At 52.1% G+C, this 57,671-nt stretch carries 50 protein-coding genes, 1 tRNA gene and 5 pseudogenes (2 of these 56 only partly in view); 28 read left to right on the top strand and 28 right to left on the bottom strand.

The annotated features are described in order from the left end of the window. A protein-coding gene (gene flhA / locus CPA59_RS07750; protein ID WP_107759006.1) for a formate hydrogenlyase transcriptional activator FlhA crosses the window boundary here: on the bottom strand, window positions 1-1,050 show its beginning. It extends 1,131 nt beyond the left edge of the window; the window shows 1,050 of its 2,181 coding nt (coding positions 1-1,050); its start codon is at window positions 1,048-1,050; its stop codon lies off the left edge, out of view. A 912-nt stretch (window positions 1,051-1,962) separates the two neighbouring features. On the opposite strand from flhA, the gene CPA59_RS07745 reads away from it, so the two are divergent. Next, a complete protein-coding gene (locus tag CPA59_RS07745; RefSeq protein ID WP_038918517.1) occupies window positions 1,963-3,252 on the top strand; it encodes a dicarboxylate/amino acid:cation symporter in 1,290 nt (429 codons plus the stop codon). 54 nt (window positions 3,253-3,306) lie between these two features. Here CPA59_RS07745 and hypT read toward each other — a convergent pair whose 3' ends face one another. Continuing rightward, window positions 3,307-4,200 (bottom strand): hypochlorite stress DNA-binding transcriptional regulator HypT, encoded by an 894-nt coding sequence (gene hypT, locus CPA59_RS07740; protein ID WP_038660250.1) that lies wholly within the window; start codon window positions 4,198-4,200, stop codon window positions 3,307-3,309. A 152-nt stretch (window positions 4,201-4,352) separates the two neighbouring features. On the opposite strand from hypT, the gene CPA59_RS07735 reads away from it, so the two are divergent. From CPA59_RS07735 to CPA59_RS07715, 5 genes are all read left to right on the top strand, one after another. Next, window positions 4,353-5,069 carry an aspartate/glutamate racemase family protein gene (locus CPA59_RS07735; RefSeq protein WP_107759005.1) on the top strand — a complete coding sequence of 239 codons (717 nt, stop codon included), beginning with the start codon at window positions 4,353-4,355 and terminating at the stop codon, window positions 5,067-5,069. An 87-nt stretch (window positions 5,070-5,156) separates the two neighbouring features. Continuing rightward, window positions 5,157-6,230 carry a LacI family DNA-binding transcriptional regulator gene (locus CPA59_RS07730; protein ID WP_100849264.1) on the top strand — a complete coding sequence of 358 codons (1,074 nt, stop codon included), beginning with the start codon at window positions 5,157-5,159 and terminating at the stop codon, window positions 6,228-6,230. Window positions 6,231-6,412: 182 nt separating this feature from the next. Beyond that, window positions 6,413-9,526, top strand: a complete 3,114-nt coding sequence (locus CPA59_RS07725; protein WP_107759004.1) for a beta-galactosidase — start codon at window positions 6,413-6,415, stop codon at window positions 9,524-9,526. A 199-nt stretch (window positions 9,527-9,725) separates the two neighbouring features. Beyond that, a tRNA-Asn gene (locus CPA59_RS07720) sits at window positions 9,726-9,801 on the top strand. 162 nt (window positions 9,802-9,963) lie between these two features. Continuing rightward, window positions 9,964-11,247, top strand: coding sequence for an integrase arm-type DNA-binding domain-containing protein (locus CPA59_RS07715; RefSeq protein ID WP_107759003.1), 1,284 nt, complete (start codon window positions 9,964-9,966; stop codon window positions 11,245-11,247). A gap of 149 nt (window positions 11,248-11,396) precedes the next feature. On the opposite strand, the gene CPA59_RS07710 is transcribed toward CPA59_RS07715, so the two are convergent. Next, window positions 11,397-11,708: a DUF736 domain-containing protein gene (locus tag CPA59_RS07710; RefSeq protein ID WP_107759002.1), complete on the bottom strand. Its 312-nt coding sequence runs from the start codon at window positions 11,706-11,708 to the stop codon at window positions 11,397-11,399. A 1,020-nt stretch (window positions 11,709-12,728) separates the two neighbouring features. Here CPA59_RS07710 and CPA59_RS07700 point away from each other — a divergent pair. Further along, complete coding sequence (locus tag CPA59_RS07700; RefSeq protein WP_107759000.1) at window positions 12,729-13,655, top strand: hypothetical protein; 927 nt, start codon at window positions 12,729-12,731, stop codon at window positions 13,653-13,655. A 250-nt stretch (window positions 13,656-13,905) separates the two neighbouring features. Here CPA59_RS07700 and CPA59_RS07695 read toward each other — a convergent pair whose 3' ends face one another. From CPA59_RS07695 to CPA59_RS07675, 5 genes are all read right to left on the bottom strand, one after another. Beyond that, a complete protein-coding gene (locus CPA59_RS07695; protein WP_107758999.1) occupies window positions 13,906-14,274 on the bottom strand; it encodes a hypothetical protein in 369 nt (122 codons plus the stop codon). Further along, window positions 14,274-18,599 carry an RHS repeat-associated core domain-containing protein gene (locus CPA59_RS07690; protein ID WP_107758998.1) on the bottom strand — a complete coding sequence of 1,442 codons (4,326 nt, stop codon included), beginning with the start codon at window positions 18,597-18,599 and terminating at the stop codon, window positions 14,274-14,276. The genes CPA59_RS07695 and CPA59_RS07690 overlap by 1 nt, the downstream gene beginning before the upstream one ends. A gap of 11 nt (window positions 18,600-18,610) precedes the next feature. Next, window positions 18,611-19,018 (bottom strand): DUF1795 domain-containing protein, encoded by a 408-nt coding sequence (locus tag CPA59_RS07685; RefSeq protein WP_038920648.1) that lies wholly within the window; start codon window positions 19,016-19,018, stop codon window positions 18,611-18,613. A 14-nt stretch (window positions 19,019-19,032) separates the two neighbouring features. Further along, entirely contained in the window at window positions 19,033-20,886 is a 1,854-nt protein-coding gene (gene tssI, locus CPA59_RS07680) for a type VI secretion system tip protein VgrG (protein ID WP_107758485.1), read from the bottom strand. Between the two features lie 114 nt (window positions 20,887-21,000). Then, on the bottom strand, window positions 21,001-21,519 hold the full coding sequence (locus CPA59_RS07675; protein WP_038918397.1) for an Hcp family type VI secretion system effector: 519 nt from the start codon (window positions 21,517-21,519) through the stop codon (window positions 21,001-21,003). A 953-nt stretch (window positions 21,520-22,472) separates the two neighbouring features. On the opposite strand from CPA59_RS07675, the gene CPA59_RS07670 reads away from it, so the two are divergent. Further along, window positions 22,473-22,718: a helix-turn-helix domain-containing protein gene (locus CPA59_RS07670; protein ID WP_012769232.1), complete on the top strand. Its 246-nt coding sequence runs from the start codon at window positions 22,473-22,475 to the stop codon at window positions 22,716-22,718. 343 nt (window positions 22,719-23,061) lie between these two features. Here the strand turns inward: CPA59_RS07670 and CPA59_RS07665 are convergent, their stop codons facing one another. Beyond that, the gene (locus tag CPA59_RS07665) at window positions 23,062-23,349 is read right to left on the bottom strand and encodes a helix-turn-helix transcriptional regulator (protein ID WP_042857867.1); all 288 of its coding nucleotides are present in this window, start codon (window positions 23,347-23,349) and stop codon (window positions 23,062-23,064) included. 133 nt (window positions 23,350-23,482) lie between these two features. Here CPA59_RS07665 and CPA59_RS07660 point away from each other — a divergent pair, with 133 nt between their 5' ends. The 8 genes from CPA59_RS07660 (at window position 23,483) to CPA59_RS07625 (ending at window position 30,611) form a co-directional block, all read left to right on the top strand. Beyond that, window positions 23,483-23,761 carry a helix-turn-helix domain-containing protein gene (locus tag CPA59_RS07660; protein WP_107758997.1) on the top strand — a complete coding sequence of 93 codons (279 nt, stop codon included), beginning with the start codon at window positions 23,483-23,485 and terminating at the stop codon, window positions 23,759-23,761. Between the two features lie 113 nt (window positions 23,762-23,874). Next, the gene (locus CPA59_RS07655; protein ID WP_012769229.1) at window positions 23,875-24,132 is read left to right on the top strand and encodes a helix-turn-helix transcriptional regulator; all 258 of its coding nucleotides are present in this window, start codon (window positions 23,875-23,877) and stop codon (window positions 24,130-24,132) included. A 679-nt stretch (window positions 24,133-24,811) separates the two neighbouring features. Next, window positions 24,812-25,006, top strand: coding sequence for an AlpA family transcriptional regulator (locus CPA59_RS07650; RefSeq protein ID WP_042857869.1), 195 nt, complete (start codon window positions 24,812-24,814; stop codon window positions 25,004-25,006). A gap of 16 nt (window positions 25,007-25,022) precedes the next feature. Then, a complete protein-coding gene (locus CPA59_RS07645) occupies window positions 25,023-25,607 on the top strand; it encodes a DUF2857 domain-containing protein (RefSeq protein ID WP_107758996.1) in 585 nt (194 codons plus the stop codon). Further along, window positions 25,597-25,806 (top strand): TraR/DksA family transcriptional regulator, encoded by a 210-nt coding sequence (locus CPA59_RS07640; protein ID WP_049855391.1) that lies wholly within the window; start codon window positions 25,597-25,599, stop codon window positions 25,804-25,806. The genes CPA59_RS07645 and CPA59_RS07640 overlap by 11 nt, the downstream gene beginning before the upstream one ends. A 459-nt stretch (window positions 25,807-26,265) precedes the next feature. Further along, a complete protein-coding gene (locus tag CPA59_RS07635; protein WP_049855390.1) occupies window positions 26,266-27,585 on the top strand; it encodes an ABC-three component system protein in 1,320 nt (439 codons plus the stop codon). Continuing rightward, window positions 27,569-28,273, top strand: coding sequence for an ABC-three component system middle component 1 (locus CPA59_RS07630; protein WP_049855389.1), 705 nt, complete (start codon window positions 27,569-27,571; stop codon window positions 28,271-28,273). The genes CPA59_RS07635 and CPA59_RS07630 overlap by 17 nt, the downstream gene beginning before the upstream one ends. Then, a complete protein-coding gene (locus CPA59_RS07625) occupies window positions 28,257-30,611 on the top strand; it encodes an AAA family ATPase (RefSeq protein ID WP_049855388.1) in 2,355 nt (784 codons plus the stop codon). The genes CPA59_RS07630 and CPA59_RS07625 overlap by 17 nt, the downstream gene beginning before the upstream one ends. A gap of 252 nt (window positions 30,612-30,863) precedes the next feature. Here the strand turns inward: CPA59_RS07625 and CPA59_RS07620 are convergent. Next, window positions 30,864-31,858, bottom strand: a pseudogene (locus CPA59_RS07620) (IS3 family transposase); the annotation flags it as partial. A gap of 66 nt (window positions 31,859-31,924) precedes the next feature. On the opposite strand from CPA59_RS07620, the gene CPA59_RS07615 reads away from it, so the two are divergent. Next, entirely contained in the window at window positions 31,925-32,947 is a 1,023-nt protein-coding gene (locus CPA59_RS07615) for an IS110 family transposase (protein WP_100848778.1), read from the top strand. A 218-nt stretch (window positions 32,948-33,165) separates the two neighbouring features. On the opposite strand, the pseudogene CPA59_RS07610 reads toward CPA59_RS07615, so the two are convergent. After that, a pseudogene (locus CPA59_RS07610) lies at window positions 33,166-33,282 on the bottom strand (transposase); the annotation flags it as partial. A gap of 264 nt (window positions 33,283-33,546) precedes the next feature. On the opposite strand from CPA59_RS07610, the gene CPA59_RS07605 reads away from it, so the two are divergent. Beyond that, window positions 33,547-34,098: a hypothetical protein gene (locus tag CPA59_RS07605; RefSeq protein ID WP_107758995.1), complete on the top strand. Its 552-nt coding sequence runs from the start codon at window positions 33,547-33,549 to the stop codon at window positions 34,096-34,098. A gap of 224 nt (window positions 34,099-34,322) precedes the next feature. Further along, window positions 34,323-34,412: pseudogene (locus CPA59_RS23110) on the top strand (mobilization protein mobC); the annotation flags it as partial. 113 nt (window positions 34,413-34,525) lie between these two features. Here CPA59_RS23110 and CPA59_RS07595 read toward each other — a convergent pair. The 3 genes from CPA59_RS07595 to CPA59_RS07585 form a co-directional block, all read right to left on the bottom strand. After that, entirely contained in the window at window positions 34,526-34,840 is a 315-nt protein-coding gene (locus CPA59_RS07595) for a CcdB family protein (protein ID WP_027712562.1), read from the bottom strand. 2 nt (window positions 34,841-34,842) lie between these two features. After that, on the bottom strand, window positions 34,843-35,079 hold the full coding sequence (locus tag CPA59_RS07590; RefSeq protein WP_107758993.1) for a type II toxin-antitoxin system CcdA family antitoxin: 237 nt from the start codon (window positions 35,077-35,079) through the stop codon (window positions 34,843-34,845). Between the two features lie 319 nt (window positions 35,080-35,398). After that, complete coding sequence (locus tag CPA59_RS07585; RefSeq protein WP_107758992.1) at window positions 35,399-36,340, bottom strand: ArdC family protein; 942 nt, start codon at window positions 36,338-36,340, stop codon at window positions 35,399-35,401. Window positions 36,341-36,768: 428 nt separating this feature from the next. Here CPA59_RS07585 and CPA59_RS22850 point away from each other — a divergent pair, with 428 nt between their 5' ends. From CPA59_RS22850 to CPA59_RS07570, 4 genes and pseudogenes are all read left to right on the top strand, one after another. Further along, on the top strand, window positions 36,769-37,191 hold the full coding sequence (locus CPA59_RS22850; protein WP_159077929.1) for a hypothetical protein: 423 nt from the start codon (window positions 36,769-36,771) through the stop codon (window positions 37,189-37,191). 1 nt (window position 37,192) lies between these two features. Next, complete coding sequence (locus CPA59_RS07580) at window positions 37,193-38,536, top strand: DNA cytosine methyltransferase (protein ID WP_107758991.1); 1,344 nt, start codon at window positions 37,193-37,195, stop codon at window positions 38,534-38,536. Between the two features lie 11 nt (window positions 38,537-38,547). After that, window positions 38,548-40,203 carry an ATP-binding protein gene (locus CPA59_RS07575; protein ID WP_107758990.1) on the top strand — a complete coding sequence of 552 codons (1,656 nt, stop codon included), beginning with the start codon at window positions 38,548-38,550 and terminating at the stop codon, window positions 40,201-40,203. A gap of 178 nt (window positions 40,204-40,381) precedes the next feature. Next, window positions 40,382-40,537 (top strand): annotated as a pseudogene (locus CPA59_RS07570) (helix-turn-helix domain-containing protein); the annotation flags it as partial. Window positions 40,538-40,627: 90 nt separating this feature from the next. Here the strand turns inward: CPA59_RS07570 and CPA59_RS07565 are convergent. The 7 genes from CPA59_RS07565 to nac form a co-directional block, all read right to left on the bottom strand. After that, entirely contained in the window at window positions 40,628-41,596 is a 969-nt protein-coding gene (locus CPA59_RS07565) for a DUF2971 domain-containing protein (RefSeq protein ID WP_107758989.1), read from the bottom strand. Window positions 41,597-42,271: 675 nt separating this feature from the next. Then, entirely contained in the window at window positions 42,272-43,006 is a 735-nt protein-coding gene (locus tag CPA59_RS07555) for an amino acid ABC transporter ATP-binding protein (protein ID WP_107758987.1), read from the bottom strand. Next, complete coding sequence (locus CPA59_RS07550) at window positions 43,003-43,773, bottom strand: amino acid ABC transporter permease (RefSeq protein ID WP_100849262.1); 771 nt, start codon at window positions 43,771-43,773, stop codon at window positions 43,003-43,005. The genes CPA59_RS07555 and CPA59_RS07550 overlap by 4 nt, the downstream gene beginning before the upstream one ends. Window positions 43,774-43,778: 5 nt before the next feature. Then, window positions 43,779-44,474 carry an amino acid ABC transporter permease gene (locus CPA59_RS07545; RefSeq protein WP_038918479.1) on the bottom strand — a complete coding sequence of 232 codons (696 nt, stop codon included), beginning with the start codon at window positions 44,472-44,474 and terminating at the stop codon, window positions 43,779-43,781. Between the two features lie 22 nt (window positions 44,475-44,496). Further along, window positions 44,497-45,249 carry an SDR family oxidoreductase gene (locus tag CPA59_RS07540; protein ID WP_100849260.1) on the bottom strand — a complete coding sequence of 251 codons (753 nt, stop codon included), beginning with the start codon at window positions 45,247-45,249 and terminating at the stop codon, window positions 44,497-44,499. A gap of 122 nt (window positions 45,250-45,371) precedes the next feature. Beyond that, window positions 45,372-45,803 carry a biotin/lipoyl-containing protein gene (locus CPA59_RS07535; protein ID WP_107758986.1) on the bottom strand — a complete coding sequence of 144 codons (432 nt, stop codon included), beginning with the start codon at window positions 45,801-45,803 and terminating at the stop codon, window positions 45,372-45,374. Between the two features lie 108 nt (window positions 45,804-45,911). Then, window positions 45,912-46,835, bottom strand: a complete 924-nt coding sequence (gene nac / locus CPA59_RS07530) for a nitrogen assimilation transcriptional regulator NAC (protein WP_038660277.1) — start codon at window positions 46,833-46,835, stop codon at window positions 45,912-45,914. A 344-nt stretch (window positions 46,836-47,179) separates the two neighbouring features. Between nac and CPA59_RS07525 the strand changes: the two genes are divergently transcribed. From CPA59_RS07525 to CPA59_RS07515, 3 genes are all read left to right on the top strand, one after another. Then, the gene (locus tag CPA59_RS07525; RefSeq protein WP_038918475.1) at window positions 47,180-48,382 is read left to right on the top strand and encodes a pyridoxal phosphate-dependent aminotransferase; all 1,203 of its coding nucleotides are present in this window, start codon (window positions 47,180-47,182) and stop codon (window positions 48,380-48,382) included. A gap of 239 nt (window positions 48,383-48,621) precedes the next feature. Further along, complete coding sequence (locus CPA59_RS07520) at window positions 48,622-48,960, top strand: helix-turn-helix domain-containing protein (protein ID WP_107758985.1); 339 nt, start codon at window positions 48,622-48,624, stop codon at window positions 48,958-48,960. Further along, on the top strand, window positions 48,950-50,239 hold the full coding sequence (locus CPA59_RS07515) for a type II toxin-antitoxin system HipA family toxin (RefSeq protein WP_038920879.1): 1,290 nt from the start codon (window positions 48,950-48,952) through the stop codon (window positions 50,237-50,239). The genes CPA59_RS07520 and CPA59_RS07515 overlap by 11 nt, the downstream gene beginning before the upstream one ends. A gap of 69 nt (window positions 50,240-50,308) precedes the next feature. Here the strand turns inward: CPA59_RS07515 and CPA59_RS07510 are convergent, their stop codons facing one another. From CPA59_RS07510 to CPA59_RS07495, 4 genes are read right to left on the bottom strand one after another with little or no spacing between them, the layout of a single operon-like run. Continuing rightward, window positions 50,309-51,079 carry a 5-oxoprolinase subunit PxpA gene (locus tag CPA59_RS07510; protein WP_038668683.1) on the bottom strand — a complete coding sequence of 257 codons (771 nt, stop codon included), beginning with the start codon at window positions 51,077-51,079 and terminating at the stop codon, window positions 50,309-50,311. 17 nt (window positions 51,080-51,096) lie between these two features. Next, window positions 51,097-52,068 carry a biotin-dependent carboxyltransferase family protein gene (locus tag CPA59_RS07505; RefSeq protein ID WP_107758984.1) on the bottom strand — a complete coding sequence of 324 codons (972 nt, stop codon included), beginning with the start codon at window positions 52,066-52,068 and terminating at the stop codon, window positions 51,097-51,099. Further along, on the bottom strand, window positions 52,065-52,754 hold the full coding sequence (gene pxpB / locus CPA59_RS07500; RefSeq protein WP_038660285.1) for a 5-oxoprolinase subunit PxpB: 690 nt from the start codon (window positions 52,752-52,754) through the stop codon (window positions 52,065-52,067). The genes CPA59_RS07505 and pxpB overlap by 4 nt, the downstream gene beginning before the upstream one ends. Window positions 52,755-52,757: 3 nt before the next feature. Beyond that, window positions 52,758-53,594: a transporter substrate-binding domain-containing protein gene (locus tag CPA59_RS07495; RefSeq protein WP_100849255.1), complete on the bottom strand. Its 837-nt coding sequence runs from the start codon at window positions 53,592-53,594 to the stop codon at window positions 52,758-52,760. Between the two features lie 287 nt (window positions 53,595-53,881). Between CPA59_RS07495 and CPA59_RS07490 the strand changes: the two genes are divergently transcribed. Continuing rightward, window positions 53,882-54,802, top strand: a complete 921-nt coding sequence (locus CPA59_RS07490; RefSeq protein WP_038918470.1) for a DMT family transporter — start codon at window positions 53,882-53,884, stop codon at window positions 54,800-54,802. 158 nt (window positions 54,803-54,960) lie between these two features. On the opposite strand, the gene CPA59_RS07485 is transcribed toward CPA59_RS07490, so the two are convergent. Beyond that, window positions 54,961-55,872 (bottom strand): LysR family transcriptional regulator, encoded by a 912-nt coding sequence (locus CPA59_RS07485; RefSeq protein WP_100849254.1) that lies wholly within the window; start codon window positions 55,870-55,872, stop codon window positions 54,961-54,963. A gap of 307 nt (window positions 55,873-56,179) precedes the next feature. Here CPA59_RS07485 and CPA59_RS07480 point away from each other — a divergent pair, with 307 nt between their 5' ends. Beyond that, window positions 56,180-56,506 carry an EthD family reductase gene (locus CPA59_RS07480; RefSeq protein ID WP_107760776.1) on the top strand — a complete coding sequence of 109 codons (327 nt, stop codon included), beginning with the start codon at window positions 56,180-56,182 and terminating at the stop codon, window positions 56,504-56,506. 200 nt (window positions 56,507-56,706) lie between these two features. Here CPA59_RS07480 and CPA59_RS23105 read toward each other — a convergent pair. Beyond that, window positions 56,707-56,805: pseudogene (locus CPA59_RS23105) on the bottom strand (flavodoxin); the annotation flags it as partial. A 42-nt stretch (window positions 56,806-56,847) separates the two neighbouring features. Further along, window positions 56,848-57,671: the 3' portion of a multidrug effflux MFS transporter gene (locus CPA59_RS07470; protein WP_174213763.1), read on the bottom strand. 376 nt of this gene lie beyond the right edge of the window; the window shows 824 of its 1,200 coding nt (coding positions 377-1,200); its start codon lies beyond the right edge, outside the window — the gene reads right to left on this strand; its stop codon occupies window positions 56,848-56,850.

Genomic DNA, 57,671 nt, shown 5'->3' with positions numbered 1-57,671 from the left:
AATGGCGATACGCGCGGCAATTTGCCGCAGCAGCCGGAGATCCGCTTCGCTGACCGCCAACGCTGAGCGGTGCGCCAGCTCCAGCACCCCCAACGTCCGGTTGCCAAACGCCAGCGGCAACAGGCAGACATGAGACAACGCATGGTCAAACCACTGACTGAGCGGGCGCGGCTCGCCGGCCTGGGGGCGCTCCGCCACCCGTACCAGCAGCGGTTGATGCTGCGCCATCACGCCGTCTGCCAGCGTTTGCGCCCGCTCCACCTCGCCTTGTACCGTTTTCGGCGCGCCGGCCTGCGGGTAGACGGTGGCGAGATACTTGAGCGCTTGCGCTTCGCCCTCGCCTTCTTTTAATACCAGCGCGATAAAATCAATGCCGAAGAAGCGGTGGATCTCGCGCGACACCTCCAGCGCCAGCGCCTGCAGCTCCAGTTTGGAAATCACGGTATTGGTGACATCCACCAGAATGCGCAGATGGTCGCGCTCATGGCGCAACCGCTCCTCTTCTTGCAGCACCTGCTCGCGTTCACTAATGTTTTCCACCACCAGCGCCACCACTCCAGCCAGCGCCTGGAAAAAGTCGAGTTCGTTATCGGTGAAACGGCTGCCGTCGGTCTTGAGGAATTCCACTCCGCCCAGCCCGCGGTGCGTGCCACACAGCGGCAACTGACAATAATCGCTCAGTCCGGCGTAGGCCGGCTGGTCGGTCAGGTGGGGAAAATCGCGCAGGAAGTGCGTGCGATCGCAGTGCAGCGGGGTCTGGGTGCTCCACACCACTCCGCCGGGACCGTTCGCCAGCAGAACCGCCTCTTCGCTGCACTGGGTACGCCCGGATTCGCGATCGTAGCGGTAGAAATTCATCTGGTTATGCAGCGGATCAAGCAGGATCAGATTGACCCGGCCAAAGCGCACCACTGAAAACGACACGCCATCCAGCGCCCGCAACAGGTCGGGAATGCTGCGCTGTTGCAACAATGACTGAGAAATTTTCAGCAAGGCATCCTGCCACAGAATAGACAGCCGGGACGGAGAGTCTGTCAGTCGTGTCGCCATAACCACCGTAATCCAATTTCCATAGATAGTGTGGGGAAATAGTGTAAGAGCTTCACTGACGAAATGACACGTCGCCTCACCAATAGCTTGATCTGAATCGTGCTAAACCGGAGCACGCCGGCAACAAGCGGTTACCGGATGAGCGATTATCGCCTGTCGCGCCAGATAATAATAAGAACCGTTTACTATTGTGGGTGTATTTTATACAGCGACCATTACCGATGCTTGCTGAGGTAATATTGTCTTGGTGTATATTATCGCGCTGAATTGGTTAAAACGCCGTCATATAAAAACCAAAATCCAACATTTCAGTTACATCCAGAAAGAAGAAAATAACATTTGTCCGCCCGTTCAATGCAATTAAAGCAGGTCATTAAAATTGCTGCTGTTTTTATTCAATTGCGATACGGTTTTTTCGTATTACGCCAGATTATATTTTCATGAATAGAAGGGTAATTACTGTTTATTAATCACTCATGTCATCAACCAATAATAAAATCGTGAATGGATAAAAATAGTTCAACGGCGATTATTGGATTTATTGCTGACTCAGATGATGATATAAGAAAAAGTTATGATTAACTCAAAAAGCGCCTGTCGCCTCACGACATAAAAAACACAACCAATTGATAAATATAAAATTATAGAATAAATACACCTATTATTTATCTGGTTTTTACCCATGATCAACAGGGAAATAACGCATTTTTGACCTCATTCAGTGATGCATTTCATTTTATCAGCAGAAAAAAAGGGCAAAAATCCGATTTCGTTGTAATATTTCGCGCGGCAGACACAACACCCCACAAACAAATCAGGGTATCGGCCTGCGTATGTCTCACGACATCTCTGACCGCTACGCTGCAATAACACTGTGTGTTGTCTGAATACATTCATCAACATGAGGTTAATATGCAAAGGCAGAAGTTATTAATACAGATATGCTTGGCGATCGTGCTCGGTATTCTGATTGGTTGGGCATGCCACAACTATCTGGACGGTGCCCGCGCCAAAGAGGTGGCGTCTTACTTCAATATGGTCACCGACATCTTCCTGCGCCTGATCAAGATGATCATCGCGCCGCTGGTGTTCGCCACTCTGGTCTCCGGTCTGGCCAGCATGGGCAACTCTTCTGCCGTGGGCCGCGTCGGCCTGAAAGCTATGACCTGGTTCGTTACCGCGTCTTTCCTGTCGCTGCTGATCGGCATGATGCTGGCGAACTTCTTCCAGCCGGGCGTCGGCATGAATCTGGTCGCGCCGGTCAACCATGTCACCACCGGTCTGAATACCGATGGTTTCACGCTGAAAAACTTCATCAGCCATATCTTCCCGAAAAGCATCGTCGAAGCGATGGCCAACAACGAAATCCTGCAGATTCTGGTGTTCTCGCTGTTCTTCGGTTCTGCGCTGGCTTACGTCAAACACCATAACAAACAGGCCAACTTCATTCTGTCCACCATCGAAGAGCTGGCCAAAGTGATGTTCCGCGTGACCGACTACGTGATGGCGCTGGCGCCGATCGCCGTGTTCGCCGCCATCGCGTCCGCCATCACTACTCAGGGTCTGGGCCTGATCTACGACTTCGGCAAGCTGATCGGCGAGTTCTATCTCGGTCTGGCGCTGCTGTGGGCGGTGCTGTTCCTGGTCGGTTACGCCTTCCTTGGCCGCTCCATCGCGGTGCTGGCCCGTCTGATTCGCGAACCCACCATGCTGGCGTTCGCCACCGCCAGCAGCGAGTCGGCCTACCCGAAAACCATGGATGCCCTGACGCGTTTCGGCGTACCGAAGAAGATCACCAGCTTTGTGCTGCCGCTGGGTTACTCCTTCAACCTGGACGGCTCCATGATGTACCAGTCGTTCGCTATCCTGTTCATCGCTCAGGCGTACAATATTGACCTGAGCCTGACCCAGCAGATCCTGATCCTACTGACGCTGATGATCACCAGTAAAGGCATGGCGGGCGTCGCGCGTGCCTCCGTGGTGGTGGTAGCCGCCACCCTGCCGATGTTCAACCTGCCGGAAGCCGGCATCCTGCTGATTCTGGGTATCGACCAGTTCCTGGATATGGGCCGCACCGCGACCAACGTTATCGGCAACAGTATCTCGACCGCCGTGGTGGCCAGTCTGGAAAAAGACATCACCGACGACGAGGAAGAGCCTGAGGCGGAAGTGGCGCTGCAACAGGCCAGACAAGACGCCTGACCGTTCCCGGAAACAGCTTAGTTCGTCAAACAGCGGCCCTGCGGCCGCTGTTTTTTATTGCGCCGAACGCGGCGCGGTCATCGCCCGCCAGAATGACTCCGACGCCACGTTAAGCCGCGCATCCAGCCGGTACAGATACACCTGCATCTTCATCACCGCCTGATCCAGTTTCAGCACCGTCAGCTCCTTGTGCGCCAGTTCATCGCGGATGGAATAATCCGGCAGCCAGGCGATGCCGTGGCCCTGCTTCGCCATACGTTTAAGCAAGTCGCTCATCGAGGAGACAAAACTCACGGTAAACCGCTCGGGCGCCAGCGTGGAAAGATAGCGGTTGACCTGACGCCCCATGTAGCTGGTGTCGGTGTAATTGAGCAGCGGCAGCCCGGCGGCACGGATGTCAAACAACGGTTTGCCGGCCGCATCGCAGGCGCAAACCGGGTACAGGGTGGAATCCATGATGCGGGTATGGCGAAACGGCTCCGACATCAGTTCCTCGTTGTAAAACGAAAAAATAAAATCGCTGCGCCCTTCTTTCAGATTGAGTACCGCATCATCCACATCGATGGATTCAACATAGAAAATCTTCTCCTGCCGATCCGGCACGGTTTTAAGCAGTTCCGGCATCACAAACACCGACAGCGAATGCGCCGCCGCAATCGTGATCTTGTTCTTGTAATGGCTACCGCCGTGCAGTTTGTGAATCTGGTATTCCAGATCGTCGAGGGTATTGCGGATATGGGCGTGAAAAATCTTGCCCGGTTCGGTCAGTTGCAACGGCTGGGCGCCGCGGTCGAAAATATCGAACCCCACCGCCTCTTCCAGCGCCCGGATTCGTCGGCTGAATGACGACTGGGAAATGTTGCGCGTCTCGGCTGCCAGCGTAAAACTGCGGTGCTCCTCCAGTGCGATAAAATCGTATAACCATTTGGTTTCAATGTTATTTAGCATCGACACTCACCTTTCAGAAAAACGCATTACGCGCATAACACCAGTACAGTTATGCAAAACATACATAGAGGATGGGAATTTCGCAATTCACATTTCCGGGCGCTGTGCGATGATTTTTCCACTCCAACATCACCATCAATGAGGCGGAAAACGTGAATCCTGTAGTCGGCATTCTTGGCGGTATGGGACCCGGTGCGACCGTGGATGCCATGCAAAAACTCATCCGGCATACTCCGGCCAGAAAGGATCAGGAACATATTCCGGTGATCGCGGTTTCTATCCCGGATATTCCCGATCGTACCCAATGTATTCTCAATCACAGCGCCTCACCGCTGAAGAAAATGGTGGAGTACATGAAAATTCTGGAGAGAGCCGGCGCGACCTGCATCATCATTCCCTGCAACACCGCGCATTACTGGTTCGAGGATTTGAAGCGGTATACCCAGTTGGAGATGATCAGCATTATTGACGCTACCTGTCAGCAGGTGGCTGAACAGCGCGTCCGTCACGTCGCCATCCTGGCCACCACCGCCACCGTGCGCGGCGAAATTTACCAGCACGCACTGGCCGATCAACAGGTGCGTTGCACATTACCGACCGACGAGCAGCAGGACGCGGTGATGAACAGTATCTACGCCTACAAGGCGGGCGATACCGCGCAAGCCCGGGCGCTGCTGCTGCCGGTGGTCGACTCGCTGCGGCAGCGGGGCGTGGAAAAAATCATTCTGGGTTGTACCGAGCTGCCGCTGATTCTGGAGCCGGAAGCCGTCGCCGAGCCAGACGCCTATCTGGATGCCACCGATGCGCTGATCAGAAAAACCATCGCCTGGTATTACCAGCAGGTAACGCATCCACCGGTCGCCGCGTAATTTTTCTCTGTCGGTCGCAGTCTACTGTCGCCAGCCTTTGTTATGATAACGTCAGGTGACAATACAGGGACTGATTAACAGAGAACCATGAAAGCGAAACCAGTAACGCTCAATGACGTGGCGGCTTACGCCGGGGTATCGTACCAGACAGTCTCCCGGGTGCTGAATCAAGCGCCTCATGTCTCAGACCGAACCCGGGGAAAAGTGGAGCAGGCAATGGCCGCGCTCCACTACATCCCCAACCGGGTGGCCCAGCAACTGGCGCGCCGCAGCGCCACCACCATCGGTCTGGCGACCATCGACCTGTCGCTGCACGCGCCCTCCCAAATTGCCGCCGCGATTAAAACCACCGCCAGCGAACTGGGATTCAACGTGGTGATATCCATGCTGCGCGCCGTCGATGGCAATGACGTTCAGCGCGCGGTCAATGAACTGCTGGCGCAACGGGTGGACGGCGTAATCGTCAACGTGCCGCTGGAACAGGAAGCGGCGGAGCAAATCCACCAGTTGTGCGCCGCCACGCCGGCGCTGTTTCTCGACACCTCCCCCGCCGCCGACCTGCCCAGCGTGATATTCGACCCGCATCAAGGCACCAAACTGGCTATCGATCATCTGGTGGAGCTGGGCCATCGCCGGATTGCCTTGCTTGCCGGCCCGCAAAGCTCGGTATCCGCCCGGCTGCGTTATGAAGGCTGGCAACAGGCGCTTGCGGCTCATCTGCTGACGCCCTGCGCTATGGCGGAAGGCGACTGGAGCGCCAGTTCCGGCTATCAGCAGGCGCATCTGCTGCTGGCGAATGCGGTTCGCCCGACCGCCATTGCCGTCGCCAACGATCAAATGGCGCTGGGCGTTTTGCGGGCCATCCACGAGTATGGTCTGCGGGTACCGGAACAGATCTCAGTGATCGGCTTTGACGACACCCGCGACAGCGCCTATTTCCAGCCGCCGTTGACCACCATCCGTCAGGACTTCCGGCAACTGGGCCGGGAAAGCGTCAACCGGCTGCTGGAATGCCTGCAACACCCGCACACCCCCGCCCCGCTACGGCTGAAAACCACGCTGATCCCCCGTCAGACCACCGCCGCCTGGCAACCCTCCATCCTGTCGCCGCAAGACGTAGCGCTACAGCTGATTACACTGGCGCGGCAGTTACAACGCTAATCCATTCCCCAACGCCGATTGGTTTTGTGATCGACGCCACTTTCCGGCGTCCTTGCGCTTTACTCACGCCCGGCAAGCCGCGATCCTGCCAGTAAAATTGTGAGCGGATAACAATTCTTGTTCATCCGCCAGTCGGGCGCTTTCAGCCACTCACTTTCAGCCAACAAAGGAAAGCCTGCTTTATGTCCACTGCTTCCGCTTACGTTCCTCTATCCGGCATCTCGCTGGCGGATATTCTGGCCAGACGCGACTGGGAAAACCCGGCTTGTCCTCACGCTCGCCGGCTGGACGCCCATCCGCCGTTTTCCAGCTGGCGCAGTCTCGACGCTGCGCGTGACGACCAGCCTTCCGAGCGGCGTCAGTGGCTGAATGGCGCATGGACCTTCAGCTATTTCCCGCGCCCGGAAGCGGTGCCGGAACAGTGGCTGACGCAGGATCTGACCGACGCTGACGCTATCGCCGTGCCATCCAACTGGCAGTTGGCGGGCTACGACGCGCCGATTTACACCAACATCAAATACCCGATACCGGTCAATCCGCCGTTCGTACCGCAAGACAACCCCACCGGTTGTTACTCGCTCACATTCTCAGTTAACGCCGACTGGCTGGCGCAGGGCCAGACCCGCATCGTGTTCGACGGCGTGAATTCCGCCTTTCACCTGTGGTGCAACGGCAACTGGGTCGGCTATTCCCAGGACAGCCGGCTACCGGCGGAGTTCGACCTGACGCCCTGCCTGCAGCCGGGAGAAAACCGGCTGGCGGTGATGGTGCTGCGCTGGTCTGACGGCACCTATCTGGAAGATCAGGACATGTGGCGCATGAGCGGCATTTACCGCGACGTCTACCTGCTGCATAAACCGGCGGTGCATCTGCGCGATGTGCAGATCACCACCCCGCTGCGCCACAGCTACACGCAGGGCGCGCTGTGCGTTACCGCGCAGGCTAATCTGCCGGAAGAACAGGCGCAGGCGTGGCAACTGCATGTGCAGCTGTGGCGCGGCGGGCAACTGGTGGGTGAAAGCCGCGCGCCGTTCGGCACGCCGGCGATCGATGAACGCGGCGCCTACCATGACCGCGTAAGTCTGCAACTGGAGGTGGAGCGGCCCGCACTGTGGAGCGCGGAAGAACCCAATCTGTATCGGGCGGTGGTGGCGCTGGAGCACGCCGACGGCACGCTGGCGGAAGCGGAAGCTTATGACGTCGGCTTTCGCGAGGTCGCCATCCGTAACGGCCTGCTGCTGCTCAATGGTCAGCCGCTGCTGATTCGCGGCGTCAACCGCCATGAACACCATCCGCAACGCGGTCAGGCCATTGATGAAGCGACCATGCGGCAGGACATTCTGTTAATGAAGCAGCACAACTTCAACGCGGTGCGCTGCTCCCACTATCCCAATCATCCGTTGTGGTATCGGCTATGCGACCGCTATGGCCTGTACGTGGTGGACGAGGCCAACATCGAGACTCACGGCATGCAGCCAATGAGCCGCCTGTCCGACGACCCGCGCTGGCTGCCGGCTTACGCCGAGCGCGTCACCCGCATGGTACAGCGCGATCGCAATCATCCCTGTGTCATCATCTGGTCGCTGGGCAACGAGTCTGGCTACGGCCCTACCCACAGCGCACTCTACCAATGGGTGAAACAGCAAGACCCGAGTCGGCCGGTGCAATACGAAGGCGGCGGCGCCAACACGCCCGCCACCGATATTCTGTGCCCGATGTACGCCCGGGTGGATCAGGACCAGCCGTTCCCGGCGGTGCCGAAGTGGTCGATCAAAAAATGGATCGGTCTACCGGGAGAAAACCGGCCGCTGATTCTGTGTGAATACGCGCACGCCATGGGCAACAGCTTTGGCGGATTCGACCGTTACTGGCAGGCATTCCGTCAGTATCCGCGGCTGCAAGGCGGCTTCGTCTGGGACTGGGTGGATCAGGCGCTGGTGCGTGAGCAGGATGGTAAACCGCATTGGGCTTACGGCGGCGATTTCGGCGATAAACCCAACGACCGTCAGTTCTGCCTCAACGGTCTGGTGTTCCCCGACCGCACGCCGCATCCGGCGCTGTACGAAGCCCAACGCGCCCAGCAGTTTTTCCAGTTCACCCGCCATGAGGACAACCCGCTGACACTGACCGTCACCAGCGAATACCTGTTCCGTCATAGCGATAACGAGGAGCTGCGCTGGCGCATCATGCAGGATGACGTCCAACTGGCGTCAGGCGTGGCGCCGCTCACTATCGCACCGCAGGGCTGCCAGACCTTCACTCTGCTCGAACAGTTGCCTGCGCCGCAACACCACGCCGATATGTGGCTGACGGTGGAGGTGGTTCAGCCGAACGCGACTGACTGGTCGCCCGCCGGGCACCGCTGCGCCTGGGATCAATGGCCGCTGCCGATGCCGCTGGCGTACCCGGCGTCACGCCAGGCCGACGGCGCATGTCCAACCCTGACTCGGGATGATGACTGCTTCGATATCAGCCACGGCCAGCAACGCTGGAGCTTCGACAAACGTAGCGGTCTGCTGACACAGTGGTGGCGCGACGGGCAGCCGCAGTTGCTCAGCCCGTTGCAGGACAATCTGGCGCGCGCGCCGCTGGATAACGACATCGGCATCAGCGAAGTGGACCGCATCGACCCGAACGCCTGGGTGGAACGCTGGAAGCTGGCCGGGCTGTATCAGTACCAGACCGACTGCCGACAGATCCGCGCCGATACGCTCAGCGACAGCGTGCTGATCACCACCGAACACGTCGGCCATTACCAGCAACAGGTGTTGTTCATCAGTCGCAAACAGTGGCGTATTGACGCACAAGGCGTGTTGACGGTGAATGTCGACGTGGACGTTGCCCGTCACCTGCCGCCGCTGGCGCGCATCGGCCTCTGTGGTCAACTGGCGGCGGTCAACCCACAGGTAAGCTGGCTGGGGCTGGGTCCGCACGAAAATTATCCCGACCGCCGCCTCGCCGCGCTGCACGGCCGCTGGCAGCAACCGCTGGAAGCGATGCACACGCCGTACATTTTCCCATCGGAAAACGGCCTGCGCTGCCACACCCGGGAACTGCGCTACGGCAACTGGCTTATTGAAGGCGACTTCCACTTCGGTATCGGCCGCTACAGCCTGCGACAGTTGATGGATTGCACCCATCAGCATCTGTTGCAGCCGGAGCCGGGCACCTGGCTCAATCTGGACGGATTTCACATGGGCATCGGCGGCGACGACTCCTGGAGCCCAAGCGTCGCGCCGGATTTCCTGCTGACCGCGCCCCGCTACCGTTACCAGTTGCAACTGCGGCTGCAATAATCCCGCCGGGCCGGCAGCATCACGCTACTGTCGGCCCGCTGTTTTAGCACGGCGACACAACGTAAAACGCCGTTCAATCAAAACGATCGTGTGAAAAAGTCGGCATATTGCGCACTCCCTCGCCAAACGCGTCAAAAATGTGGTTTACACCTTTGACATGCACGGCAGACCCCGTTATTATGCGCCCCGTTCAAGCGATTCCTCTGTAGTTCAGTCGGTAGAACGGCGGACTGTTAATCCGTATGTCACTGGTTCGAGTCCAGTCAGAGGAGCCAAATTCTTGTTTTCATGCATCCTTGCGAATCCCTATTTGTATATTGATTCAATAGGTTAGCGTGAAAAATCTTCCCGATGCATTTTCAGTTTTCCCTCTGCATCGGGAGAATTTGGTGGTCAGATTTGGGGTCAGGTTAGTTCGATGACGGAGTGACCCCCACATGTCTCTTAACGACTCAAAAATCCGCAACTTAAAACCATCCGCAAAACCCTTCAAAATTTCCGATTCTCTCGGTCTGTACCTTTTGGTCAATCCAGGCGGTTCACGCCTCTGGTATCTCAAATATCGCATCAACGGGAAAGAATCGCGCCTGGGTTTAGGTGCCTACCCTGATGTATCGCTGGCCGATGCGCGTCAACAGCGTGACGGCATCCGTAAGCTGCTGGCGCAGAATATCAACCCCGCGCACCAGCGGGCGGCTGAAAAAGCGCCCCGTTCACCAGAAAAATCATTCAAGGCTGTGGCGCTGGACTGGCACAAGAGCAACCGGACATGGTCAGAGAACCACGCCGCCCGTCTGCTTGCCAGCATGAACAACCATATCTTTCCGGTTATCGGGCACCTGCCCGTTACGGAGCTGAAAGCCCGTCACTTCATCGACCTGCTGAGAGGGATTGAGAAAAAAGGTTTACTGGAAGTAGCAGCCCGTACCCGGCAGCACCTGTGCAACATCATGCGCTATGCCGTGCATCAGGAACTGATAGAACACAATCCGGCGGCCAATCTGGACGGTATTATCGCCCCGCCAGTTAAACGTCACTACCCTGCCCTGCCGCTGGAGCAACTACCGGAACTGTTGACGCGCATTGAGGACTACCGGCAAGGACGGGAATTAACCCGGCTGGCCGTATCACTCACCCTGCATCTGTTTATCCGCTCCAGCGAATTGCGCTTCGCTCGCTGGTCGGAAATTGATTTCAGAAACCACATCTGGACTATTCCCGCTACCCGCAAAGCCATCCCCGGCGTACGTTATTCAGGGCGTGGCGCGAAGATGCGTACCCCGCATATCGTTCCCCTCTCCCGGCAGGCCATCGCTATTCTGAGACAGATACAGGAAATCTCCGGACATCAGGTGCTGATATTTCCCGGCGCTCACAATCCGTATAAACCGATGTGCGAAAACACGGTCAACAAGGCGTTGCGCCTGATGGGCTATGACACAAAAAATGATATCTGCGGTCACGGATTCCGGGCAATGGCCTGTAGCGCGCTGATGGAATCCAGCCTGTGGTCACAGGATGCGGTTGAGCGCCAGATGAGCCATCAAGAACGCAATAGCGTGCGAGCGGCGTACATCCACAAAGCAGAATATCTCGATGCCCGTAAAGCGATGATGCAATGGTGGTCGGATTATCTGGATATGAACCGGGAAGGATACGTTGCGCCTTATGTTTATGCGCGAGAATGCAGGGAGCGCGCAGTAAACTTTATCATCAGTTAGCAAAAAGTATTCGCTGTGACCCCCTGCACCGCAGGGGGCACACTGCATTAACCACCTCAATAGCAGTAAAAACGCAATGAGCCACGGATTCATTGCCGGAGTCAACAGTGTGCGCCCCGCCGTGACTGGCGGGGCGAGGTGTCTGGCTGTCAGGCCGACGGTTTGCTGCGCGACCAGATCAAGTGGTGCTTGCCATTCTCTTCTTCGATAAGGCGAGCATAGAGGGTTGCAGGGAAGGAAGGGTCGTCGAGCGTCACCGACAGATAAGGCCGTTCGGCCTGGCTGATTTTCCGCCAGGCTGCGCCGATGTCATAACCACCGAGGGTCTGAATGCGGAAGTCAGGGGCGTGCTCGCTGCTTTTGTCGCAGGGGATGAACCTGGCCTTGACATTCAAAGTCAGGGTGCGGACGGTGCCAGTGAAGCCGTTGTTTTGTGCGGTGAAGGTGCCGATGTTAGCCATGATGTTACTCCTTTCGGATTTTCAAGGTCGCGCCTGTCGCGTCCTTTGTGGTGATCCGAATGGCAGGAGCCGGGCTGGCCGCATCGCTTGCGACCGTAACACCGTGCAGGACCGGAAGAGGCAAAGAATTTGCTGCGCGAGGAAGGCGCTTGCGCCGGGGAAATTGTTTGCCTCTTCCGGTTGCGGCCATAAAGCCCGGCTCCTGCAAGGATTCACAACGTGCTCAAGGACGCATAGGCTGACCAAGCCGAAAGGCGCACTGGCTGACCCGGCTTCCCCGCACAACAGCTTTACCGGCTCCTCTCCTGATTCGGTCAAGGCCATCATCCCCGCGACAGGCGACATGCCCTGCAGCCAGTCCCTCGGTGCAAACAGCCTATGGCGTCAACCCGGTCATCAGGCCGGACGGCATATTGGTGACGCATCCTTCATGACTGCAACACCATCATCGCCAGTGTCAAAAACGGCAAGCATCCATGCAACCTGACGCAGCAAGCTATGGCAAACGAAAACGCCCCGCCAATTACGATGGATAACCTTTTAAGACTGAAAAGATGCCAATTACCCTTTCTATACACTCAAAAATACCGGAACTAACACGTAATAACCAATAATGACAGCAGTACATCTATTTTTATGACAAACTGCATCACTTTAAGTAAAAATTTCATTCTATAAATTCAATCTGGCAGAACAGTTCTGGGCTGTCCATGCCAGTGAAACAATGTGATGACATCCATTCATAAAACTAAAGAATACATATCTCAGATGCTGTGGTGGTGCTACCACTGCAGGCGGTAGCCCACTTGTGATACAAGGTTATCTCATTCCTTGTGGATTTTTATTTTCTTTCTTAAAAGATAAAAAAATAAAAATGACATACTCTGGTCATTCTAACTAAACCTCTTCCACGCCATGAATATTTATATATAAAAGTTTAACGTTATACACGGTGATTTTATTAACCCCCAGTTATTCCCTACGCACAGGAAAGGTTGTCATGCTGAAGGAGATTACATCATGCAAAAACAGACCTTCCTTTTAAACACAAAGAGCAGTATGCCTGAATGGATGACGATACAGGAGGCTATCAGAATAACGAAGAAAACAACAAAAATAGAACTGACGGACAGTGATATTTATCGCCATGCTTTATATGGCAATATCAGCCTTTCCATCTACTTCCAGTCACCGATTGTTTTACGAAAAATACGAACATTGGATAATAAATTGAAGCTACGCCCGGTCGGGCACTCATTCATCGACCGACTCTGTTTGCTCGATCGAAACAGTTTCCTTGGCAAACGAAATCTTATTCTCAGTACCGAGGGACGATACATTACTCCCACCCAGCCAATTATCGACACACTATTAGCGGGACATGAGTACGTTATGGTACAACGCTTGCTTGCCCGCTCCCTGCACATTCCATTACCACACATCGGTGAGAATGAGATCAATTACGGTATATCGGTAACTCTTTCAGGAGAGATATTTCAGGTATTCGAAAAGATCACATGGCAGGAAAGAATAAACCAGAAAATCATGCGACTTCCTGAGAAAATGTGGGCTGATATTTATCAAGAGATTCAACAACAAGGCATGAATCCAAACCTCCGAAAGGATTACTTTCCGGTTCACGACCTACCGCAAGATGCCTGCTTTGTCATCCGGCATACTGAACTGGAAAAGCTAATCAACATGCCGACCAAAAACCAAACATCCTCGTCATCTTCCACACGGATATCCACGCCGTTATCACGATTATTCTGGCTCGCCTGTAAACATCATGAGGCCATTAGCCCATTAATCAGGCAGCCCTATAAAATGTTGTCCATTTTTGAGCAATGGGCATCAACAGATGGTATCACCGACCATCTGAGTGGTGACACACTAAAAACTGCACTGGAGAGAGGATCCCCAACATCCATTTCGGGATCTGGTTAATAGAGTACGTCCTCATTCAATCCAGGCTGTGTCTCTTAATCACCTGCCTGGTGGAAAATCATACAGCGATGGCAAGTGACGGCAGTGGAAATGTACGAAATTGATTCATAAACGAATGAATTTAATACATTTCTTCACCATCACCAGTGATGTCTAAATTAAGGGACACAGCCTGATATATGATCGTTGAACTAAACAGCATAAAAAGCAGCCGGAAGGATCGTTGGGATCGCTTCCGGCCTTGTCAATATCAAGCAGGGAATTTCCCATTTTTATATGACTGCCAAAGATAGTTTATAGGCCAGCCATTAGTATTTCCCTTCAATATGTCTTTCGCTATTATTTCAATATCATCTGATATTCTTGATGCAATTTCAGGCTCTTTGACAATCTTAAATGAAAGTTTAAAAGATTTTTCACGAAGGATATCGATGAAATCTAAATCATCCTTACTAAAAACCTCTTTTTCCAATCTATTGAAATTATTCATCCACTCCGAATCAAATGTTTTTGAATCGCGAGAATCCAATGCATTGTCTACATCCAGATTTTTTAAGAAATCAAAAAATGATGGCGAAGATAACACATTTTCCATGTCTATAAGATTACTATTAATCATTACATCAACCCTTGTTTGGTAAGCCAGTTTTCAATTAGGTCTACGGCTTGGCTCGGTGTTACATTTGAACCCAATATATGTGTACCATTTGGAGAGCGAACATCCACTTTGATATCGTCCAAACTCGAATACGCTTTCTTATAAGCATCAAACAACTCTTTGTCAGAACCAGCAAAATCACCTTGCCTTGGGCCTACATATTTTCTTTCTGCATCATGCATTCGCCAATGGTCATGTTCTGGCTCTTTACCCCTAGGAAATAAAGTCGGGCGGGTTTTATCGGAGCGTGCAACCTCAAAAGGCCTTCCCTGTGATTTTCTTACGGATGGAACGTGATGACCTGATTCACTAACACCCATACATTTCTTACCGTTTAGACCTAAAGGGTCAATACCGCTTATAGGGTTGTATACATACCCGTAATTACTCTCCCCCCCCAGCACCCCTATAGGGTCTGGCGAGACATAACACCCACCGGCCGGGTCGTAGTACCGAAAGCGGTTATAGCACAGCCCGCTTTCGCTGTCACGGAGCTGCCCGGCGAAGGCCAGGCCGGGGTCCGGACTTTCCGATTTTTCTGCCTGACGCTGGCCCCACAGCGTAGCTTTCGGCGCCTGCCAGCGCAGGGTGCCGTCCGGTGTGAATAGCGCCTGCGGCACGCCGTTCTGGCTGCTGGTCACAAAATCCGTTTCCCAGTCGCCGCCGGTGTGCTGGCGCTGCTGTACCACCAGCTCCCAGCCGTTGTAGACCCAGTGACGACGGGCCACCAGTTGGCCGTGGCGGTAGTGGCGGATTTCCGCTATCTGGTCGCCGTCCCACTGGTAGCGAATTTCTTCGGCTTTCTGGTCACAGCGTTTGCCCACCCGGCGGCCGAACGGGTCGTAGCGGTACAGCCAGCGTTCCCCTGTCGGCGTGTCCACCACCCGCATCTGGTTGCGGCTGTCCCAGCGGTACTGCCACACCTGCGGGCGGTAGCCCGGCTGCAACACCTGTTTTTTCACCAGTCGACCCGCCTTGTCGTACTGGTAGTGGGTGTCATCGCGCTGAATCAGCCGCCCGGCCTGCCATTCGGTAAGCCGTCCCGCCTCCTGCGGCAGGCCGCTGCGGGTGTACTGGTAGCGGGCGGTGGTGTCCACGATTTTGCCCGCGCCACCGCGCAGGACTTCCTGCACCCGGCCGGTGGCATCCAGCCGGTAGCCTTCAGCCTCGCGGTTGTGGCGCACCCCGGTCAGGTTACCGGCACCGTCGTAGCGGTATTCCCGCGTCTGTGCTGGTTGCAGGTGACCGTCGTGCTGGGCGCCGCTTTGCTCCCGCGTCAGCCAGCCCATCACGTCGTATTCGCGCCGCTGCACAAACCCGCTGCCGCCGCTACGGAGCGATTCCCGGCCCGCTGCGTCATGGGTCAGCGTCAGCTCGGCGCCGTCCGGCAACTGCACCTGCCGCAGTTCGCCGGTACGGGTGTAATGGAACAGGCTGGTGAGTGGGGCAAGAGCGTGTGCGGTATCGTCCGCATCGCCGTCCCACGCCAGGGTGCGGGTGACGGTGCGGGCCGCATCATCGTACTGGCGGGTGAGCAGCGTGCCGTTGTGCCATTCGCGCACCACCCGGTCGCGCAGGTCGTAGTCCAGCTGCACATGGGCGGTGGCTGACGAGACTTCGGTCAGGCGGCCCACCGCGTCATAGCGGTAGTGCAGGCTGTCATCCGGCGCGGTTTCACGCAACAGCAGGCCGCGGGCGTCGTAGAGGAAGTGACGGGTGTCGCCTTCGCCGTTGCGCACGCTGATGCACAGGCCGTCCTCGTCGTAGCCGTAATGGGTCTCGGTGCCGGTCATGTCACGCTCGCGGATGACCCGCCCGTCGGCATCCAGCCACCACTGCCAGCGGCTGCCGTCCGGGGCAATAACCGTTGTCAGTTGCTGGCTCTCTTTATCGTACGCGTAGTGCCAGGTGCGGCCTTCGGCGTCGGTACGTGCGGTCAGCAGGTCGAACGGGCCAAAGGTCTGACGCCACAGCGCGCCGTTGCCGTCCACATAACTCAGCAGGTTGTTGTGGCGGTCGTACTGGCGCTGCTCTTCCCTGTCGTCCGGGCGTATCAGCTGCTCCGGCAGCGTCCAGCTGGCCCGGCGGTAGCCGAGCCGGAAACGGGCACCGTCCGCCCGTTGCCACTGCACCACCCGGTCCTGCCCGTCGTAGCGTAACTGCCGGGTGCGGCTCTCGGCGTCGGTGGCGCTCAGCAGCCGCTGACGGTGGTCGTACTGTAACCGGGCCTGTACGTCACCGGCGGCGTCGCTGACCTGGGTCAGCAGGCCGTAGCGGTTCCAGGTGAATCGTACCTCGCTGGCATCCGGCCCGGTGAGCCGCTCCGGGTTACCCTCGGCGTCATACACCCAGCTCCACTCGCGTCCCAGCGGGTCGGTGACGCCGCACAGCCGCAGCGCGTCGTCATAGTCGTACTGCCACTGGTGGCCGCTGGCGTCGGTAAAGGTGCTGACCCGCCCGGTATCGTCCAGATAGCCGAATTCGACCACCCGCCCGGCGGGCGAGATTTCCCGCAGCAGGTTGCCAACCTCGTCGTAGTCGTAGCGGGTGACGTGACCGAGCGGGGATGTTTCCCAGCTCATCAGGTGCAGCTCGTTAAAGCCGAATTCGCTGCGCTGGCCGAGGCCATCGGTCATCACCACCCGGTCGGGGTGGTAGTCGAAGCGGGCGGTCAGAAAACCGTCGGCGCAGGTGGTGTAGACGCAGCGCCCCTGTGCGTCGTATTCGTAGCGCGCCCAGGTCTGGTCGTGGTCGTGCCAGCGGGTCAGCCGATGGACGGTGTCGTACTCGTAGTACAGGTGATAGGCCTGGGTGGCGTTGGCCTCAATCAGCCGGCCCTGTTCGTCCTGACGGTATTCGGCCAGCAACGTTTTCTGGCTGCCGTCGGTGCGCTGAATCTGGTGCAGGAATTCACCCTGCCATACCAGCAGCAGGGTAACGCCGTCGCTGTGGCGCAACTGGCGCAGGTAGCCTTTCGGGTCGCGCACCAGCTCGATGCGGTTGTCGTGGGTATCGCGCAGGGCGGACAGCAGCCGGCGCTCGCCCTGTACCACGCTAAAATCGCGCCAGGTCTGCTGGTCGCGGTGCCACAGGCTGAAACCGTCGCCCCGGCGGTGCAGGGTAAACTCCGGGTAGTGCGGGCAGTACACCGCCTGCACGTCCTGATGGAAGGTGAAATCGATGTCGTAACCCTGCGCCAGCGTGATGACCACGTGGGTGTTGAGGCCGTCGCGCGTTACCGTCGCCACCTCGCTCCCGCTGTCATGCCAGCCGCGGCCCAGCAGCCCGACATGCACGGAGGCAGAGCGGTAGGTGCGTTCGAACACCAGCGGCAGCGTCTGACCCAGTTCGATATCGGTACGGGATTCAATCACCTCGCCGCTGGCGATGTAGACCGGGTCTTTGAGGAAGCCGCGCACCGCTTCCGTGACACGCGACAGCCCCTTGTTGCTGCGAAACCCCTCACTGGCACATTTAACGGCGCTTTTCAGTCCTTCCAGCGTTTTCAGCGCCCCGACACGCATCCCCCGCAGCACCGCCATCGGCCCGCGGGTGAACAACTTGCCCAGCCCTCTGAACATGCCGCGGCTGGGCGGCACCAGAAACTCCACCGCAATCAGCAGCGCTCGTTGCAGGGCGGTAAACTCTTCGGCTATCTCCAGATAGGTGCCCTGACCCGAGCCGAAGAATACCGTCGAGGCGCCTTCCTTGAGGGTGGCGCCGCACACCGTCTTGTCGTCAATGCGGGCGGCCGGCGCGTCGTTCACAAATACCGACTCGCTGCCCTGGGCTATCAACTGCGGACCACTGTGCCGGGTGCAGGCGACGGCATCCTGGGTGGCGCGGGCCACCGGCTGCTTTTCGACAAATACGTTGCCCGAGCCGGACGCCACCGGCCCGAACGACGGCGAGCCGCTGTCCACCATCGCCGAGACCTTGCTGGACACCGAGTCTATCAGCCCGCCCAGCAAACTGACCGCACCAAACCCGGCGGCCAGTTTCACCACCCCCACCACCAGCGCCGCGCCCATACCGCCGGTGCCGATGACGGCGACCGCCACCGCCGCCGCCGCTGCCGCTGCCACGGCAAACACGGCCGCCGCCACCAGCGCCCCGGCAATCGCCCCGAAGATGGCGCCTTTAAAACTCTTGTGCTTGATGGTCTTGCCCGGCGAGGTCGGCGGCTTGCCCTGACAGGGCTGTGGCCGGTCGGCGGGCGGGTTGGGTCGATTACCGGCGTGCATGGCCCCCACCCGGGCCACCCGGCTCAGAATATCGTTCAGCATCGTGACTCCCTTCAGGACGCGGCGGTAAACGTCTCAATCACCGCCAGCAGGGCGGTTTTCTGTTCATCCTTCAGTTCGCCGGCGGCGGTAAGGGTAAAGGTCAGCAACAGCTCGCCGCGTACCTGCATCACCACCACCTGATGCATGGGGCCTTCCGGCGAGCGCCAGCTGTACTCCAGCCCGCGTGCAGGTTGACCATCCAGCGTCAGTTCCCAGGCGGCACGCTCCTGATAGCCCTTCAGGTGGGCGGAAAACTGTGACAGCGTCTGTTCATAGACGGTGTCCGGCGACAGGCCGAACTCAATCGGCGTGCGGTTGACCACCAGATTGGCGGTATCGCCCGGCAGCACAAACACGTGCAACGACTCGTCGCGCCAGCCCGTCGGAATAGCCAGGGTGCCTTCGTTCATCTGATACATACGTTGCGTTTCCCTTAGTTCAAATCGATACGGGTGCCGTTCAGCACCAGTCCTTTACCGGTAATGGCAATGTTGCCGTCCTTATCAATGGCGATGTAGCCGCCGGCGGTGGCAATCAGGATGTCGCCGCTCTGGGACTGGATGGCGATATTGTTTTTCACCTGCAGCGACTCGTTGTCGTTGACGGTGGTGTTGCGGTTTTGGGTGACGGCGACGGTCTGCTCGCCCTGAATCTCGGTGACCTGATTTTCCTTCACCGACACCGTCTGGTTGTGCTGCACCACCACCGTCTGGTCGCCGCCCACGTTCTCGGTATGATTGGCATTCACCGCCGTGCTGCGGTTGTTCAGCACCACGGTGTTCATGTCCTTCTGGGCGTGGATAAACACCTCTTCCTGCCCGGCCTGGTCTTCAAAGCGCAGCTCGTTGAACCCGGCTCCTTTATGGGTACTGGTGCGCAGCGAGGTGCGGGTCTTGTTCGCCGGCAGCGGATACGGCGACGGGTTGGTGGCGTGAAAGGTGCGCCCGGTGACGATGGGCTGGTCCGGGTCGCCTTCCAGAAAGCTCACCACCACTTCATGACCGATGCGCGGAATGGCAATCAGCCCGTACTGGCCGCCGGCCCAGCCCTGGCTCACCCGCACCCAGCACGAACTCTGGTCGTCGCTGGCGCCGTAGCGGTCCCACGGGAACTGCAGCTTTATCCGGCCAAATTCGTCGCAGTAAATCTCTTCGCCCGCCGGGCCGACCACGGTGGCAATCTGCGGGCCGTCCACCATCGGCTTGTACGGCAACGCCGCCCGCCAGGTGGTGGTGGCTTTTACCACCTCGAAACTGTTGCTGAGCGTGGTCGGCTCGCCACCACTTTCTTCCTCCAGCGCCTGCGGCTGCTGGCCGCTGTGGGTCACCGCCACCACCTGCCAGGCGAGATTGAACGCCGGATTCGGGTGTTCGGTGAGGGTAAAGGTGCTGCCCGGCATCAGTTCGGCGGCGTTGGATTCGCCGCTGCCGGTCATGGCGCCGGCGCGCAGCGCGTCCAGCCGGTAGCCGGTAAACGCCTTGCCGCTCGGGTCCTGTTTGAAGCGGCCGGGGTAGTCGAAGTGCTGGTAGGATTCACGCTGATGGCCCAGCTCGCTGCTCATCCTGTTGTGCAGCAGCCCGTAGGCCGGGGTTTTGAAGCTGTAGTCCTTCAGCGCCACCTCGGCGGTGCTCACCGCTTCGGCATAACGGAAACGCCGCACATACGCCCCTTCGCTCAGCCCCTGCGTCGCCAGGTTGAAGAACAGCTCGGGGCCTTTGGACAGCGCGCCGGCGTCGTCGGCGAACACCACCCGGTGCTTGCCGGCGTCGAACTCGTGGAAGTAGAACAGCCCTTCTTCCGCCGCCAGTCGGTTGATGAACGCCAGATCGCTTTCGCGGTATTGCACGCAGTACTCGCGCACCGCGTGCTCATGACGCAGGGCGAAGGCGTAATCGGTAATCCCGGCTTCTTCCAGCAGGGTACTGATAATCGCGTCCGGCTTCTGGGTCTGGAAGATACGGGCGTTGGTGCGCAGACCGAGCCGCCACAGCGCCGGGCGCACGTCCGCCTGATAACGGGTGCGACGAAAGCCGGTGTCGCCCTGGGCAAAGCGGCTGACGATACCGCTGACCCGGCGCTGCAGTTCGCCGTCGTACCACACCATCAATTCGCACGGCTGGTCCAGCACCGCGCCGAAGTCGATGCCGGGCTGGCTGCTGGCCAGATTCAGCGACAGGGCGAACGGCTGGTTCAGCGCCTCGTCGAGTTCAAAATCCACCACCGCGAAGGTACTCTCCGGCAGCGCGCCGATTTTTACGGTGAACTGAAGTCCTGTACTGTTGGCCACCTTGCTTCCTCCTTACGTCCCCGACCTGCTTCCGCACTCAGCGATGGCTGCCGCCACGGCTCAGTACAGACTGAAAACAGCAAAACCCGGACCGCAGTCCGGGTTAAGGCGGCATTACGCTTCGATAGGCGCACGCCAGTCATCAGAGCCGGACGTCCCGGCAACGGTGTGCTCCCAGTCCACCTTGCGGTAGGCCAGCGACACTTCGATAAGCTGGGTGTAATCCTGTTTGGACGGGTCCTGGCAGTGCGGCATCTGGTTGTTGATGTCGACAATGGTGGCGTCGGTGAGGGTGGTGGTGAAAAAATGCTCCTGCTTGCCTTCCACGGAAGTGCGGTACCACTTCAGGGTCACGGTCGGCAGCATTTCGCCGGAGGCCAGCGCGTTATACAGCAGCGGCACGGCCTTGTTCAGGGCGACGGTGAATTTGAACGGTTTGTGCACACGCTGACCGGACGGCTGGCCGGACTGCGGGTCGGTCGGCACAGTGACGATGTGGTTGAATTCCTGTACCAGCATCTCGTCTTCGTGGCCCTGCACGTAGATGTTGCCGACGGAGTCGGAGGTGAAGGCACCGGCAGTGATATTGCCCTGAGTTTTACCTTCGATGCTGATATAGCATGGAGTTGGCATAGTCTTGCTCCTTGTTGTTGAACATGTGTTTGACTTCACGGTTCATAAAGCAATGACTATGCCACTTTTTATTTCATTGTTTTAAAAGGGGAAAATCATATCGCCATTTTCCCTAAGTCAAATTTGAGCAAAAAGTTGCGCAGACTTCCCGAAAAAACGGCATCCATTGCGCAAACAGGGATTTATGCTGGAAAGTGAGCAAGAAGTTGCGCAGATTTTGCGATCATTCTGTGGGAGGGTGTTTTATGAGCTATCGGCGTCTGATTTTTTGTGAGTGTTATCACGTTTTTGGTTTTGTGCGATCGTTGGGGGAGAGATAAACAGTAAGCAGGGGACAGTGCATTCCACTCTGTTCACGGGTATCAGGTAACGGTATCGCACTTTAGCTAACTAACTCCGCATGTTCTCTCATGTTTATACAATCCAGGCAGTGAAGCGGGGTCCATCAGAGAAAAAAGATGGCAAGGTTACAACCAGAAAGTGATGGAGCAGCGCTTGATAGGCGTTTTGTTGTGAGTATTCCAGTTGGTGCTTCTAAACTTCTGCTTTACTGTCAGGATGAAGCGTGATCTGATCCTGTCATCTGGCAAAAGCTCGACTTATTCAACAAAGCCCCGCTATCCTTCAATCCTTCGCTCATTGAGAGCCTCCAATAACAGATCAAGTTGTTCTGAAAGGATAAAAGAGAGATTATCCCGAATTCCTTGATGGTCAGAATCAATCAGCAACCATATCAACACCCGGCAACGGTAAATCAACTCAAGCGCACATGGCGGCGGAAGTGGATCGTTATACATCGCAGTTACCCCCCTCTTTAGCTGGTAGGAACAACCAGACTGTCCGATATCTCCTAATGAATGGATCGTTGCTCTCCTGCAAAGTCTGACTGGCTCAAGTCATTATGGGTCGTAAATGCCGTGGAGACAAGTTAAAGGAAGCGAGATGATAACTAGATGCAAAGAGTTTCCGGAAAAAACGATCCTGCTCACGCCTTGCCACTTTTGGGACAAACTATCCGTCAGCGGAGAGAACTTCTAGGTTTGTCGCAGGAAAATCTGGCAAGTGCCACAGGTATTGATCGCAGCCACATGGGCCGAATCGAGCGAGGTGAACGCAATGTTACCCTGCTGAATTTGTTACGCATTGCGGATGCGCTTGAGTGGAGTCTGGAACAGCTTTTTGCTGCTGCTAAACTCTGATGCAATTAGAGTTGATGGCACAAGTACAACTTTAACCTGTACTATCAATAATCCCTGCAAGGTCAACGTAGTAGGCCGGAATATTACAGGTCGCTGAGTTAAAAAGTCACTCCCCCTATCCTATATTCTCTGCGGCATCCACTCCTCGACTTATTGAGTCCAACGAAAACCAACAGGTATATCTGCACCTCATGAACGAAGACTGGCCCGATAGCATCGGGCCACAGAGTACAGAGGTAAACCAGGATAAAGTTGAACAAAAATCACACTGGCAAGTGTGATTCAGATATTAAAGGGACACGCCTATTGCTGCCCTTCTCTACCCGGTTCGGCACAGGCGTGGCTAACTGTCGGCCGGGGGATATTTTTCCTGATCAGACCGGAGACGAGAGCGTGGGGTGCGCGGGATTAACCGCCCCTGCTCGTCAAAATAGCGGCTCGGCCAAATCTCATAGGCCGGCACCCCTAGTGCCTCGGCAATCAGCAGTTCCCCTTTGGGCCACGGACGGATAAGCGCATTCCCCAGCGTTGAGGAATTCAACCCCGCTGCCCGCGACACGGCGGCCAACGTGGTCCCACGTTTGTGAAGCCTGGCAATGATGTCGGCAGAATGCCAGTCGATTTTAACCATTTTATTTACCTCATTCAAAGACTTGAAGTCCGACAAGGATAAGTGGATGCATATCATCTTTAGTAAATCTAAAGATGATTCATCTTAAGGAATGCTAAAGATGCTGTCAATATAACCAATAACAGGAAGAGTTATGGTGCCGAAGCGTCTGAAGGCAGCAAGAGAGCGTGCAGAGATTTCACAGGAAGAACTGGCTATAGCCGCCGGGATTTCTGAAGATACGGGCTACTCAAGAATGTCACACTATGAGAATGGCAGGCACAGACCAAAATTTGAGCTGATATGCACGTTTGCCAAAATACTGGATGTACCGGAAGGATACTTCTACACGCTGGATGACAGCTTTGCCGAAGCCATGCTGAAGTTGCATGCTGGCGAGTTGGTCCAATGGCGAAAAAATATATCTAATTAGTTGAAAAACTTAGCGAGCCATATAAATTCAAACCACCATCTTTATGAACTCTAAAGATAAATTCTATTGAGCAATGCTAAAGATCTCCGTGAAATCCTCATTGGGAACACGGCATGATCCCCAAAAGACTCAAAGAAGCACGCTTACACGCTAAACTCACTCAGGAAAAACTGGGTGTACTGGCTGGGCTTGAAGAAGCTACGGCTTATTCGCGCTTGTCTCATTATGAAAACGGTACGCACAAGCCGACCTTTGAGCTGGTGTGCGAGTTTGCTCGCGTACTAGACGTACCAGAGTGCTATTTCTATATAGTGGATGATCAGTTTGCGCAAGACGTGCTTGAGTTATTTCGCAGCAAAAGGAGTGGTTAGGATTAGGCTCTGTCTTTTAATTTGGCAACCAGCGGTTCTCAGCGTATAGCAGGTACTGGCTTTCATCAGTCAATAGAACATGCTGGTCACCAATAGCGAGTTCAGCGTCAGGCTCCCCCAGCGTGTATTCAACCCGACTTCCACGCCTGCCTGACTGGCGATAATGGCTGACCAGTCAATAAACATACCTTGTCAGATCACCTGTTGTAATCACGGGTGGCAACAATACAACCGCCTAAAACCCTTGTCGTACCGGCACTGACCGAGATTACAGTTCCCGCTCCAGCACCTTGCATTAACTGGCTGAAATAGTGTTACCTCTCCTACGCGCTGGTATCCCGGTTAGCCAATGTCCTGAATTAATACAGTAAAAATAAAATTTATCATTCCAATTTTAGGCTACCGCTTAAACCGACTATAAAGAGTTTGCCATAAACATCGTGGTAGCAGAAAGGTAATCAGCACCCAGCTGTCATCGAAAAAATTGTAAGGGGTAACGTAAAAGATTTCTTCTGGTTAAATAAACGCTGAGTTATAGAAAAACAATTCCGCGATATTGTCTAAAAACCCGTATTAAGGATGGTGATATCCGTAATACGGGCTCATCAACTTTCACTCCGTCACTCGCTGTGTTTTTTTGTCTTCTCCGGGCATACGCCATTCTGCACTGGAGGAACCTATGTCATCACATCAGTTACTGCGTTTGAGACAAGTGGAAGAAAAAACTGGCCTGAAGCGCTCGCAAATCTATCTGTATATGAAAGACGGAACCTTTCCGGCCTCAATAAAGATTGGTCCCGCCAGCGTCGCCTGGCTCGAATCTGAAATTGACGAGTGGATTAACCTCAAATTAGCCAACCGCTTAACGCGCTGATGGAGGATATCGCCTTATGATCCCCTCATTGAATTACGCGGTATTAACACACGCCCTTGCTGCGCTCAAGGACGGTAATTTTCATTATTGTGAAACGTTAGGATTCACATTTGACGAATTAAATGCCCTCAATCAGCTCTCCCTCGACGAACTGTTTATCGTCAGCCGGGCATCGGCGCAATTTATGGCGGTCACTGTCCGCCATGACGTCCTACAGCAGATTCTGACGTTATCCCGCAAGGAAGCGCAGCGCCAACAACAGATTAACCGTGCCATCCGGTTAGGAGGATCAATCGCTCTCCTGCACCACTTTTTTGGCCTTACCTCAAACGAGGTCTGCACTCGTCGTCGGTTGCTGGGCGTCACCATCCCTTATGGCCGAACGCCTATCCCTGATGAATCCATTGATGCCGAAATCTGGCGGTTATGGCAGAAAAGCCGACCTGAAAACCTTGAAACGCCAGATGCACTGGAGGTGATGATGCAGATCACCGAAGCGTTGTCCTCTCGGAAGGAAGGGCCTTCGCTCACCGTTGTCTGGAACCGTATCACCCTTTGCGAAAAGGAAGCACCGAACAGGAGGACATCACATGCCGGATGAGATCGATCGCGATCAGGAATTTAATGAACAACGTCTGGAAGAGATGATTGAACAGAACCGTTTCAAGCCAGCAACCACACCCTCATTACATTACTGCCGTTTGTGTGGTGAGCCGATTCCCGAGCAGCGGCGGCAAACGCTGCCGGGCGTTACCACCTGCACGGAATGCCAGACTATTATTGAGCGACGTCAGCGCTGATAACAGGATGACCTTCGCGCAGAGAGATTATCTTTTCTGCGCGTTATTTATCATCATAATAAATACCACACATATTATTATCTATGAAATATTAAATGGAAAACCGTCACCATTATCACTTATCTGTATTGGCTCTGACTCTATTCTATGTTAGAACACGATTAAACCTGACAGTCGGTAACGAGCGAAAAGTGGACATATTTGATTTTTTTACTTGCAGATACATTGGTAATAATTCTCAATGGCTCATCAATGCTGACAAAATCCGAACAGAATCAATTTTAAGATCAGCTAATCTCACCAAAATATAAATATAGGAAGCAGATCAATTTCAGCTCGGATACTTAGTAGTAATGTATCTACCAATGAACTATATAGCTAATGCTCGCCATTAGAAGTGAAATATCTCTATGCGGAGCACGTTTCAGCTAATGCGAATTTAAAGTGATAAGGGATCTCATGGCAGTAGTTCCTCAGGTTTTTCCACACACAGCTATTTCTACGTGGAGCGGATTTGTCTATCAGGGCAAGCTGGCGTTATACCATTGTCTGAATATGATGTCCGCAAGTTATGAAGCAAATCGGGATTTGAGATTGCAATTGGAAAGCCAAGATGACTTCGCAATTTTTCGTGGTCAACAATGCTTGTCAATGCACCAAGTTAAAGCATACAAGGACACACGCTTTTCAGCTTACCGGGAAGGAGTCTCGACTCAACGAGATAATGCAAGACAGCGAGGAGCCGCACTCGCTTATTTTCATGTTGCACGCCAAATAACGGATATCCCGGCTACGTTTGACGCAGATTATGCACCAGTGAGTTTTTATACTTATCCCGTTTTGCCTGATGACAATGCCACGCAATCCTTTTGCCCACTGAATGACGTGGACAGATTGATTCGGAATAAGCTTGTTAACCTACTTAGCTCACTTTCTGAAGTTGAGATTCTGCCTGCTTGGAAAATTAATCTCGTTGAAAAAATTCAGAATACGCTTGAAGCCATAGTGAATTCACAGGTCATTCTAACCCATAGCAAGATACATGTGTCCACTCGTCATCAGGCCGAAATTGCAGCCAACGAATTCATCGAGTTTTCAGAACTGTATGATGTAATCGAAGCGGATGATTATGCTCCGTTTGAGGATGAAGCATTCTTCCTTAGCCGTCTGCAGATTGATATTGGCACATACTACCAGGAGTTTTGTGAACGCCAGAACGGCCTCTCCCAGGCAGCATGTCAAAAGTTAGATGACTATCTGGCTGCTATCACTGCACTAGATGTTGAAGGAATGAAGACATTTCTGCGGGCAACTATGCCGCATAAAAAAGGGCGTTTTAAAACACTTAGTGAATTTAAGGATCAATCACTTGATCGTGATGCAATGCGACTTGGGATGTTTACGATTTTCTGGAAACTGATTCAGGCTGCACGCAACGAAGGTTCTAATGTTGCATTCTCGTGGCTAAATGACGGGCTTTTCTATTATCCAACAGGTATTCACCATGCTGCAGAGCATCAGGAAACTATCTGTCATGACATAATGCAACAGGCAATTAGCGAAGATGTGGAGTGTTTATTTGAGTGCGGTGCACTTATAACCAGCGCCATAGACAGACCTTCAATCTCAGATGTACTCGTAGGTATCGACTCTACTGAGGGAGTGGATACTGCTGAACACGAATTGCTGAGGGAAAATCGTATCGGTAATTATAAGAAGGTGTCTATGGTTTCTTTAAACAATGTACCTGAGAGTTTGAAAGATGCAGAACCTGATTGAGCAATTATTGGAATCAGAAGGATTGACACGTAAGCTCACCACAAACTTGGCCTTATACGAATATAATGCACCGGGTAAGAAAAATTTCTGGTTATTAGTTTTTGGTGAGCCGATAATTACCCCTGAAATCCAAGCTGAGTGGCTGAATGAGTGTAAAAAAGCAACATCCGATCCCGCACTTGAGAAAAACATTAATTTATTGATTGTATGGAACACTGACACCTCAAATGTACTTTCTAGTAAAAGAGTTCATCATGCGGAGGAAGATAGCTACTTCTTCAAGAAGCATGTACTTCCATATACGACTGTAGAACTTGAAGCTTTATATCAGCAGGTTGCTATTCAGGGGATTGCGGTAGTCTTTCGTGAATTAATAACTTCACCAACCATCTTTACCGAATATAAATCTCATTATCTACAAGGTGGATGGCAAAGTCTGTTGTACAGGCTTGCAATAAAATTGCCTTTTATCGCAGTTAATAGTTTCGGTAACTCTGATTTGGATAGTCTTGAACGAAGTATTGATGAAAAGATTCAACGTACGGATAACCCAGCTCTACTAGTTGCAGTCGACTCAGTTATTGACTCTTTAGCTGATCAGATCGTATCTCAGGATGTATTACCGGAAGAGCTATTGGATATCATGGGTGAGAAATTATCTGAGGCAGGCTATGAAATTGATCGTTAAACGTCTAGAAGTACGTAATTTTAAAGTTTTTGAGAAACTAGAGCTAATTCTTGAAAGTGAACATCTCGTCGTTCTTGATGGACCTAATGGGTTCGGTAAATCGTCTTTTTTTGACGCTTTGGAGCTGCTACTGACAGGAAAAATTCGGCGCTATATTGAACTTGAAGAGATAACCGTAGACCGACGTAGCTTGAAAACGGGCTGCCCATGGTTATTTAAAAACGCGAGGGATGATGATTGGCTTTCAATCCGTGCCGAGATCTTGGTTGATGGGACCATTTTTTTTCTCGAGAGAGCGGCCAGCAAAACCGTGTTGGATGAACATAAAGGCGTTACTGATTTAAAGCTTCCACTTTATGAATTAACAGATTTCAACGCCGAGCGAGGTGAAGCCATTTCTCAAGAAGAATCATATCTTTCTGCCTTACTCGGAGAACAGTACAAACGTGATTTCGAATTGTTTCATTATGTAGAGCAAGAAGAAAACACGCGATTGCTAAAAAAAAAGGAAAAAGATAGACAGGGTCAGATTGCGCATCTTTTCGACATTGGTGACATCCAGGACAAAATTAATAATATTAATTTGGCATCAACAAAAATTGGTAAATTGTGTAACCCACAGAAATATGCAGAATTGAAACAGCGTAGAGACAAATGGGAATCGGCTAAGCAGCAGATGTTACCGACAGGTATTTCAGTTGCATATGACAGGATTATCACTATTACAGATCAGCCATGGGATCGTGAGGTTTTGGAGGTCGATGCACAACAATTCGAACAGTGGCTATCTGCAGATGGAGAACTATTCCGAATCCGACGTTTTACTGAGAATTTCGAACAATATGAAAATCAGTTATATAACAATGAACTGATGAGGTTTTTACTCCCTAAACCGGAGTTACAACAGCGATTTTTGATGTATTATCAACCTCTCAAGCAAAGGGAAAAATGGCAAGAGGAAGTTGCTTGTTTTGAATCTGCTTTAGCACTAAGTGAAGAATTTAAAAACACAATAAAGGCCATTAGTGAGGAGCGTTTGGTGATTACTGCTCCGCTGGTTACTCTCCTTCCAGAGACTCTTTCGTCAGAGGAGTTTCATCAACAGGTCGCCGGGCTCAAGCTACAGTTAGCCAATACAGATAAAGTTCAGGAATGTTATGCAGCTTTGCTCCAGACGCGTGAGCAAATGGTAAGTGCTTTCAGGGAACATCAATCCAACTGCGATTTAACGAATATTTGTCCTACGTGTGGACACCTTTGGCCGACCGCAGATGCATTACTTGAAGGAATTGAAAACCAGCGTATAACGCTAGAAAATTTAGCCGAACAACAAAATGATCAATTCTCAAAAGCATTAGCTAATTTTAGACGAAACTGGCAGGAGCCCATTGAAATTGTTCTGCAGAAATATCTGGAGCAAAATAAAGAAAGTATTGAACGTAAACGTCAGCTAACGAGCCTCTCAGAAGAACAAATTCATTGGCTAGAAAATTATCATAAATATCTATTAGCGGCAGGTATCAATCTTCAGGACTTATTGAGCGAGAATTTTGAACCTGTAACGCAACACGCGTTAGATGAACTTGGACGTCGAGTTCACGAAAAATTTAGACCAGTGGATGATAGCCAAATCCATGATGACTTCGAGAGAATTTTTCGCGAAGTATTTAACAAAGATTCTGTAGCAGTTAAAGAAGTTACTATCAAAAAGATTGAATTAAAGAAAGACTATTTAGGACAGCAGCAATCTATTGCATTGTCTAAATATGTCTCAGAATGTGAGTCGGAGTATAATAAAGCAGAAGCACTAATTAAAAAAGCTGATAAGCTGAAAGGACATTTGCAGAAAATTAAAAAGATCTATGAGAGTGAGAAAAGATTATATCTCGAATCTATAGTTAAAGAGATAGAGATCCTATTTCATATCTATTCAGGTCGTCTTATGCAAAGTTATCAGCAGGGATTAGGTATCTTCATAGAAAATGATGGTAATTCTATCGCTTTCAATGAAACTCCAGGGCATGAGTATGATGCAGTCTTTTCCATGAGTTCCGGACAGCTTTCTGCATTGGTACTATCCTTTACCCTTGCCTTGAATCAGCGATACGCCAAACATTCTTTGTTGCTCGTAGATGATCCTGTTCAGACTCTGGATGAAATTAATGTGGCAGGCTTCGTCGAGTTGCTACGCACTGAATTCCGAGATCGTCAGATAATTATGTCAACGCATGAAGACCGTATGTCAGCATATTTTCGTTATAAATACAAGAAATTTGGCTTGTCAGCAGGAAGGATCAACTTCATGGAAGAAGCACGTTCAGCTATTGATAATAGATAAATGTAAAATGCCGCCTTTCTTGAAGGCGGCGCTTCTTTAAGTTCGTCCCTGCAGGTTAACATAGACTGTTCTAAAAATGTCTGCTATCTGGCACAAAACAGTCAATCAGATTAAATATATCCATTAGCTACAATATTGCCAACTCAAAAATCCAATCCCCTCGAAAAATTACCATGCTATTCATTTTCTCTCTCATTCCCATTTTGATTTTAGCGTTTTTATCCTGACGCTGATATTGTAAGTAGACCGCTTTTAGTTCCACACACTTTTTGAGATTTCCGGTTTCTCGGCCATCAGCCGATATTCTTCCGGCGTCAGGTTATTCAGCGATTCATGGGGACGCTCGCTGTTATATTCATGCAGCCAGCGTTCTGTAATTTCACGCGCTTCATTCAGTGTTCTGAACAGGTAAAAATCCAGTATTTCTGTCCGGTACGTCCGGTTAAAACGTTCGATAAAGGCATTCTGTGTCGGCTTGCCCGGTTTAATAAATTCCAGTGCTACACCATGCTCTTCCGCCCATTGTGCCAACGTCAGCGAAACCAGCTCCGGGCCGTTATCCATCCGCATCTTTAGCGGATACCCTCGGTTTGCCACTATCCTGTCCAACACCCGAACAACGCGTTGTGCCGGTATATTCAGGTCAATTTCTATCGCCAGCACTTCACGATTAAAATCATCCACCACGTTAAACGTACGAAAACGTCTGCCGCATACCAGCGCATCATGCATAAAATCCACTGACCAGCTCTGATTCAGGTGTTCCGGCGTCGCCAATGGTGCTGGATCACGCACGGGCAAACGTTGCTTTCCTTTACGACGAAAATTCAGTTTCAGTAAGCAATAAATACGATGAACGCGTTTGTGATTCCATGCATGCCCCTGCCTGCGTAGCTTCTGGAACAACTTCTTGAAGCCGTATCGCGGATAGCGTTCCGCCATGTCGGTCAGTGCCTGAATGACCGGCTCATCACGCCGGGTGTCAGGCTGATAAAAATAGACCGTCCTGCTCAACGATAACGTCCTGCATGCCTGGCTGATGCTCATCGTAAACTGCGCGGTCAGATAACTGACGAGCTCACGCTTTATCGCTGGTTTTAAAGCTTTTTTTCAATAACATCTTTGAGTGCCCGGCACTCCAGACTGAGATCGGCAAACATCTGTTTCAGTCGCCGGTTTTCGTCCTCCAGATCTTTCATCTTTTTGATATCAGAGGCTTCCATTCCGCCAAACTTCGCTTTCCAGTTAATGGGATGGACTACCTCCTCCCCCTGCGGTTAACTGTACGAAATATGCTCAACAGGAGAGTCACCATGAATATCGTATTTCTGGGTATTGATCTGGCTAAAAATGTTTTCCAGCTTTGCGGATTAAACCAGGCTGGCAAACCGGTTTATACAAAACGTACCGGCCGAAAAGAATTACTCCAGACGGTGGCAAATATTCCTGCCTGTCTGATTGGTATCGAAGCGTCAACAGGGGCATTTTACTGGCAACGCGAGTTTGAAAAACTGGGACATAAAGTAAAAGTCATCAGCCCACAGTATGTAAAACCTTTTGTTCGTGGGCAAAAAAATGACGGTAATGATGCACAGGCGATAGCTGTGGCCCTTATGCAACCCACGATGCAGTTTGTTCCGCCTAAAAGTCCCGAACAGCAGGATATTCAGGCTCTGCACCGTGCAAGACAACGTATTGTCAATCATCGTACTGCAACCGTCTGTCAAATCAGAGGACTGCTGCTCGACCGGGGAATAACAATCGGTGCAGCGGTCTCAAGAGTTCGTCATGCAGTTCCGCTGATCCTTGAAGATGCAGAAAATGGTCTCAGTACCAGAATGCGCAGGACGATTGCAGAACTCTATGATCTCTTTAACGATCTTGGTCGTCGCATAAACTTTTTTGATAAAGAAATAGAGGCTGTGTTCAGGCAATCTGAAGCCTGCCAGCGCATTGCCAAAGTTAAAGGTATTGGTCCTAAAACGGCAACGGCTGTTGTTGCCGCTATTGGCAAAGGAACTGAATTTAAAAATGGTCGTCACTTCGCCGCGTGGCTTGGTCTGGTTCCCCGGCAACACTCAAGTGGTGACAGGCAAGTTCTCATGAATATGACGAAAAAAGGCGACAAGCATCTGCGGACTCTTTTTATTCATGGTGCCCGCGCTGTCGTCAGGGTTGCCACGAATAAGAATGATAGCTGTCTGCATCAGTGGGTTAATCAGTTGAGGGAACGGCGAGGGTTTAATAAAACGACCGTGGCGGTAGCTAACAAGAACGCGAGAATAATCTGGTCGATGCTGAGAAATGATACAGAATATCAGGCAGCCGGAAGTTAATTCCCAGCCAGAAAAGTTGCAGTGTACTGAGAAATGGTGACAGGTTGCACCTGCACAATCGGAACCTGATTTTTATACTGGCCTCAGAGGCCGTCCAGTTGTTGAGGCGATCGTGTGCGGATTACCCATTTGGGCACAGGTTTTCCTGATGCCGGATAGATGTAAGCAACAACCCAAAACCAGAATCAGTGCTTGCAAAACGGAGGTAGTCCATAGATGTAGTACGAAGCCTCGGATATTCCCGCTTCGCGGCAGACGTCTTTGACGGTACGTCCGGCTTCAACGGACTTCAGGACGGCGATGATCTGGTGCTCGGTAAATCGGGCTTTGCGCATGGCGATCTCCTCAACGGGACATAATCAGTATGTCGGAAGATCTCTAAAAGTGAATGGTTCGGTTTAGTGGGATACTTACATATGTACGCAGTCAACTCCACCGCTTCCGCCATACTACTCTTATGTTCCACTTTTAGATGAAAGTAGAAACCAGCAGTATGGTGAAAAGGTTAATTGATTCGCGCGCTGGTAATACTACATGGCAGTCTCAGTAATTTGTCTTACTATGAAATTTTCCATCTGGTTAAAATATAAAGAAATAATATGCGCCATCCAATTGCTGCGCAGTTAGCTGCGCCTGAAACAAAGGAATTTTGCCAAAAGATTGTTCCTGGCATCCAACCCGTATTACTGAACAACGATCCTTTTCCGGGAGCGGAAGAGATGGACTGTTTTTTCAATGTCGAACTGGCTATTGAACAGCATGGCGGCAAGGCTGTCTACGGTTGGGCTATCTGGCAGATACCTGGAGTTTACATTGAGGCAGAGTTCCACTGCATCTGGGAGAATTATGCAGGAGATATGCTAGATATCACCCCATACCCTTATAGGATGGACAGCATTCTGTTTCTCCCTGATTACACACGAATTTACACAGGTAAGCAGGTAGATAATATCCGTCAAGCTCTGGTTGATGATCCCGACGTGATCAGGTGGTTGTACCTTGCCAGAAAACGATTTGAAATCTTAAATACTGGCGACCTAGCGAACCAGCATGGACGTATTGAATTGCCATCAAAATTAGCCAAAGAGTATAGCAAAGTTATGGATGAGATAAACAGGCTAAACTCTCGACTAAAACGCAGGTATTCATGACGAGAGCGTTGGTCATAATAGAGACCTTACGAAGTTAACGAATTGAGGCAACTGTAACTTAGAGTGCGTACACTCAAGAATCTCCGATGGCGATGGTAGCGGGCGCCAACTTTTGTCAACTCACTCCCATCACTAGCTAACTGACTGGCTTGCGCCGCGTTGATTATTACATAGTGATGTCAGCTTTGTCCGCTTCTGGCACAGAACGGACAGAGAGTAAGGTCACCAAGCACCTCGAACAGCGTCGCCTGATGCTGCAATGGTGGGCTGATTTTCTGGATGCTAACAGCAACGGTCTAGTTAGGCTGTTTGACAGTATCAGAACGGTGGCAAGGAACGGTATTCCGGTTCCGTTCCTTGCCAAAAACCGGGAGATGTTTCTGTTCCGCACGATAGACGAACTGGAACAGGCTCCCGACAGCCACGACTAAATGCCGTCAATGAGGAAATCTATTGCGGCCTTTACCTGATTACGGTACTGCGACGCATCACAAAACACCGCCCCCAGAGCCTGCACAGGGATACTTGCCAGCTCGTGCGTCATTACGGCGTATTCTTTACCGTCCGTCAGCCTGACGACGGGGACCAGGCGATCCGGTCGGCGGCCTGCCGGATACTTTTCAACAGGGAGCAACGGGATCACTATCCGACGATTTAACTGCCCAATAATATCGCTCGTGACATCGAGCAACAGCGGATAAACGGCGCTTTTCCCGGTATTACCGTATACGGTGAATTGCATGGTTAAAACGTCCTGTATTCATCGCTGAAACAGCCGTGTTCATCATGAAAACGGTTTAATGCGTCGATGGCTTCCCTGTTCTCTTCCTGCCATTTTTTCGCTTCATGGTGGCGAAGCTCTGTATCCAGGGCAGCTGTCAGGGTGGCACTCAAGTTAATGCCCGCTTCACGCGCCCGGACCAGTAAGGCACGCTCTACCGTCATGGTCACGCTCTGCGTGTTGCGTTGTTTCGCGGTCATGATTGCTCTCCTGTATGAGATACGTGCATATTACACGGCGTAATACACTTATTATAACACCAAAAACAGGTCCGGCTACCGTTGCAGTCCTGCAAATGTCACAGTCAGACGTCATACCTGAGCCGTCGTTTACAGCAATCACCGGTGTACAAATGCCGTTTGCGGGATGCGCGGGCTCTTTGCCGCCCGCACCCGCAGCCTGAGAATGTTCCGGGCATTAATGCCCGGAACATTCTCAGGGAAATTGAAACAGCCCTCACTCTGGCGGCCCCGATATCAGATTAAAGCCGCCTTCCTTTGCGGCTTCTTCCCCCTGTCCTCAAACCTTATCCATCAGATAACGGTGCGCTTTCGATGCCGCACTGGCCGCTTTGAAAATATAGCGCTTGTCGTTCCTCAATGCTCTCAGCCAGGAAGCAATATAGCTTTCATGCTGAACCTCTCCAACAATCCCCAGATCCGCCATCAGGAACGCGCTTCCCAGCTCGGCGATCAACTCTTCAAAGGCGTACCCCTCACTGCCAAACTTCCCTTTCATTTCACGGTTAAGACGTGTTTTTGCTCCGCTCCAGTGAACCAGCTCATGCAGGCCGGTGGCGTAGAAATTAGCGGCATCAGAAAAAAGATGACGCTCCGGTAGCCAGATTTCATCCGTTGACGGTTTGAAGAAGGCATTTTGACCTTTCTCTATGATACGGGCACCGCTGTGGCGAAACAGGTTTTCAGCCTGCGGTGGCTCGAACATCTCAGCGGGGCTAACAACCTCAGTAGTCAGGGGAAGGCCGTCAATTTGTTCAACGTTAAACACGGTGAACGTTTTCAGCATCGGGATAGCGTCGATTTCTCCGTCTTCGTTTTCTTTTTCCAGGGTTGTATAAAAAATGGCGGCCGTGCCGTGTTCGCCTTTGCGAACCTGCCCGCCTACTGCCAGTACCTGCTTGTAGGTCATCCAGCGTGGATCACCGAAGCCCTGTTCTGACGCACTGCACCACAGCAGCATGATATTCATTCCGCTATACGCGATGCCGGTTGCGAAGTTGGAAGGTAAACCAGACATGCCCGGCACACGCTGCCACGGACACGTCCAAGGCTTCACGCCCGCTTCCAGCGCGGTGATGATGCTGTCGGTGACGGTCTGATAAATATCGGTTTTGGTTTTGGAAAATTTCGTTTTTGAGGAGCCTGACTGCTCCAGCGGGGATACGCTGGTCGCCGCTGCGGTGTTAGGGGCGCTAGTCTGGGTATGCAGGGAAATGGTCATGGTTTTTTCTCCGTCAGGGGTGTGATTTTCGTCTTCGTATCGCCTGACGGTTCGCTTTCCCGGCATCGTTCCGGCCAGCAAGGGCGCAGAATGCGTACACTTCACCCTTGCGGGACGGGTTGTGTTGGGAAACGATTAACCGGAAGCTGATACGGGAACGAAAATCACACGGGAGAAAAAACTGCCCCTGCATAGTCGGGCGTAGCGCCCCTTGCTTCGCAGCGGTGAGAGATGTCTGAAGCATGTCTCATTTTTACAAGACACTTTCATATTCATTAGCGACATACGTCATGCTTCAACAGCTTATTGGGATATAAAAAACACGTCATTTCACCATTAAGGGTTACTCATCTGAGTATTGTCATTGTCTAAATTATTCTCTATATTGTCTTAAAATAGTGATACAATTACAGAGAAGTCTCATAAAAATGCGACAATCTAAACGTGATGATTTTATCTCTAATTATCGAATTGCCAAATCGGTATCAACTGTTTTGAGAGAAAAATCATGGAGTTATAGAAAATGCGCTTACCAATTCAACCAACACTATAGGGATCAAGAAGTTTCAGTCACTAAAGATTTAGTCAGCCGTGTAGCTAATCAGGAATTCAGAATAGTAAATGACAGGGTACGCCTTCTATGCGAATTCCTTGAGATTAGCGTCTACGAGGATGAATGGCCGGATAAGTCGCAATGTATCCCATCGGAAATTCTTACCGATCTTGGTTCCGATATTAGAAATGAAATTGCTCGGGTTACTGAGTTAGTAAGAGAAAATCCTGCACTTGAAGAAACCATCGCTATTTTGTTGCGCGGGATTACTAAAATCGCCTCAGGTAAGAGAGAATAAAATGGTCTATAACGATAATGTCGCACACCAAGAAGAAAGAAGTTTATTTTTCAATAAATTAGAATCATATTCTCCATCTACTTCATCTGGGTTAAAAAAAGGCTTCCGTTTCATTGACCTTTTTGCAGGACTGGGCGGATTCCACACTGGCTTATCAAGGCTTGGAGGTAATTGTGTATTCGCTGCTGAACTTGATGTGAATCTACGTAACCTCTATTTAAAAAATTACGGGATTATGCCTGAAGGCGATATTCGAGCCGTTGACGAGAATCATGTCCCAGACCATGAAGTTTTATGCGCTGGTTTTCCTTGCCAACCATTTTCTAAAGCAGGTAAAAAGAAAGGCGCCGAGTGTCCTGAATCGGGTAAGTTAATTGATGATGTGTTACGCATCATCAGAAAAAAACGACCACTTTATGTTATGTTGGAAAACGTACCTGATATATTAAAAGTTCAGGGCGGACTATTTTGGGAGTACATCGAAAATAGCCTGATCAATGAGGGCTATATAGTTCAATATCGCGTATACACGCCACAGGATTTTGGTATCCCTCAAAAGCGAAAACGTATTTTTGTTGTAGCATCAAAACACGATAATATGTGCTTCAATTGGCCTCAACCAAGTAAAATGCCATTATCAGTATCAGCAATCATTGAAAAGAAACCGATTAAAGTCAGAAAATTAGAAACAGCAAAAGAGGAAGCACTAGAGCTTTGGTCTGAATTTATTAAAACCACTAAAGAATACTCAACATTACCTATACTTGCTCCTGAATTCGGAGCTACTTATCCTTTCAATATATCTATATCTGATCCCTCATTTGCAAGACAATTTAAAGGAGGATTCGGTAAAGACATGTCATTTGTTGAAGACATTAATCACATTATCGAATGTCTACCGCGCTATGCAAAAGAAAATGTAGGTAAAGTTAGCCCACGTCTAGCAGACGCGATTCAAGCCTCGCGTGAAATTTATATACGCCATCGTGTTTTTTTAGATACATGGAAGTTACACCTACAAGTATTTCCTCTTAGTTGGCAAAAACTTGAATGGCAGGGTGATAGAAATGGTCTGGACATATGGGATCACCTGATACAATTTAGAGCTTCTGGAATCCGGATAATTAGACCAACATCCGCGCCATCACTGGTGGCTATGTCAACAACACAGACACCAATAATTGGCAGCCTTAAGCGATATATGAGTATCAGAGAAGCCGCAGCATTACAGTCTCTCGATAAATTAGAGTATTTACCAGAAACAGACAGTAAAGCCTACAAAGCGCTAGGAAATGCTGTGAATGCACATATTATTCACGAAATTGGTCAAAATTTATTTATGTAAAAGGAGTTGCCATGTTTTCTGTTGATGTCTCCCCTGATATGAATATGTATACGTTACTCGTTAACCAAGCATATGATTCTTCGTTTGCTCTATGTGAATTTATTGATAACGCAATACATGCTCATCTGATTTCTAAGAAAGAATCACCTCTCAATATAGAATTAGAATTTTACAACAATGAAAACCCCGATCCTAATATGCGTAATAAAATTATAATTCGCGATGATGGTCCTGGCATTAGTAGAACCTTGCTTGAAAAAGCTCTAAAACCAGCAAGTAAACCGATTGCAAAAGGATTAAGCGAATTTGGTATAGGTATGAAAGCAGCAGCAGTTTGGTTCGCAGATGAATGGAATATAAAAACACATCCTGATAAAGATAAAAATCAATATATGTGTAATTTTAATTTAAATGAACTTCTCCAAAAGCAACAATCCCAAATTACTGTCTTTGATAATGCGTACACAGGTCAATGGACTGGAACTGAAATTGTACTTTCTGGTGTACGCCGAGACATCAGTTTAGAGCGCTATCAGACCATTACCGATGACATTACACATATTTATCAAAGATTCATATATGGTAATAATCCACAAGTTGTGATTACAACAAGTTACAACGGCTCCCCTAAAAAACTATTTTTTATACCATTTAATCCCCAAACACTTCTTTCTCCAAAGCATGTCAAAAAGGGGGCTAACGTTATTGCAGAAGGCGCGGATAAAATTTGGCGTGTCCCAGTCAACTTTCAATATATAGGCGAAAACATCCATGGATTTATTGAAATTAAAGAAACTGGTAGTTATATCAAAAATCCGGGTCTAGTGATGTTCAGACACAACCGAGTGATCTGTGGTATTCCCAACAAAAAATATCTTCCTCTTGGGATATTCAAAACATCTAATAAGCATAGGGCATTAAGAGTTTACGGTGAATTGAACCTTGATAATTCCCCCGTATCCTATACAAAGGATCGTTTTACTTTTGATAATGATGAGTTCTGTGAAGCGCTTATAGAAGGAACTCCAGGGTTGAGTGAACTTCTTAGCCAAGCTGATGCATTTAGGGCTAATATCAACACACATTCAACTCCAATAATAGCTTCTAACTCTGAACCAGCGATTCCAGAAAATCCATCTGAACCAATACTGGAACCTACATCAACAACGTTAACAGCTTCTTCTCCTGCCCCCCAAGCTCCTTCGTCGGCGTTAACATCCCGACCAAGTACGACACCATATAGTCCGCTTGCACCAACAAAAATTCAGAGATCACTCGCCGTCGAAAGTAAACTAACAGAACTTAATTCATTAAAACTTTGTCGAATATATCATTCTTTATGTACTGTTTCGGGTGTCGAGCATGCAGTCCTTGTGTATGTAGGTGCATGGTCATTTTTTGAAACATTGGCAAAACTTCTAGGTGTATCTCCCAATATTAATTTTTCCGATTATTTTAAAAACATGATGGATAAATGGCAGTTCAATAGAGAAGATAAGAAATCTGCCAGTAATTCACTTGCAAAAATTCATGAAGAAGGTAATCTCAATAAGCATGACGGTATAAGTTTTGACACCAATGCAACTCAATTAATTATACATTTTCAGGTTCTAGAAAAATTAATAATTAGATCTGTAGATGAAATAATAAAAAAGAATGTGAATTAAATACTCATTATCGTGATGATATAAAAAGAGGGTGTAGAGGGTATACGTAATTCTGTGTAATTGCCACCGTATTAAATGTATTAGTCTCGACTTGATCTGACACATGGCCTTGAAAGGTTGAGAGTTACCGGTTTTGATATGGGTGTCGAAGCCTTATACAAAACACAAGGTAACTCTCATGTTTCATACTACCAATCCCGTTATCAAACACAAAGCTGGTTTGCTCAACCTCGCTGAAGAGCTCAGCAACGTATCCAAAGCCTGCAAAATCATGGGCGTTTCACGGGATACATTTTATCGTTATCGCGAACTGGCTGATGAAGGCGGCGTGGATGTGTAAGCGCACCCGTTTTAGTTCCATGCACTTTTTGATATTTCCGAGGGAATGTCACCCCACTCCTCGACAGCAGTCCGGGCATCTAACTCATGGACGAAATGGGATCGCAGATGGAACCACCTCCACATTATCGTACGAGTTGGCTTTTAAAAGAGCCAAGATAGAAGTAATATTTCGCTCAAAGTCCACTCCCGGCCCAACAATAATTTTCTCTATAGGTAAGCGCGCCGTATCTCCCTCCTCCATAATATTCAACGACATTGGAATATAGGGAATTACATCACTCCCCTTAGCTCTGAACATTAGAGGGAGCTCTTTCGCAAACAAATCTTTGCCGTCTTCCGCCTTGCTGCATATCAGTCGGCTTTCCTGCTCCTCACTATAGCTTAGGTGTTTGAAAGACTTAGCAAGAACACCAAGGGTATAAGCCCACTCCTCATACATCAGCTCTTTCCACTTATCAGATGCAATTACGAAAAGATCCAGAAGATCAATCGCAAGCTCCTCAAGCCCTTTATCACCATATACAACATCGTAAAAATGCGCGACCTGAGGATGCGGATATAATTGGCCAAGATTTAACCCAATCGCATAGCCTTTCCCGAAACTTCCGTAACCTCTCCACTGACTAAGCAGATCACCATTTGCCGAAAGGCTAACGCAATAAGCTCCTTTTTTAGAACGAGGTTTGTGGAGGGCAGCCTCCACACCGTGGATAATTTTAACTTCAGAATCGGTTAGTCCTCCAGGCTTAGAGCGCATGAACCCTAAAAGTTTCTCAGGCAAGAAGGTACCTTCTGAAGGATCATTCAGAAATAGAAGGTCAGTCGCCCACAATCTACCGCTCTGAATAATCCCCAACAATCCAGCCGCATCTGTATAGTGATATCTCATGCCCTGATTCAGCCAACCGTATTTAGGAAGACCATGCGTCTGATATACGTATCCGAGAAGCGACATCATGTGAGGGCATTTAATAACAGCCTCACGAGAATAAAACGCACTAAAATCTTTTATATTTTCTTTGTTACTGTCCATCAACTCAGCACCACTCATTCAACCCTTTCCTATTTGCACAACTTGGGGACTCAGGCTCTTCGTAACAACAGGCTAAAGTAACATCTTTTGCCCGCCTTGAATTCCTAAGTTTAGCCTTAAAAAGCCTTCCTTGGAGTGTTTCTGTGGCTCTCATAGAATTATCCCAAAAGCACTCAAAGTAAATCGTGGTTACCACCAGAAAGCAGATGAGCGGATCGCCTATGCCACTCATGACCTGGCTTGGATAACCGGGTAGCATGACGAGCGCAACAAACGGGCTTTCTCTTCGGGAGTATAACGACGGCATTTTTGCTCGCCAGTAAGCACTTCGATTCTTTGCACAGGATGTTTCTTAAACATAGACCTATGTCTTACTAGTGAAGTTTCCAGTTTAAACGGGGTTACTACAACAACATGCTGCATGGACCCTCAAACCAGCCTGTATACAACATATGCTTATTGGTGGTCATTCTGGTGGTCTTGACAGAACGGCAATTCAGGTTTAGCTTACTTATTAGCCAGTTACTGGCAAAGGCGATCCCAGTCAGAGGAGCCAAATTTAGAAAATCCCGCTTAAGGAAACTTAAGCGGGATTTTTGCTTTTATCACGCCATCTCATCAATGGCGTTTTTATCCGATAGGCTCACCGTCAGGATTTACCCGCTGGAAGCGGACTGGGAGATTATATTGCCATCAGTTCAGTAAATCGCTCAGGAAACGCCTTGCGCGAGGGTGCTGCGGTGCGCTAAAGAATTGTTCCGGCTTGGCCTTTTCCAGAATTTCGCCCTGATCCATAAACCAGATGGTATCCGCCACATCGCGGGCAAAATGCATCTCATGCGTAACGCACATCATGGTCATGCCTTCCTGCGCCAGCGAACGCATCACGCTTAAGACCTCCCCCACCATTTCCGGATCCAGCGCCGATGTGGGTTCATCAAACAGCATCACCGGCGGCTTCATCGCCAACGCTCGGGCAATGGCGACTCGCTGCTGTTGCCCGCCGGAAAGCTGCGCCGGATAGGCGTTGGCTTTGTGCGACAATCCGACGCGCTCCAGCAATTCTCCGGCATGTTTGCGCGCGTCGGAACGTCTGGTACCCAGCACTTTCACTGGCGACATCATGATGTTGTCCATCACCGACACATGCGGGAATAGATTGAAGTTCTGGAAAACAAACCCAATACGCGTACGCAGCTGATTCAATCGCGTGCTGCTGCCGTGAATATCTACGCCATCAAACAGAATCTGCCCTTGCTCAATAGGCTCAAGACGGTTGACCGTGCGAATCAGCGTGGACTTACCTGAGCCGGACGGCCCGCACACCACCACCACTTCACCCACTTTGACTTCGGCGCTAAGATCGGTCAGCGCATGGTAGTCGCCGTACCACTTGTTGACCTGATTAAACAAAATCATCGGGATCATGATGTTTCCTTATTAAGATTGCGGTTGGCGAAGAAAAGGGAATTGTTCTGCGCTTCTCCCTGCGGTGGTTGTTCGTTGAGTCGTTTGTTAGCAATATAGTTTTCGAGCTTATTCGCCAGCCACGTCAGGCTAAAACAGATGATGTAATAGCTTAGGGCGACAATAGCGAACACCTGAAACGGCTTGGTCAACAACTGATTACTAACCTGATTTGCCGCATAGGTCAGTTCCGGCACGTTAATGACATAGCCAAGCGTACTATCTTTGATAATCGACACCAGTTGGCTCACCAGACTGGGCAGAGAATTGAACAAAGCCTGCGGTAAAACCACCAGCCGCAGGGTTTTCAGGTAACTCATCCCCAGCGCCCGCGAAGCTTCGTACTGGCCGTGGGGCAGCGCCTGAATACCGCCGCGGACAATCTCGGCAATATATGCGCTTTCGTAGATAACCAGCGTGCAGAGCATGGTGGAAAAGCCGCTGATATTCTGCCCAATCAGCAGCGGTACGCAGAAGTAAGTCCAGAACACCACCATCATTAGCGGAATACCACGCAGCGTGTAGACCCAACAGGCGGCGGCCCAGCGTAACCCGCGCCACGGCGACAGGCGAGCCAGCCCCACCAGCACGCCAAGCGGAAAGGAGAGCGCCACCGCCAACAGCGAGATTAACAGCGTGCAAAGCACGCCGCCCAGCGGCCCGTTCGGGTATTGTCCCATCAGGAACAGCATGCTGTGGTCGTGCAAAATGGTTAAAACGTCAAACATAGCGATTACCTCGCATACACGCGTTGAAAATGACGCCCCAACAGCGCGCCCAGTCCCATCAACAACAGTGAAAATGCCAGATATCCCAGCGTTCCAATCACATAGGCTTCGAAGGTACGGAAGGTCTGATTTTCAATGTCGCGCGTGACGTAGGTCAGTTCGGTCACGCCGATGACCATCGCCAGGCTGGTGTTTTTAAACAGCAAAACGGTATGGTTAATCAGCGCAGGCAGCGCGTTGCGGATCCCCTGCGGCAAAATAACCGCCCCCATCGCCCGCATATAGCTCATTCCTAATGCCCGCGCGGCCTCATTCTGCCCGTCAGGTATGGCGCGCAGGCCGCTGCGGATATCTTCGGAGAAGTAGGCCGCCTGGCATAACCCCAATGCGAACATCGAGAAAAGAAACTCGGCATTGAACGCGTTGATCCAGCTCTGCACCGATTCCGGCAGCAGCGTCGGAATGGCGAAATACCACATCATCAATTGGATCAGCGTGGGCACATTACGGTGATAGGAGATGTAAGCCGCCACCAGCCGCGTAGCGAAGCGGTTTTCCGTCAGACGGACAACCAGCAGCAGCAGCGCGATAAACATGGCCAGCAGCCAGGCGCCCAGCGCCAGTTCCAGCGTAATAGTCGCGCCCTGCACGATCATCCCGCCATAATGGCCTGTTAACACAGCACTAAAATCGAGCGCCATAATGAGCCTCCTGTAAACCCGCTCAGACTACGCTTTCGCCGGGACGCATCGTAGAAAGCCCGCCGGGAACCTGCAGCGTCGGCGTGATTTCTATATTGCCGATATTCACCGCCACCGGCGCGCTAACGGCAAAGGCCACGCAATCTGCAATGTCTTTTGCCTGAGGCAGCTCAAAGCCATCGATAAAACGCCTGCGGGCGTCCTCATGATCGCCGGACACGTTGCCAAAAATATCGGTCGCCACACGCCCCGGACAAATCTCCGTGATGCGAACGCGTTTGCCGTAACAGTCAACGCGCAGTTGTCGCGACAAGGCATGCACGCCCGCCTTGGTCGCGTGATACACCGAGTTGCCGTTAAAGTTATAAATAGCGGCGATGGAGGTGATATTGATGACGTGGCCGCAGTCGCGCGCCACCATGCCCGGAACCAGCAGGCGACACAGATGCAATACCGCGCGCAGGTTAACGTTCAACTGGGTTTCAATCACATCTTCACTGGCATTCAGAATGGAGCCGGGGTGCGAAACCCCGGCGTTATTAACCAGAATATCAACCTGCAAATCGCTGCACAGGCGGGTCAGCGCATCGAGGTCGGCCACGTCCAGCGCATGAGGAATGCAGCCGGTGCGATCGGCCAGCGCAATCAGTTGTTCCCGCCGGCGGGCAACCGCATGCACGGTGATGCCTTCCTGGCATAAACGTTCAACAATCGCTTCACCCATACCGGCGGACGCGCCAGTCACCAGTGCGACTTTGTAATCTGAAAATGGCATGTTGCCTCTCCTGTCATGACTGCGGTCATCAATGCCGCATCGTATTTATTGCGTATTTTTGACTCTATTCAGTTATGTCCCGGCGGTATAAGACATAAATGGTTTGAGGCGATAAGGGGGACTTATAATCCTGATGCCAGAGGGGCATGGTTTTGAATTTTCGCGATTTCCTGACCAAATCCCACGACGTCGCCATCGTTGACGACGAAGGAAATCAGCCGCCCTGACACCGGGCTTCGCACGGGTAAATAGAGGGCGCCTACCTTCACCATCGCCAGCAAATCGTGTGGGTTAACCGCTACGCCCGGCGCAGCGAAATTGCCGTCAAGAAGCGGATGGCGCAGCAGCACCCGCCCTGGAGCAGGGGCGCATAACGGCGTTAACGGCGGCGTTAAGCCAGAAGGTTTCTCTGCCGCAGGAGGCGGCGCAATGCGGGGAGAGGCGGTGAGATGAACTGACCACGTTCTGCCCTTTAGCGCAACATGCGAAATTGACGTGGCGCGCAGGCTGTGCGCCAGCTGCTGTAACACCTTAAGTGTGAGCGTTTTTTCCATATCCGGACCCGGTTACTGGCTAGTGTTTTCGGTGAATGTCTTCACTCTATCCCGTGTACGCTGCCGGCCAGTAAGAGGGTTTCGCTTTACGGTAATAAGGGAGACTTATTAACTCACCAGCGTTAAGGGACGGTTGTCCGGCGTGCGGTTCGACACCAGTGAAAGCAGAATGGATTTCACCGCTTCCGCCGGTTCCGAGAGCGGCAAATGGTCCGAGATGCAAAACGAGAGCGAGGCATGTACATCCGGTTCGATAATTTTCGCCATCCACGCATCGGATGCTTTCAGCATCGCGCGCGCAGCGGACTCCGGCATGATCGTGCAGCCCAGCCCCGCCGCCAGCGCCGCATTGAGCGTAGTTTGCGACTCAATTTCACAGGCGACCCGGTAATCCAGCCCTTCTTTAACAAAGGCGTCATCCACACATTTACGCATGATGTTGTAAATGCGCGGCACGAACAGGTCGTAGCGCGCCACATCGGCAAGCGCAATCTCTTTTACCGGCTTATCAAGGCTATTCGGGCAGACAAAATACAGGTGCTCCTTCATTAAAGGAATAAAGCGCAGCCCGTGGATCGCACGGTTATCGTAGATCACCGCCATATCCATCCTCCCGTTCATGATCAGCTCGCTTAAGGTGGTGCCGAAGTTTTCGTTGAAGTAGAGCACAATGCCAGGATGCTGGCGCTGCACCTCTTTCATCAGCGGAATGGCCAGCTGCTGCGCCGCCGTGCCGGGAGCAAGGCCCACGGAAACGTTGCCGCACAGCTCCATTCCCGAACGGTCGATAGCGCTCTGCGCCTGCGCGCACTGGCGCAAAATCGCCTGGGCATGGGTATAAAGAATGTTGCCCGCGGTGGTTGGCGTTACCCCGCGTTTGGTACGAATCAGCAGTTGCTGATTCACCTCCCCTTCCAGCGTCGCAAGCTGCTGGCTGAGCGCGGGCTGAGCGATATGCAGAATATCCGCCGCCTGGGTTAAGCTGCCCACATCGACAATTTTGATGAAATATTTCAGGCGACGTAGATTCATGGCATTTCTCCAGTGATGGCTTTCTCATCAATTAAGCAATGGATGTGCCAGTTCTAATGATTGCGGAACCACACAGGCTACTTATGGTTTGATTAGCGCATAATCTGTGCAACTGCCGCCCAGGCCGCATTCCACCGTGAGCGCCCCGCACCGCTGCGGTGCAAACGGGCATGGCATTGCATCGTTGCAGTGTCTTACGGTGGTCTCCGTCATTGCTTTGTATTATGTCCCCACAACAAAGCGGTATTATCCGCCCGCCAGGCCGGTTCCCTATCCTCAGACATGCATCACCCTCCACCGTGCGCAAGCGCGGTTCCCGCTGAACCAACTGGAACACCTGTGATATGCCAGAAATTGCCGATCGACTTAAAAACATAGTCATTTCAGCGTCCGTCGCGATGACGCAAAAGGCGCGGGATCTCGCCGCGCAGGGTATTGATGTGGTTGGGCTTTCCACCGGAGAGCCGGACTTTCCCACCCCCATGCATGCGATTGAAGCGGCGCATGCCGCCGCCCTCGCCGGAGACACGCGCTACCCTCCCACCGACGGAACACCGGCGCTGCGGGCGGCTATCCAGCGCAAATTCAAACGCGACAACGGCCTGGATTACGACGTTAGTCAAATAATCACCGCTGGCGGCGCCCGGCAGATAATCTTCAACGCCATGATGGCCACGCTTAACCCCGGCGATGAGGTGGTGATCCCCACGCCGTCGTGGATTAGCTATGCGGACATCGTAAAATTCGCCGGCGCCACGCCGATCCCCGTGCCCTGCCATGAAGAAAACGGTTTTAAGCCGCTGCCTGCGGATATCGCCGCGGCGATAACAGCCAAAACCAAATGGCTGTTGCTGAACTATCCCAGCAATCCCACCGGCTCCGTCGCCAGCCGCGAAGAATTGCAGGGCATCGCCGATGTGATGCTCGATAACCCGCACGTCTGGATCCTGACCGACGATATTTATGAGCACCTGATTTATGACGACTGCGTTTTCCTGACGCTGGCGCAGGTGGAACCGCGTCTGTACGACCGCGTGCTGACGGTAAATGGCGTGTCGAAAGCATATTCCATGACCGGCTGGCGTCTGGGCTTTTGCGGCGGTCCCGCGCCGCTTATCAAAGCGATGAGCAATGTGAACACCCAGAACTCAGGCGGCATTACGACGCTGGCGCAGGCGGCGGCCATCGCCGTGCTGGATGGCCCGCAGGATTTACTCAAAGAGCGCGCCGCCATTTACCGCGAGCGCCGCGATTTTGTGCTGGCGAAACTGGCCGCCATTCCGGGGCTGACGTGCCATAAGCCGCAGGGGGCGTTTTATCTGTTTGTGAATATCGCGGCGTTTATCGGAAAAACCAGCGCGGCCGGGCGACTGATTGCCAGCGATGCCGATTTTGTGATGGCATTAATTGAAGAGCAGCATGTGGTGACCGTTCAGGGCGCGGCCTACGGTATCAGCCCTTATCTTCGCCTCTCTTACGCCACCAGCATGGAGCGCCTGCAAACCGGTTGCGAGCGCCTCGCCGCGTTTTGCGAAGGATGCCGGTAAGCTTCACATTCCCTCCCCGGCGGCGCTGGCGCTGACCGGGGCTACACGAACGCTCCCTCCCACCCGACATTAAAATAAACCGCCGGTTGTTCCACAGGCGGCTTTGTTCCATTAACCGGTCACATACAGGAAAAATATTCTATTAATGGAATAAGGTCATTATCATCACTTTGCCACCATGCTCTATAAATGGGTTATAATTATGCAATATGACCTATTAATGAAACACGAGGTAAGTTATGGCAAAGCCGTCCACTCGAACATATTCTCGCTATAGCAGTGATGCGGCTCGATTACTTGGACTGATGATTCGCACTGCGCGCATTGAGCGCAAACTCACCGTCGAGGAACTCGCCGAGCGGGCAGGGGTATCCCGGGGGCTTGTCTATCGTGCCGAAGAAGGCGATATGGGGTGTACAATCGGCGCAGTATTTGAGCTTGCCACTATCATCGGAGTTCCGCTTTTTACGCCCGAGCACGCGGCAATGACAATGCATATAGCGAACGCAGAGAAAACCCTGTCACTTATGCCACGTGCAGTACATCGCTCCCGAAAAGAGATAAATGATGATTTCTGATAATAATGTCAGGCAGGCCTACGTATGGATCTGGTTGCCAGGCGCGACTCAACCTGTTGTTGCTGGCGTATTAAACCGCGACGGCAATCGGTTTATCTTCAATTACGGGCGTAGCTATCTGGAGCGTGAAGACGCAATATCTATCTATGGGCCAGAACTCCCTCTGGTTCGTGGCGCCATTTTACCGGGTCCGGACCTACAGCAAGCCAGCGCTCTACGCGATGCAGCGCCTGATGCATGGGGCCGACGTGTCATTCTCAACAGGCTGGTTGGTACCCAGAGCAAGGATGCCGATCCCGATAAACTGGACGAACTGACATACTTACTCGAATCTGGCTCTGACAGAATAGGCGGGCTCGATTTTCAATTATCAGCGACACAATATGTCCCACGAGCGGCCCAGAGCGCATCTCTTGAAGAGCTGATGCAAGCGGCGGCCATGGTTGAAAATGGTATCCCTCTCACGCCGGAACTGGACCTTGCGCTTTTTCATGGCAGTTCGCTTGGCGGAGCGCGACCAAAAGCAATGATCGAATCTGACGACCGTAAGTTCATCGCTAAATTCTCTTCTTCAACGGATACTTATAATGTAGTGAAGGCGGAATACATTGCCATGAAATTGGCGGTCAGAGCCGGTTTAAACGTCGCTTCTGTACGCTTTCGTCATACTGCAGGTAAGGATGTCATATTGGTCGAGCGATTTGATCGCATGAAGAAAGATATGGGATGGGAGCGTCGTCTGATGGTGTCGGCCCTGACTATTTTTGGTCTGGATGAAATGATGGCGAGATATGCAAGCTACGAGGATTTAACAGACATTATCCGCCAGCGCTTCGACGCGCCGAAGGAAACATTGCGCGAGCTATTCAATCGTCTGATTTTCAATATCATCTGTGGCAATACCGACGATCATGCCAGAAATCATGCAGCGTTCTGGAATGGCAAGACACTGAGTCTAACTCCTGCCTATGACATTTGCCCTCAGAGCCGTTCAGGTAATGAGGCGACGCAAGCGATGCTCATCGCAGGTGAAAACCGCATGAGTAATCTCTCTGTCTGTCTGAGAGCCGCACCCAAATTCCTGCTGAACGAACAGGAAGCCATCAGGATCATTATCCAGTGCATTGACGCTGTGCGCACAAACTGGACAGAGGTGTGTGACGAAGTTGCATTAAGCGAAGTAGACCGGCGCTTGTTCTGGGGGCGAATGTTCCTCAACCCGTTCATATTTGAAGGCACTCCTTCTGTCATCATGCAATTACGTAATCTGTCGGGCTGATCTTGCGGTTGAAACGGTATTGGCATGTCGGGTAAGCGCCGCGCCTCCCCCGACAAACCACCGACAGGGCTACTGCTGCAACACCTCCGCAGCCGGCGCCACCACCGCCCCGCAGGCCTCAATCTCACTGCGCACAATCTTCGCAAGCGTCAGCGAACCCGGCGTATCGCTATGAATCAGAATGGACCGGGCGCGCACGGCAAGCCGGTGCCCCTCAATGCTGGTGACCGTGCCTTCCTGCAGGAACTGACGCACCCGACCGCGCACCGCCCCTTCTTCTTTAATGACCGCGCCGGGCTTGCCGCGCGGCACCAGACGCCCTGCCGCGTCGCAGGCGCGGTCGGCCAGAAACAGCGTCAGGCTCCGCAGGCCCACGCTTTGGGCTGCACGCTCAATAATGGTATCCGCCTGACAAAAGATAATCAGAGCCGGGTCAAGGTGAGAAATCGCCTGCATCACCTGCCGCGCCAGCGCCTCATCCCGATTAATCATATTGCCCATCGCCGCGTGAAAACTGACATGCGACACGCTCACGCCTTCGGTTCTGGCAATCGCCTGCAGCGCGCCGATCTGATAAATCACCTGCTGGCAAATCTCATCGGGGCTAAAGGCAATTTCTTTACGCCCGAACCCTAACCGGTCCGGCAAGCCAGGATGCGCGCCAATGCCCACGCCCCGGCGTTTTGCCAGCCGTACCATTTGCGTCATGATGGCCGGATCCCCCGCATGAAAACCGCAGGCGATATTCGCCGATGAAACCACTTGCATCAGGGCTTCGTCATCACACAACTGATAGACACCAAACCCTTCTCCCATATCGGAGTTCACATCTATTTTCATCATCTGTCGTTATCCGTTCACGCGGTCAAAGAACGCGAAAAATCACGCAGTTGCGCCAGCCAGCGTTCAATCGCCCGCCGCGCAACGATGGCCTGCTTCGCATCGCTTGGAATTAATTGAATCGACTGTCCGGCCTGTAGCTGTCCGAGCCGCCATAAATCTTCCTCAATCACGCAGGCGATTTTGGGGTATCCGCCTGCCGTATTGGCGTCGCTTAACTGAATGATCGGTTCCCCGGCGGGGGGAACCTGCACAATGCCGGGGATCAGCCCGTACGAGCGCATCTCAATGGTGCGCGAAGGGTAAATCGGTTCTCCGGAAAGCCGGTAGCCGGTACGGTTGCTTTGTCTGGAAATTTGCCAGGATTGCTGCCAGAAACGCGCATGATCGGCTGCGAACAGCGCATATTCGCCGGACGGAATCGCCCGCACCGGTACCACGCCATTGTTCACCGCCGGGAACGCGTCGCGCAGCGCCAGTTCAGGCGGCTCGATGCCCAACCCGCCCTGCGGCAAGGTCGCCCGGCAAGCGCCTGACGGCAAGGTGTCGCCGGCCTGCAGCGGACGCCCGTCAACGCCGCCGAACCCGCCACGCAGCGCCGTGCTGCGTGAACCTAACACCTCGGGAACCGCGATTCCGCCCGCCACGCAGAGGTAGCCGCGCGTGCCGGAACGCGGATAGCGCATCTCCAGCACCTGTCCTTTGGCAACCCGGCAGCCCCACCAGGGCGGCAGGTCAACATCATCAAGCCGCGCACGGCAATCCGCCCCCGTTAGCGCGATCGCCGTATCCTGTTGAAAACGGACGCGAAAGGGAAACATCTGCACCTCAACGGCGGCGGCGTTATCGTCATTACCCAGCAGCGCATTGCCCGCCCGCAGCGCCAGCGGATCCATCACGCCGCTCACCGACACCCCAAGGTGGCGAAAGCCAAAGCGACCCAAATCCTGCACCGTGTTCAGCGCACCCGTGCGCTCAATTTCAATCACAGCTCTATCCTTTCGGGTAAAAAACGGATGTTGTCGCCGGGCGCCATCAATGCGGGACTGGCCGCGTACGGGTCAAAGACTTCCAGCTCCGCATAGCCAATGGCGTTCCAGCCGTTGGGGCCGGTCAGCACCGATACGCCCGTCTGCGCCCCGCCAATGGTGACCGTGCCTTTTAGCATATTGAGCGACGGTACTTTTTTACGCGGCGTGGCGAGCAGCGGATCAAGGCCATGCAGATAACCGAAACCGGGGGCGCTACCCAGCGCGACAACGGTGTACTGCCCCTGATAATGGCGGCGAATCACCTCGTTTTCGCCAAAACCGGTATGACGACAGACCGCTTCCAGATCGCTTGCCAGCGCGCCGCCGTAGTGAACCGGAATTTCAATCAACTGCCCCTGCGGGTGCACTTCCTGTGCCTGTCGCCAGTATTCACGCAGCCGTTGCGGGAAGGCATCCGCCTCTTCCGGGGTACGTTTGAGCAATACCAGTAAATTGGTGACGCCGGGAATCAGCGTTTCGACGTCGTCACAGTGAGAGAGCATTTGCGCCAGTGACCAGATGCGCCGTTGGGCGGCCAGGCTAAATGCGCCTGGCGCTTCCACCAGCCAGGCCCGGCTACCCATGGTCGAGAGGGTGACATCCGCCCCCAGAGAAACCGACGCGTGTTGCTCTAACCAGGCCATAACTTATTCCAGCGGTTCAAATTTCAGATTCGACAGAGGCTGCACGCGCTCTTCGCGCACCATTTTGTATTCGGTGTTCGGCCCAATCCAGGTGTCCCAGATTTTGTCGATGGCGCCATTGTCATCCATGGTTTTCAGGCCGGTGTTGACGGCGGTAAGCAGCGCAGGTTCGTCGCGTTTCATACCCACTCCAATGGGTTCCAGCGCCATCGGTTCTTTGATCATCGCCAGTTCAATACCGTCTTTTTTCGCCTGCGAGATCATTTTGATGCCGGTCATCGTGTTGGTAACAAAGCCCACCGCCTTGTTTTGCTCAAGCGCGAGAAACGCGGAAGCCGCGTCCTGGAAGGTGACCGCTTTACCGCCTTTAATGTTGATCGACTGCTCAGAGGTAGTTCCTTTGGTCGCGCTGATGCGTTTGCCTTTGAAATACTCAAGGGTTTTATCTGCGTTCTCTTTTTTCACCAGCAGCATCTCTTTTGCCACGTAGTATGGGTCGCTGAACTGGATTTGGTTACCGCGTGTTTTCGTGTAGGCCAGGTTGGCGATCAGCACATCGGCGCGTCCGGTGGCAATCACCGCGATGCGGGCTTCTACCGATGTCGGCACCAGCGTCAGCTTCAGCCCCATTTGCTTCGCCAGCGCATTGCAGAGGTCAACATCCATTCCCACCAACTGACGTGTATTCGCATCCGGTGATGAAAAAGGCGGGACATCCGAATAAACCGCACATCTCAAATCCCCCCGGGCAGTCATGTCTGAAAGCAGGTCCGCCTTCGCCCCGACGCTGGCGAATACAAGTGGCAACGCCAGCGCGGCAGATAATTTTTTCACGGTCATGATGTTTCCCCCAAAGTATTAATTCGTTGAATACACGACTTTTATTACCAGACCCACCCAGTATGGCAGCCCGTATTCTCTGAAATATACGGGCTTTGCTTTCGACGGCATAAGAGGGAAACCGTGTTGCGAGATACACAATTTATATGACCAATATCACGCCGCATCGACAGCATCGGGTAATAAGAAAAGGTTATTCAGGCAGAGGGAAATTATCTTATCGACGCACGTTGCGGGCGTTCTAAGGTTAGGGCTCATCCACACCTGCATGTAGTAAAGGTAAGACCATGAATGCCAAACTTGGGATGTTGCTGAAAATAATGTCGGCGCTGTGCGCGACATTAATGCTGGCCTGCGTCAAAGGGCTAAACGGCGCCATACCCACCGGAGAAGTCATCTTTTTCCGCTCGTTCGTTGCGCTCTTTCCTCTGTTGCTGTGGCTGAAAATACAAGGCAGCGTCATCAACAGCATCAAAACCCACAATATCTTCGGCCATTTTATTCGCGGTTTCTCCGGTACCGGCGGCATGTATTTCAACTATCTGGCGCTGGTTTATATCTCGCTGGCCGACGCCACGGCCATCAGTTACGCCGCACCGTTATTTACCGTGCTTATGGCCGCGATGCTGCTGAAAGAGAAGGTGCGCTTTTATCGCTGGCTGGCGGTCCTGGTCGGCTTTAGCGGCATTGTGATTATGCTGTCGTCAAACCTCACGCTCGGTCACGCGTTACGGGCATCCGGCTTCACCCTTGACGACGCAGCGCTGGGGGCGGTATTTGCCCTGCTGGCCGCCGTCTGCTCCGCGACATCCAATGTGCAAATCCGCTTCTTGAATGGCGTCGAAACGCCGGGAGCGATCGTTTTTTATTTTTCGCTGATGACCACGTTGATTGGCCTCTCGACGGCCCTTTTGGGCTGGGCGCGCCCTACCGGCTGGCAGTGGGCGTTGCTGATGGGCTGCGGTTTGTTTGGCGGGCTGGCGCAAATTCTGGTCACGCTCAGTCTGCGTTATGCCGATGCCTCGCTACTCGCGCCGTTTGATTACACGACGCTGGTATGGTCTATGGTGATTGGTTATTTGTTTCTCGACAGCTTGCCCGGACACGCCACGCTTCTCGGCGCGTCTATCGTCGTCATGGCTGGGGTCTTCACCATCTGGTGCGATCAGCGCCAGCGCAAAGGGCAGATAATCCGCTCGTTATCATGATCCATCGTCACACAATACGCTTCATCCTCCGGTCCGGGTAAGCATCGCTCTACCTGGGCAAAATGATGGGCATTTAACTGGCTTCAGGGTACTTCATTGTCTGTATCCCGGTAATCCACACGACAGACTATTCAGGCATAGCCGCTGAAGAACAGCAATCAATCCAATTGGCCGTCTTCCGCTGCCTTAACCAGCGCATCAACCACGTGGCGTATTTTGGGCAGTAGCTGACGGCTTTTGGGCCATAGTGCGCTGATCGGCATTTCGCCGCCGGAATGACCAGCAAGAACCGCTTTCAACTCGCCGCGCTCCAGGTAATTACCGACCAGCCAAAGCGGCAACTGAGACAAACCACATCCGGCGAGCGTAGCGGCCAGCATCGCGTCACCGTCGGCAAATTCATGCGTAGGCGTTGGCGTATAGCGCGTTATTTGCCCGTTATTTTCCTTCAGAAGCCAGGAGATCGGCTGATTTCGGCGAAATCCCACCACACAATGGTGTTGACTCAGTTCATCCGCCGATGTGGGTTCACCGTGATTAAGCAGATAATCCGGCGAAGCACAGATGACCAGTTTCTGGGTTGTTAGCCGTCTCGCCACCAGACCACTGCTGTCGGCGAGCTCGCCAATACGGATAAGCAGGTCAATACCTTCTTCGATCGGGTCAACAAATCGCTCACTGAAGGTGACGGTCAGCGCCAGCTCAGGGTAGCTGCGGGTGATTTTAAGTAGCAGCGGAAGAATGCGCTGTCTGCCGAATGCGGCGGGTAAATCCACCCTGAGCCTGCCCGCAGGGCGGCAAATGTGAGACGTCAGCTCAGCTTCTGCCTGCTCAAGGGTATCTATTGCGCTCTGGCAACTGATCAGAAAGCGTTCGCCATCCGGCGTAAGGCTGAGACGGCGCGTGGATCGCTGGAACAGCTTCAGCCCAAGCCGATCCTCAAGGCGACTAACGCTCTTTCCCACCGCCGATTTGGTCAGGCCCAGCCGCTCAGCCGCTGCGGTAAAGCTCCCCTGCTGCGCAGTGGTAACAAAAGCAGTAATACCGCCCAGATGATCGGTTGTGCGCATACTCAATTTTCCGTTACGTGCCTCATACCCAGTCTGTGTGCATGCCTGATTGAAAGAGGACGCCGGCTGGTCCCAGGCTGAACCCGCATCACGGGATCCTTAACCTCTCACCGTGATTGTTGAATCTATGTCCACACAGAAGCGAATGAAACCCGATTTATCATGAAATAAAAAACAATCATAGTTATTTCCGGATTTATTGTGATGCCCCGAAACGAAAAATCGTCAGGCTGAGACAGTGATAAGGCATGACCGTCCCCGGTCATTTGCGGGCCAGGCCCCGATTGAATCAACAGCAGAGAACATGATGACGTCAGTAACAGGTTTTAAACACGTGGGTTTTATCACCCGCAAGAACGGTCAGAGCTTTGAAGAATTTGTGCAGCACTGGGATAAGATCCACACCGAAATTGCCCTGCGCCTGCCCGGCTTAAAAGGGTATGTGCTGAATCCTATCGATCGTGAAAAATACCCAGAGTCACCGGTAGACGGCTTTTCAGAACTGTGGTTTGACTCAATCGAAGCGGCTGTTGCCGCCTTCAATTCGCCTATCGGTAAAGAAGCTTTTGAGGATGTCCCGAATTTTGCCGATCACGTTGCCGTCACTTACATTACCGAAATTAAAAAATGCTGAAATACAAAGGATTTTTACCTGAAAGCGTTTGATGTAAGAGGCAAAGACGAAACCGCGCCATCAGAATGACTGAATTGAATACCACGTTTGCAAGCCGCTGTCGAAAGACAGCGGGTTACCCTCGCCCTCTCATCTATACCCGCCCGGTAAAAACGCCTACCAGCTCCGCATCCTGTTTCCCGGTTTATTGATGGCTGCTGTCAGCTACGGATCACCTCCAACCAACGGGTCACCGTTTCTGTCGTTTTTCTTTCCTGATCGCATTCAATAACCAGCGGTTTTTCTCGTTTGGCTCGCGATATATGGCCGCAGGCGCTATCCCGAACCTTCGACAAAAATAGCTAACCGGCCGTTTTCGCTACACGAGTGGTCAACGCAATTACCGCGCTGATCGCGGTAAACAAGGCGATAATCCAGGCCATCGTCCACGGCGTGCCGTCCCCCGACAGGGCAAGCAGCAAGGAGGAAATAATGCCGCTACCGTATTGTAGCGAGCCGATTAATGCCGACGCGGAACCCGCAATGTTTGGCACGGTATCAAGCGCGGCGGCGGTCGATGTTGCAGCGATAATCCCGTTCATCGCAAAGAAAACAAACACCGAGGCCACAATCAGGGTCATCCCGCCGATATTGAGTTTCGTGCCTAACGCAAGAACGAGTGAGGCGGCGGTAGCGATCAGCACGGCAAATTTAAGCAACTTCTCAAGCGGATAACGTTGAACCAAACGGCGGTTCACGATACTCATTCCCACCACACCGACAATATTCAGCGCAAATAACCAGCCGTAATGTTGTGGATCGATACCGAAGTAAGTGATGTAGACAAAGGCTGACCCGGTAATAAAAGCGTAGGCGGCGACATAATAGGACGTCAGGCACAGGGTGAAGCGCATAAAAGCGGTATTCGTCAGCAATGCATAATAGTTGTGAAAGGCGCTGGATAAAGAAGCCTTTACGCGTTTGTCTTCGGCTAACGTTTCAGGCAGCCAATATAATGAAATGAACATGAGCAGGCCAATCACCGCCAGCAGCCAGAAAATCGAGTGCCATGACGTCACTTTGATCAATTGCCCGCCGAGCAGCGGCCCGGCAATCGGCGCAATCGCCATAATGATGATTAGCGTAGAGAGCATTTGCGCGGCCCGGATACGGCTAAATAGATCGC

Source organism: Dickeya sp. Secpp 1600 (genome assembly GCF_003049805.1).
Classification (GTDB): Bacteria; Pseudomonadota; Gammaproteobacteria; order Enterobacterales; family Enterobacteriaceae; genus Dickeya; species Dickeya fangzhongdai.
Note: the sequence above shows the minus strand (reverse complement) of the source record. Positions and strands in the feature narration are given on the sequence as shown.

What these genes read in the sequence shown, in the direction of transcription:
- hypT (WP_038660250.1), bottom strand. Translation starts at nt 4,200, where the DNA reads ATGCTAAATAACATTGAAACCAAATGGTTATACGATTTTATCGCACTG.
- CPA59_RS07495 (WP_100849255.1), bottom strand. Translation starts at nt 53,594, where the DNA reads ATGACCGTGAAAAAATTATCTGCCGCGCTGGCGTTGCCACTTGTATTC.
- CPA59_RS07650 (WP_042857869.1), top strand. Translation starts at nt 24,812, where the DNA reads ATGTCATCACATCAGTTACTGCGTTTGAGACAAGTGGAAGAAAAAACT.
- CPA59_RS07525 (WP_038918475.1), top strand. Translation starts at nt 47,180, where the DNA reads ATGCCAGAAATTGCCGATCGACTTAAAAACATAGTCATTTCAGCGTCC.
- CPA59_RS07510 (WP_038668683.1), bottom strand. Translation starts at nt 51,079, where the DNA reads ATGAAAATAGATGTGAACTCCGATATGGGAGAAGGGTTTGGTGTCTAT.
- CPA59_RS07605 (WP_107758995.1), top strand. Translation starts at nt 33,547, where the DNA reads ATGCGCCATCCAATTGCTGCGCAGTTAGCTGCGCCTGAAACAAAGGAA.
- CPA59_RS07670 (WP_012769232.1), top strand. Translation starts at nt 22,473, where the DNA reads ATGCAAAGAGTTTCCGGAAAAAACGATCCTGCTCACGCCTTGCCACTT.
- CPA59_RS07565 (WP_107758989.1), bottom strand. Translation starts at nt 41,596, where the DNA reads ATGAGTGGTGCTGAGTTGATGGACAGTAACAAAGAAAATATAAAAGAT.
- CPA59_RS07590 (WP_107758993.1), bottom strand. Translation starts at nt 35,079, where the DNA reads ATGACCGCGAAACAACGCAACACGCAGAGCGTGACCATGACGGTAGAG.
- CPA59_RS07745 (WP_038918517.1), top strand. Translation starts at nt 1,963, where the DNA reads ATGCAAAGGCAGAAGTTATTAATACAGATATGCTTGGCGATCGTGCTC.
- CPA59_RS07660 (WP_107758997.1), top strand. Translation starts at nt 23,483, where the DNA reads ATGGTGCCGAAGCGTCTGAAGGCAGCAAGAGAGCGTGCAGAGATTTCA.
- CPA59_RS07575 (WP_107758990.1), top strand. Translation starts at nt 38,548, where the DNA reads ATGTTTTCTGTTGATGTCTCCCCTGATATGAATATGTATACGTTACTC.
- CPA59_RS07645 (WP_107758996.1), top strand. Translation starts at nt 25,023, where the DNA reads ATGATCCCCTCATTGAATTACGCGGTATTAACACACGCCCTTGCTGCG.
- CPA59_RS07520 (WP_107758985.1), top strand. Translation starts at nt 48,622, where the DNA reads ATGGCAAAGCCGTCCACTCGAACATATTCTCGCTATAGCAGTGATGCG.
- CPA59_RS07715 (WP_107759003.1), top strand. Translation starts at nt 9,964, where the DNA reads ATGTCTCTTAACGACTCAAAAATCCGCAACTTAAAACCATCCGCAAAA.
- CPA59_RS07545 (WP_038918479.1), bottom strand. Translation starts at nt 44,474, where the DNA reads ATGGCGCTCGATTTTAGTGCTGTGTTAACAGGCCATTATGGCGGGATG.
- CPA59_RS07630 (WP_049855389.1), top strand. Translation starts at nt 27,569, where the DNA reads ATGCAGAACCTGATTGAGCAATTATTGGAATCAGAAGGATTGACACGT.
- CPA59_RS07555 (WP_107758987.1), bottom strand. Translation starts at nt 43,006, where the DNA reads ATGATCCCGATGATTTTGTTTAATCAGGTCAACAAGTGGTACGGCGAC.
- CPA59_RS07585 (WP_107758992.1), bottom strand. Translation starts at nt 36,340, where the DNA reads ATGACCATTTCCCTGCATACCCAGACTAGCGCCCCTAACACCGCAGCG.
- nac (WP_038660277.1), bottom strand. Translation starts at nt 46,835, where the DNA reads ATGAATCTACGTCGCCTGAAATATTTCATCAAAATTGTCGATGTGGGC.
- CPA59_RS07550 (WP_100849262.1), bottom strand. Translation starts at nt 43,773, where the DNA reads ATGTTTGACGTTTTAACCATTTTGCACGACCACAGCATGCTGTTCCTG.
- CPA59_RS07675 (WP_038918397.1), bottom strand. Translation starts at nt 21,519, where the DNA reads ATGCCAACTCCATGCTATATCAGCATCGAAGGTAAAACTCAGGGCAAT.
- pxpB (WP_038660285.1), bottom strand. Translation starts at nt 52,754, where the DNA reads ATGGCCTGGTTAGAGCAACACGCGTCGGTTTCTCTGGGGGCGGATGTC.
- CPA59_RS07580 (WP_107758991.1), top strand. Translation starts at nt 37,193, where the DNA reads ATGGTCTATAACGATAATGTCGCACACCAAGAAGAAAGAAGTTTATTT.
- CPA59_RS07655 (WP_012769229.1), top strand. Translation starts at nt 23,875, where the DNA reads ATGATCCCCAAAAGACTCAAAGAAGCACGCTTACACGCTAAACTCACT.
- CPA59_RS22850 (WP_159077929.1), top strand. Translation starts at nt 36,769, where the DNA reads ATGCGACAATCTAAACGTGATGATTTTATCTCTAATTATCGAATTGCC.
- CPA59_RS07690 (WP_107758998.1), bottom strand. Translation starts at nt 18,599, where the DNA reads ATGCTGAACGATATTCTGAGCCGGGTGGCCCGGGTGGGGGCCATGCAC.
- CPA59_RS07695 (WP_107758999.1), bottom strand. Translation starts at nt 14,274, where the DNA reads ATGATTAATAGTAATCTTATAGACATGGAAAATGTGTTATCTTCGCCA.
- CPA59_RS07710 (WP_107759002.1), bottom strand. Translation starts at nt 11,708, where the DNA reads ATGGCTAACATCGGCACCTTCACCGCACAAAACAACGGCTTCACTGGC.
- CPA59_RS07625 (WP_049855388.1), top strand. Translation starts at nt 28,257, where the DNA reads ATGAAATTGATCGTTAAACGTCTAGAAGTACGTAATTTTAAAGTTTTT.
- CPA59_RS07540 (WP_100849260.1), bottom strand. Translation starts at nt 45,249, where the DNA reads ATGCCATTTTCAGATTACAAAGTCGCACTGGTGACTGGCGCGTCCGCC.
- CPA59_RS07640 (WP_049855391.1), top strand. Translation starts at nt 25,597, where the DNA reads ATGCCGGATGAGATCGATCGCGATCAGGAATTTAATGAACAACGTCTG.
- CPA59_RS07490 (WP_038918470.1), top strand. Translation starts at nt 53,882, where the DNA reads ATGAATGCCAAACTTGGGATGTTGCTGAAAATAATGTCGGCGCTGTGC.
- CPA59_RS07665 (WP_042857867.1), bottom strand. Translation starts at nt 23,349, where the DNA reads ATGGTTAAAATCGACTGGCATTCTGCCGACATCATTGCCAGGCTTCAC.
- CPA59_RS07485 (WP_100849254.1), bottom strand. Translation starts at nt 55,872, where the DNA reads ATGCGCACAACCGATCATCTGGGCGGTATTACTGCTTTTGTTACCACT.
- CPA59_RS07700 (WP_107759000.1), top strand. Translation starts at nt 12,729, where the DNA reads ATGCAAAAACAGACCTTCCTTTTAAACACAAAGAGCAGTATGCCTGAA.
- CPA59_RS07635 (WP_049855390.1), top strand. Translation starts at nt 26,266, where the DNA reads ATGGCAGTAGTTCCTCAGGTTTTTCCACACACAGCTATTTCTACGTGG.
- CPA59_RS07725 (WP_107759004.1), top strand. Translation starts at nt 6,413, where the DNA reads ATGTCCACTGCTTCCGCTTACGTTCCTCTATCCGGCATCTCGCTGGCG.
- CPA59_RS07730 (WP_100849264.1), top strand. Translation starts at nt 5,157, where the DNA reads ATGAAAGCGAAACCAGTAACGCTCAATGACGTGGCGGCTTACGCCGGG.
- CPA59_RS07615 (WP_100848778.1), top strand. Translation starts at nt 31,925, where the DNA reads ATGAATATCGTATTTCTGGGTATTGATCTGGCTAAAAATGTTTTCCAG.
- CPA59_RS07685 (WP_038920648.1), bottom strand. Translation starts at nt 19,018, where the DNA reads ATGTATCAGATGAACGAAGGCACCCTGGCTATTCCGACGGGCTGGCGC.
- CPA59_RS07515 (WP_038920879.1), top strand. Translation starts at nt 48,950, where the DNA reads ATGATTTCTGATAATAATGTCAGGCAGGCCTACGTATGGATCTGGTTG.
- CPA59_RS07595 (WP_027712562.1), bottom strand. Translation starts at nt 34,840, where the DNA reads ATGCAATTCACCGTATACGGTAATACCGGGAAAAGCGCCGTTTATCCG.
- CPA59_RS07535 (WP_107758986.1), bottom strand. Translation starts at nt 45,803, where the DNA reads ATGGAAAAAACGCTCACACTTAAGGTGTTACAGCAGCTGGCGCACAGC.
- CPA59_RS07480 (WP_107760776.1), top strand. Translation starts at nt 56,180, where the DNA reads ATGACGTCAGTAACAGGTTTTAAACACGTGGGTTTTATCACCCGCAAG.